Raw genomic sequence first — 57671 nt, 5'->3', positions numbered from 1 at the left:
CATCCGGTCAGGTCCGTCACGCGAGGTTTCGACCGACTCGAGCTCCGCGGCGGGTTTATGCAGCAAAGCGGCCGATTTCCCAAGCTGAATCGCTCGCCACGCGGCAACAGATTTTTTGGACGTCGAGTCACCGGCACTCGACCTTGGCGCGGCAGTCTGCACACGGTCCTCCAGACGCATCGCGTCGGCGAACCACGATCCCAAATCTGTGAACGCATTTCCTGAGCGGACCATGTGTGCCAACTCCTCCCAGCCCTGGTCATCGAGCGCGCGCAGATACGACTGCAGCCGCTCGGCTGCCTCGGCAAAGTGTTTTTCGATCAAACCCTCCGTCACTTGGACCATGGCTGCCAAGAGCGCCCTCGACAAGTTCAACCACTGTCGGAATTGCGCGACTGAATCGCTGTCCAGTCCATCCAGTTCGACGTCGAGCACCCGCGCCGCCGCGTCCCTGCTCGCCATCGCCGCTGCCAGCTTCGACTGCCGTTGATCCATCGGTTTTTCGGCAGATTCGGCGGCATCCTGGGTTGGCGGCGGCAAATCACGACCGATCTCCGCCTCCGCGGACCCGCCATTGTCCAGAGAATCTCCCGACGACGGACCGGGAGGGCCGGCCCCCTCGTCACCGGACGAACGAGAAAACTGTTCGGATCCATCGCCGCTCATTGAGACCGGTAGCACCGGAGGCGGTGTCGACGCGGGCACCTCGGGTACGGGCTCCACGGTGCGAGGTTCTTCGATTCCGGCGGGATTCGGTATTCGATCCGGTGTACTGATCTCACCGGGCTTGCCTCTCGGATCGAATTCCGACTTCCCAGGAGCTCCTGGCTGGTCCGGGCCCGGCGTCACGCTAAAGAACGGCTGGGGCGGCGCATGCCAATTGGGCCCAGCCGCAGGGGCATCCAGTCTGCCGTCGAGGGTCTCCGCACCGGTCGCCTCCGCGATCGGCTCGGTTACGTCACCTCGGCTCGGCTCATCCCTCGTCGGAACAGACAGCTCGTCGGGGTAGGGCGTGTATCCCTGATTCGGTCGCGGCTGCAGGTTCTCCTCGACCGTTGGAATACCTTCTTCTGTTGAATGCGAGGGGATTTCGGGCGCTTCCGGCTTGGTTGCCGGCTCGGCGACTTCCGCTCCCCCTTCTCGCTGCGCGGGTTCGCCTATCAATCCGGCCAGTTGGGCGTCTGCATCGGCGCGCGCGAGCTTTTCCAGCTGGTCCAACACATTTGTTCCGCGTTCGGTCTCTCCGAACACTGGATCGCGTTGCCTAACCGGGTTTTTCACCCCAGGGGAGTCGGTCGTTGGGATCGCGCTGTCCGACGGCATGTCCTCGCCGTACGCCATGTGCTCTGGTGTGAGCAGACCTACGTTGCTTGCCGAGGATTTGGCAATTGAGCCGTCCGCCGCGCCCGGCTCACCAAAAGATCGCCACAACGACATCAGACTCGGCACGCTCGACATCCCGGCTCCGGTGGATCTGGACCCGCCCGTTGATTGCAGCGACCTGGGATCGATCTCGACCAGGGAGGCCCTACTAGGGCCGGGGGGCATTCCGCCGCCGGAGGGCACACCTGAGACTCCATCCGGCGACCACGGCTGCGACAGACGTGCCGCGCCACCACCGGTGGGCGGACGCACCGGTGGTGGCCGATCACGAGTGCCACCGGTACCCCCGTCGTTCGGGCCATAGGTATCGACAATCCGCGGGCCGTCGTCACCACGAGGCCTGGCAGGCGGCCAACCATATGCACCGCCGAGATCAGCGCCGTCGCCCCCGCGAATGCCCGAAAGCTCGCCTGGAACAATGGATTCCACCACGCCTCGGAGCTGACGCAAACGAGCCGCCGACGAGGAGGCGGCCGACCGACCGACCTCGGACAAGAGCCCACCAGAGGCCGGTTTCGGCGGCGCGGCAACTGACTGGATCGTCGGACCCTTTGATGACGTCGTCGGAGCTACCGAAATATCTACTGCACCAACTACACGCCCCGCCGGGACATGCCGTGTCGCCACCACATGGCCCGCCAAACCCAGCACCAGTCCGTTAACCACCTGCGGTACCGACAAATCCACGCGTCCGGTCACCACGCCGGCGCCCAGCACTCCGCCCACCACGCCCGAAATGCCGGCCACACCACCCGCGATCCACCGACCGACACCACGCGCCGACAACATCCGCTGCGCGACTCGACCTCCCAGCCCGCCAGCCACACCTGACCCCACACCAGCGGCCAGCTGCGCACTTACCGAAGTCCAATCAACCCTACGTCGATGCGGCTGCAACAACTGCGCCCCCAGATCCACACCGCCCTGCACCAAACCAAAACTCAAAACCCGCACCAACAATCGCGACCGAGCAGCCAACCGCGCGACCCCGCCGACCTCGACAGCCGCCCGCAAACCCAGAGACGCCGCCACCACCTCCCCGCGCGCCCGCTCCACCATCCCAACTCCCGAAACCCCGCCTGCCATCGCCCACATTGCCATCGATACGGCCGCCAGCATCAAGACCTGCGCCTTCTCCATCTCATCCGCGCCACACTCCAATTCCTCGGCCAACTCCCCGAAAAACCGTGCAGCCTCATCGAGCGACGTCCACAACGCATGCGCCGACCTGAGCGCCTCTGCCCCCGCCGCCGACCCACCGACCGCGACCCCCAATCCCGATGCCACAGAGCCCACCTCATCGCGCAAGACCACACACTGCTCCCCCGCCTCCCGCCACCCCGCAGCGGTACACCGCATGTTGTGCGGTACACCGGCCGGAAACTCCCCTGCCAACACCACGTCCTGTACCCACACAGGCAAGCTCGATACGAACTCGAAGGCACCGCTCATCGCGGAGTCCGCGCCGACCGGGCATGACCAGCGCAGCGACAATGCCGATGCCCCACCGCGGTCACCGCTCGCGGTCAGCCGCGAACTGGGCGAGCGCCCGCAGGCCGTCGGCTTCGGATCGATCCGGCAGTGTCCGTACCGCGGCGGATACGCGCAGGCGGGCCTGCCGCAAGGCCTCGCGCTTGCCGCCCGCCGCTTCGAGAAGCGCACTCGCGCGTGCTATATCCTCGGGGCTCATCGGTTCGGTCGAGCGGTATAGCTTCATCAGGCTGGCCGCCGCATCGGTATTCGATGCCAAGGCTGTGACAACTGGCAGGGTTTGCTTGCGGCGCGCAAGGTCTGTACCGGCCGGCTTGCCAGTCACCTCCGGGTCACCCCAGATGCCGATCACGTCGTCCATGAATTGGAACGCGAGCCCGAGTTCACGGCCGAAGCAGTCCATCGCCGAAACGGTGACTCCGTCCGCCCCCGCGCTCAACGCTCCCAGCGCGCATGCGCAACCCAGCAGGGCGGCCGTTTTGCCTGTCGCCATCCGCACGTACTCGGCTTCGCTTATGTCCGAACGCGTTTCGAAGGCAGTGTCCTCGTATTGACCGATACATACTTCGACGGCAGTTGAACCGAGCCGAGCGACCGCCTCCGCCGCGACCGCGCTCGGAAACCCAGCCGCCAGCTTCCAGCCCGCCAGTGCGTGCAACGCGTCGCCGAGCAGCATCGCTTTATCAACGCCCCAAACGCGCCACACGGTCGCCCGCCCCCGCCGAGTGTGGTCGCGATCCATGATGTCGTCATGGATCACAGTGAAGTTATGAAACAATTCCACCGCTGCCGCGGCCTGCACCGTGCCGTGCTGCGCCCCACCGCAAGCCGCTGCTGCAGCGAACACCAATGCCGGCCTCAACCATTTTCCGGATCTTGCCGAGGATACGGCGCCGTCGCGATCCCACCAGCCGAAGTGATAACCCGCCATATGCCGCAACGGACCCGTTAGGTTGTCGACCACGTCCCGCAACACCGGCTCGCACTCGTCCCTGGCACGAATCACCAACTCGCGCACAAGATACTCAGGGACCGTCCCGGGCTTAACCTTCATCGAACACCTCAGCCGAGAGATATCCCCGCGAACTATAGATCGCTCCACATCCCAACGCGCCACGCAGTGTCTCCATGACTGGGAATCTCCGGCCAGGCAATCTCCCGGTGCATCAACACCCATTGATCTCGTCAGTACTTGGCGGTACGCTAACTGCCGCGCACTAGTTTGTTGATGCAACATATAGTGTCGCGCCGATTAGGGCATCATGACCTGGTTGATAGCCCGGTTAGGAGATGCCATGCGCCTTGTCGCGACAACATTCGTCATGCCAAGCGGCCCTGCGGCTCGAAGTCTCAGTAGCCCTGAAGCAGATCGGCCATTCGACCACGCATTCCAGCTCATCCCTTACGGCGACGACGACATCGGGAAGATCATCACGCAGAACCTGGTGCGTGCCGGAGCATTCCTGCTGGGTTGGCGGACGTTCGACGCAGTGTCCAGGCACCGGCAACAGATCCTCCAGCACAATCCGATAGCCGCCGCCTACTCCCACCTGCCCAAGTACGTTGTGTCCACATCACCGCGGGACTGTGCGGGAGCCACTAACATCCACGGCGATATCGCCGACGCCGTGGCAGAGTTGAAGGAGCGGCCCGGCCTCGAATTGCAGGTCTACGGCAGCACGCGACTGATCAGGGCACTTATGGATCTCAGGCTGGTCGATGAGTACCGACTGCTGATCTACCCGCTCGCGCTGTGCGGCGCCCAGCCTTCATCGGATCTGATGATGTCGCCGGCAGGCCTGCCTCTTTCAACCGTCACGACGACCAGCGGGGGGATTGTTTCCTTGACGTACAGCGAACCGAGGAAGACTTCCGGCTACAGCATGGCCGCGTTGCGTTACCCCAACCTCGCGGCCGTGGGATAACAACGATCACTGACCAGATACCGCTCGTAGCTGCTCCTCATGATCAGACCGTCGAGCGCGATCGGCCGCAGCGAAACTTTCGAGCATGGCGATCACTCCGTCGAACCCAAAGGCGGCCGCAACTATCTGCAAGTCGTGCCACGTGAGCTGTTGGTTACGAGTAGCTCCAAACTGTACGGGGCTCGGTGCCGGTTGGGACGTCACGATGCCACCAGCGAATGCGAGATCGATGTGGTCACCACAACGTCCAGTAGCTCCGCCACCACATGGGACAACCGCGGCAGCTCACGGCCTCGCTCAGGCCACCAATGCCATCGCAACCCGTTGCTTGCCGACCGGTTCACCGATGATGGCAGTATTAGCACAGATCGCTTCGGACACAACGAAATCCCCAGCCGCTCGAGCCAGCCCAGTTCCGTATGATCAACACGTTGGTCGACCTGTACGAAAAACAACCAGGATGACTCACGTCGATGCCCGGCGGCACACACCAATGTAGGGCCGCCCAAACCAACCAGACGTGAGGCCGTGAACAGCCCGTTCGCCAATGGCGCCCGCAACGCGAGCGCGGCCACATGTCCGTCGCATCTCAGTTCCACCGACCGCGAGTCGCCGTGTGGCTCCGTGGGTAGACCACATTCCCGATAGAATTTGCACCAATCGCCGACCGATGCCAAACGATCCCATTCTGCGTTCATACTCTGCTCCGCCCTTTCCAGCTGGACGGTTCGATCTCCGGCACCGCCGACCCAAGGCCCTTGTCTCCCCACCGAATTTCAGTTCATCACCGAGTGTTCGCTAGATAACATAACCGGGGAGAGTGACATGCCGAGCTCATCGACTTCTCACCCATGGCAAGCCTGGTCACTGCGGCTGTTGCCCCTGCCCGGGTGCGGCCTCCGACAACGGCGCGGCGATGTCCTCGAGCGATTTCCCTTCCGCGTCGACGCCGAAAATAACGGCGATGACGCCGCCGAGCACCATCGCGACGGCACCGAGCACGTAACCGAGGGTGAGCGGGTTCCGGTCTGGGTTCGGGTTGTCTGCACCACCGATGAGATGCCCGAACAGGTATGGAGCGACGACGCCGCCGGCTCCCTGGGAGATGGCGAAGAAGAAGGCGATCGCTTGCCCACGCAGTTCGACCGGAAAGATCTCACTGACGGTCAGATAAGCGGAAGACGCACCCGCCGAGGCGAAGAAGAAAATGACACACCACAGCAGGGTTTGCGTGCTCGCATTCAAGATCTGGGCGTGAAAAGCCCACGCGGACAACAGCAGCAGGACACCCGACAGGATATAGGTAGATCCGATCATGACGCGTCGGCCGATTGTGTCGAAGAGCGGTCCGAGTACAAGCGGCCCGAGCAGGTTTCCGATCGCGAAGGGGAAGAAGTAGTAGCCGGTGTGGTCGGTCGGCACGTGATAGAAGTGGATCAACACCAAGGTCTCGGTGAAGAAGATCGCGTTGTACAGGAACGCCTGGGTCGCCATCATGCTGAACCCGAGAAATGAACGCCGCGGATACTTCTCGAAGAATACGTAGGCCAGTTGCCACAGTGTGAGACGTGGATGCTCGGCGATCTCTATGACCTCGTCGGGACGAGTCGGCTGCAGCTCGACGCCTTCGGCGGCAACTCGCTGTTCGATCTGGTCGAGCGTGCGTTCGGCTTCATCCGAGTGCCCGTGTGTGAGCAACCATCGCGGACTCTCCGGGATGGTTCGCCGCACGAAAATAATGACGAACCCCAACAGAGGTCCGATGAAAAACCCTAGCCGCCAACCCCATTCGATCGGGACGATGTTCTCGTTGAATAGGACGAGGGTAGCTGCCGCACCGAGAGCCGCACCGCCCCAGTATGTTCCGTTGACCGCGATGTCGACGCGTCCGCGATAGCGCGCCGGAATGATCTCATCGATAGCGGAATTGATCGCCGTGTACTCGCCGCCGATGCCCATACCCGCGATGAACCGGCAGACGAGCAGCGCCGACCAACCCCAGGACAACCCGGCGAGTCCGCTGCCGAACAAGTAGATGAGCAAGGTCAGTATGAACAAACGCTTGCGACCGAGCTTGTCTGTAAGCCTGCCGAAGATCAAGGCGCCGAACACTTGCCCGGCCAGATACACCGAGGCCGTGGCTCCGACCTGGCTACTCGACAAGTGCAACGTGTGCGGGCTCTGTAGCGGACCGCCCATGCTGGATACGATCTGGATCTCGAGGCCGTCGAGGATCCACGAAACCCCGAGGCCGACAACGATTAGCCAGTGAAATCGCGTCCACGGCAATCGGTCCATCCTGGCCGGGATCGCGCTCCGCACGACCGCTGCGGGACCCGTCGCCTGTTGATTCACCACGCCACCTCCACATCGAGAGCCTTCGATCCGAAGCCAGGGGCGTGCGATTCACATCCACCAGCGTCAGCCGCCATTTAACGTACCGCTGATTAGTGGCTCACTCAATAGGTCACTAATGGTTGATGAGTCATGGGATCGGTCGCACAAATAGCCACAAATTGCCCGCGCAGGGCCGCAGACCAGCACGTGGGCAGCACGTATAAGGTCATCAGCGCCAACGCAGCCGGCTGCCGCGCCTGACCCGATCGGGGCGGACGGTCGTGGCGTATCAGGCGAGCGGGACGTGCTAACGATCAATCGGCGAGCCCCCGCTCATTCGCAGAGGCACGGTCCAGAGCCACCGTCCGCGGAACCGTCGAGCAGACCAAGGGTCGCCATCTCTTGCTCGATCGCGTTGGCGGCGAAATCCAGCCCCATCGCACGCAATTCCCTGATTCTCCTGCCTACCCGTTCGAAACCCTGCGCTTCAGCGACGATGTCCCGTAAGCTGATTCGATGTTCAATTGAAGTCTTGATGAATTCCACGGTCATTACCACTTGCCCTCCTGGCGCTACCTGAGCGATGCGGGGCCGACGACCACGCACCGCCGTACTGACAGCCACCAGCGTGGCCAGGTAGGTAGCGGAATTGCATCAGTACTACCGAACGATGGCCGCCGCAACTCGCCCGAACATACCTATTCGAAGAGGCTGGGCATCAGCCGATTACTACAATTCCGTAACTTCGCCAAACGTCAATCTCGGCGATCATGCCGTAACCGTACGAACCCGGATGTCTGCCGCATGGTCGGTCGCGTAGATTAGGCCCAAACGCAAAGCTGGACTAACCTCGACAACAGACCATCATCGGAATACAAAGGACGGAACATATGGCCAAGCAGGTCACCGTGACGCTTATAGACGACTTCGACGGCCGGTCGAAAGCGAACGAGACGGTTCATTTCGCTATCGATGGCGTCACCTACGAGATAGACCTGTCAACTGCCAATGCGGGCAAACTTCGCAAGTCACTCGAGCCATGGACCGCGAGCGCCCGCAAGGCGGGTCGTCTCAAGAAGGCCGGCGGACGGCGCGGTTCGATGGACCGTGAGCAATCCGCCGCCGTCAGAAAGTGGGCGCGTAAACACGGCCATACGGTTTCCGAGCGTGGCCGAATCTCCGCGGAAGTGCTCGAGGCATACAACAACGCGAATTGACAACATCCGTCCTGCCCGCCGGGCATCACCGCACCGGCCCGACTATCTCCAGTTCGCTGATGCCCGGATGAGAATTCGCTTCGGCCGCAACAATCTCGAGCCGCACAAAGCGTGCGACGACAGCACTCGGCAATGCGCCGGTCGCCGGGTCTACAGAGACAGTCGTCCACGTATCATTATCGGCAGAAGTTTTGATTGCCCACGCCGTTGGAATCGACCCTGACCAGGATGGATGTATCCGAGCAACCTCTGTTGGCCCGCCGAGGTCGACAGTGAGGCTGCCCTCGTTGCTCGTCGGCGCCCAAGCGGTGGCGCCGCTACCGTCGACGGCCGCGGCGGCGTACCGGCCCGACTCGTCTGAACTGGACGTCACCAGTTTGCAACGAGCAAGATTGTCCGTCGAGGACCGATCTGGACGACGCGTCTGCACGATCAGCGGGTAATCGCGGCTTACCATCTGCGCGCCACTCGCGGTCTGCACACGCATCGGCGCACCGGACTTCAAAACTATCCTGGTTTCTTCGGGTCCGAGTTCGGCGTCGAAGTCACGGCCCTGCCAATGCACGCCACGAATATCAACCCCGGTGGCGAGGTCGGGCGGCAAGATCGGATCGACAACAACGGAGTCGCCACGCAATCGCAGTCCGAGCAACCCGTTCGTGAACGTCTGTAGGAATCCACCTGCGGCAGTCACGAAAGTGAACGCGGGTGCGCCAGCCAGCGCGTCTCCGGCACCCGCCTTACTACCTCGCGCCTCGGCGAACTGGCCGAATGGCGCTCGTTCGAACGGCCGGGCCGCACGCTCGAAGTAGGTACCGACCGCGCACCCCGGCGCACCGATCGCCGCTGCGTCGATGGCGTGCGCCGAATCGGTCATGGCCGGCCCGTCAGGGTCGGTTCGTTCGGCGTAGTACTCCAGCACGCGTCTCGAAACATTCTGTGCCATGGGCCATTCCAGTGGATAGATCAGCAGTGTCGTATCGGCCTGCTTGATAGAGGTGCCAGGGTAGCCGTCGTACTGAAGGAAAATCTCGCGTACGGGATCGAACGGCATCCGTAGATGATCGGCGATCGTCGTCCATTCGACCGGTCGCTGCTCGCCGAGAATATCCGCCGCGGCTGCCGCGTTACGCAAGGCAAGTGCCGCAACGGCATTGGTGTAGGCGGCGTCGTTCACTCCGTTGCTGTACTCGTCGGGTCCCGCGACATTGTCGATGGAGAAGCTGCCGTCGGTGTTCGCCGTTACTCGTGCGGCCCAGAATTCCGCGAGCTGCTTCATGATCGGCCAACCTCGGGTGCCCAGATAGTCCTTGTCGCCGGTTGCGAGGTAGAACTGCCATGCCGCGAGCGAGATGTCACCCTGCAGATGGATCTGAGTCAGGCAGTGTGGCGGATTCCAGCTGTGGCACTCCTCGAGGTCACCGTGACTTGCACTGGTCCATGGATAGAAGGCACCGGGGTAACCGAGCCGCTGCGCATTGGCGTGTGCAGCGGGCAAAGTTCGGTAGCGATACTGCACAATGGAACTCGCGAGTTCCGGCGCGAACTGCAGCAACCCGGGGAACATCCAGATATCCGCGTCCCAGAAAACCGCACCGGCATAGTTGTCACTGCCGAGTCCGACCGGTGAGATGCTGTTGCTCTGTTGCGCATTCGTACCCGAGTACAGAGAGTAGAGTGCGCCGCGAGCCCAGGTCTGCACCTCCGAGTTGCCGGGCACCTCTATGTCGCCGTGCCACAGACGCCGCCAGGATGAGGCGGTCCCTGCCAGTAGGTTGTGCCAACCCTTGAATGCTGCGCGGTGCGCGGAGTCGGATGCGGACTTGGACGGATTCGGTGCGCTCAGCGCCGTATCGACACCGACGAACTTTGTTACCTCATAGGGTTTTCCGGTCTGCACCGAAAGCCGCGCGTCCTGGCCGGCGGTCAGCTGACCAACTGGCGCAGTGTGTTGAGTCACCGCGACGCCTGCCCTCAGTACAGAGACGATCTCGCCTGCGACTCCGGTGCCCTCGGTGCGGAACCCAAGCCGCAGGCCGTCGTTGGCAACCTCACTATCGGTCCCGGAAACGCGTCGGGCTCCGTCGCCGTCGAGCAGATCGATCACCGTGATATCGCCGGACCAGCGCGGGACCAGGCTCAGATGCACCGCGCCGACGTGCTGGTCCGAACGATCGGTGAGCACCTCATAGGTCAGATCTGTCGCTTTCCCACTCGGGGTGGTCCAGGTGAAGGTCGTACGGACCAGACCACAGCGCAAATACAACGTCTGCTTGAAGTTACTGATCTGGTTGGAAGGTGTTCCCGAAGTAAATGTTTCGCCGTCGACGTCCAGGTCGAGGGTCGACCAAACCGGAAGGGCTGCCGCCACCTCACGACCATCCGCGACGCCGCTCTTCTTCCCGTAGAGACCGGCTACGAACGCACCGTCGTAGCGCGGAGTATAGAGCGGCCACCCGCTCAGCTCATTGGTCGAGAAGTAGCCCATCCCGCGTGGCGGCACCCGAAGTCCGAGATAACCGTTGCCGACCATCGGATGCCGATCGTAGGTAGCATTCATGTCCGTGCTGGACGGAGTCCAATCGGGCGCCGACGACATCTCGTCACCAGGACACACAGAGATCGACATCGGTACGGTTCGGTAGCCGAAGATCAGCGCGACCGCGACCACCAGGGCGATCACCAGGGCGACCGCGAGGCCAACCCTTGCCGACATCCGATGGCGCAGCCAGACCGATGGCGTTCCGCGTGCTAACAACCCAGCTACCTCCGTGTGCTGTCGTCGACATTCACCCGATCGAAACAGACCGCAGACGATCCTCGGCGCGGCGACGCTTCTTACTGATGGGAAGACACCCTCCGCTCGATATTCCCGTGACGGGGAAGGCATTAGTGTCGCGATCGTGCGCATGCGGAAGCGAACGAGTCCAGTGGTACCGAGAGCGATTGCCGCACTTGGCATTACACCTCGCCGGAGCGATAGCACTTTGCGCTCACATTTTGGTAGCGGCCATCTGTGCCGACCCCGAATCGTCACGATGCGGCATGTCTGTTTCCCGGCATCTCAGGGCTCCCCTCTTTATCTACCCTGAGGCGCCGTACGCGTGCCGGCACACGCACCGAAACACATTTCGCCGCTCCGTGACAACCGCCCCTGGGTTCGATATTTCGAGCCCAGGGGTGGCCTTTGGGTGGGAAGTGAAAACCCGAAGTCTGGGGAATCTCGTGGTCCCGTTGGCGGGTCGGGCATGACCGCTGTGCAGCCACATTTTGCTTACCGATTCACCGCTCGGCGTGCTCGCGTTGATTCCGCTGCTCGAGACACCGATGCAGCTGGTCGCATCCCACCTCGGAGTCGGCGGCCTCGCTCGGGCGTAGCCCGGTTCGAGTCCGCCGGGTGGGTGTGCTCGCCTTTTCCGTAATGTACCGGAATTCTTCGGCGTACGGGCTTGCCGGAACGTCTTCGGTGGAAGGAGTTCCGGAACGAATACTGTTCCGGTTCGCCCAGATCGCCGAACGCCAGCGTCTCAGTTCCGGAGACAGCCTTACCGCTGATGGAGATACCCGATGTGGTGCCGCTGGAACGATCCTCGTTATGCGTATAGAGCTCATTGCTGGACTTGTTCGATCGGTACGGGCTGAGCATGCTGGTACCGGGCCGCTGGTGTGGCGGGCTCGATGCATCCCTGGTGGCCACATATCGGTGGAGACCCTCCGCGACGACGACGAGGAGGCATCGGCAGTGGCGCGCCGCCGCACTCTCACCGACCAGCTCTCCAGCGCGATCGGTGCATCCCTGGCCAGTAATCCTGTGTGCGGGGATGGACCCTCCACCGGATTGGCCGACCGGTTGGCGATCATGGACGAGTTCGTCGAGCAGATGGGGATCCGCGACAAGATAGCCGCGACCCGCCAGGCGGCGCACGATGACGGGTCGGGATGGTCGGCGTTGGCTGCCGGTGGCTCTCTTGACACGACGGCACTGGTTCGGGATGTGGATGCGTCGTTGCGCGTGTCTGGGGATGAGCGGGTGCTGGTCCTGGAGATAACGCTCGATGGCGACAGTGCCCAGTTCCGCCATGCCTTCGGACTGGCACCGGCGGCGCCACCCACGGTGGTGCTGGATCCGCGGTATCGATACCTGAGCTATTCGCCGGCGGGACAGCCGTGCCCCGAACTTGCTCTTCCAGACCCTCGACCGACCGATCCGCAAGTGCTGCAGCGCATCGGGGCTCTGCTCGGGGCGTTCACCGAGCAGTATCGGCGGTTGAAGGGCCGCGAGCCGCACTTCGATCACACGGTCACCGAAGCCGAACTCGTTGCGGCCGAGCAGGCGATGGGGCTGCGCCTGCCCGAGGATGTGCGGGCCCTCTATCTCCTGGCCGGGAGCGATCTCGCCGAGATCGGCTTGCTCGGGCGATACTCGCTCATGTCGCTGGATCGCATCGTCGAGGACCAGCAATACGCGCCGCGGTTCTGGGCCGATCTGTTCGCAGGCGACGAGCGAGTCGCGATCGAACCGTATCCGCCTGGTATTCTACGCCGACTGCGTACCAGTCAATGGTGGGTGATGATCGGTGCCGATGGCAGCGGGGGTGGGTGCGCGGTCGACCTCGACCCCGCGCCTGGCGGCCGGTACGGCCAGCTGTTCGAACGCTACGCGACCGACGTGCCGGTCCCCCTCGCCGAATCCGCTACCGCGCTGCTCACCGAAGTAGTCGAGGCATTGCGGCGCAACGACATCAGTGACTACCACGTCTCCGACCGCAGCTACCAGGACATGGACTATGTCAGCGCGAATCTGTCACCACGTCCTACGCTCTGTCGCGACGCACGCGAGCTGGGAAGGCGTGTCGATGACCGGGATCTGGTTCAGCTACTCGCCGATCACCGAGATCTCGAGCATGTGCAACAAATCCGGCTCTACGATGCCGAACTCCTGGACCTGCGCGCTTTATCGGTGACTCCGCAGGCGCGCACGGTGTATGTCGAGAATGCCCGACTAGTGCAACTATGGCTGCCGGAGTTGGTGGAATCGCTGACGCTGCAGGCTCAACACGCCGACCTGTCGGCCATTGACGGACATCCGGCACTGTGGGATCTGACCATCTCGGGACTCAGCGTGGAGGTCGCGCAGCTCGCTCAACTGCCAGCTTTGACCCGCCTGGACGCCAGCGGCGCGCGCCTCGACGACGTCGCTGCACTGGCGGACCTCGATCTGCGAGTGCTGGTGCTCAACGGTGATCAATGGGAGCAGATCCGCGCAGCGGGCCGCGTGCCAACAACTCTCGCAGGTGCCCGAATCGCTGGCGAGCAGTCGATGGCTCGAGCGGTCGAATGGGCCCAATGGCTCAACAGCCAGGACGCTGTGACAGCACCCGACTACGACTGATCGACGGCAAGGCCGACCTGAATTTGCCTGCCAGCTTCCGGCCCACTTGCTCCTTCTGAAAACGTTGTCCTGCAAGGAACCCATACCGGCGATCGTTAGCCCGCGTTCGGCCTATATCAGAGCGGCCCGCACCGGCTGCCAACGCCCCCACCGCCAACAGTTACCTGGCTAAGCGGGGTGAATGGAGTCTCCCCCATCCGGAGGCCCGGATCAACGATTCTTCCGCAAGCCGGCAACATCCGATCGTCGTTCTACCTGACGGCGAGCGTTGAACATAGGCCTCCGCACCACTAACCAACTACCCGCGGTGCAGGATCGCTACCGGGAATGGTTCGCTGCCTGAGACTCCGGAGGGAAATGGAGGCGTCGACCCGGACAGGCTTAGCTGCCCATTAATACTCTGATGGACGGCAAACCGGTAGCCGTCGGGCGTGCAGACCGACGCCGCGTATGGCCGATCGAGCTGAGCTGCCAGCAGAACCCAGCCGGACCACGTCCAGGTGTCGACGATGATTCGATAGCACTCAGCCGAGGATAGCCCCGGTTGTATTCGATTCAGAAGAATTTCACATTGCCCTTACGCGTGAACGTGCGGAAGTTCTTTGGGCAATAGATGCGCGACCATCGTTGCACGGTGTGTAGTTCGAGGAAGCGTCGGTGCCTAGTCAACGAGAAGATAGCCCTCGCCGGGGACACCAGCGTATAGTGCCCACCCACATACCACATCCTGAACCACCCCAGCTGACCCGATACAAATCGGAAACTCATCCATCACACGCCCCCGACGAATCGTCCGCCATTAACGACGCGACTACCCCGGGCGACGGCAAGCGACCAGTGACATGCGTTGCTGCACACCTCGTCCAGCATGTTTATATTCGGCTAAATCCGCGCGGCAAAGGTCTGACGAGCACCGGCCCGAAAAAAGCCGAGGCACTGGAGTGAAGGTCCCGGGCCACGACTCGCCTACACTCCCACCGATGGACGACTTAGGAAGTGCACGACACCTCAGCCAGCAGAAGGATCCGCACCCTCGCGGCAGATCAATCGTGCGGCTCGAAATCACGCCAGTACCCATTCGGCGGCAAATCCAGTACAACTGTGCCTCGCGGGCTGAGCGATACCGTAGAAACAACGATGAGTCCGCTTGCGTGATAGCGTCCGATCTCCTCGGTGGGAGCGCTGACCGGCACTCGTACCTCGTTCGCGAACTTCTGGGCAAACGAGTCAGCCCCATGCCCGGTACTACACGAAAAAAGCCTGATCGGACCCTATCCCAACTCGAATCCGCCCGCACGATATCCGCAAATTCGGCGGCCGACAATTTGTTCGGACCGAATCGCACGTAGTCCATGCCCCCGTGAATATACACAGTGTGAAAACCGTCGAGGCGTTCTATCGCCGCCGCCTGGCCGATCATTTCACTGTCGTTGGGGCTGAAATATGCCCGACCTCCCGGTACATCGACTCCAGCATCCGAGATGCGTTGAAGTTTCGGTGTAAGACCAAACCAGAGGAAATCACATTCAGGAGTGAATCGATCCAACGAATCAGCAGCAACCTCAGTGTCATGTGAACCGAGTCGTTCGGCGACCGAGCAGTCTAATTGTACTTTCCCCGAATATCACCTTCCAGCATCCGGTGACCGAGGCGCATCCATTCGGCATCCCCTCGGACAAGGTCACCCGCACCGCGTGTCAAACGCTGCGCAACATGATCGGCAACACGCGCCCATGTGTTTCCGGTGCCTGCGCTCATTCGGGGCCATTCCTACCGAGATGCAAGGTTGTACAGGGTCGGGTCCGTTCTCGTTACAGCATCAACTTCCCAATTCTCAGAATACTTTCTATAGCCATCATGCAGCAAACGGGGTATGAGCCACCTCGCCTGTTCCCCGTCATGGGAAGCACTGAACGGCACAGTCAAGACGTAGGGGTGCACATTGCCGAGTACCTTGGCGAAGTAATCGACGTCCCCCGCAGGTTGTAATCCCGTCTGCCATGGGACCGGACGGTTTGCAGTATCGGCGGCGCTGCTTCGATCGAAACCTCATGCTACGACCAGTCCGGGCCGGTCAACAACAGTGGTTCCATCGCAGGCCTGCGGTGTCGAGGTTTAGGAAGTTGCGGAGATCAAGTAGTGGATGGTGTGCATTCGAGCATCCACCCGAGCCGTGGCTGCGGCCTGCGTGCATTGTGGCACGCCGCGACCAGGGTGATAGCCGGCATGAACGCTGTCTGGCCGACGCACCGATGAGTAAGCAGCGATTGGTGGTCTGCCTACGGGCAACGCTGATTCTGCGACCTGCCATTCTGCGATGCAGGGACTTTCGCGGAGCAGGCCGAAGGAGCGACGGTTCGGCCCGTGGCGGCGCCGAACACCGTTGCTGTGGGCGATGCATAGGCACCGGATATGTCTGACGCATTCTCATCTGCGGATGCGCGGCACCTACCTATTAGACAAGCATCGGCGGTTGTTGAACACTGCCATATGGCTATGCGCAACGTCTGATACGCCATCAGACCAGGCGTGCCGGCCCCCGTAGGGTAAGGATGCAAATGCACACCGAATTGGTGCCGATGCAGGAGGAATGTCGATGTGATCCGCAAGAATCCGGGTCCGGTGTCTACGGCCAATCCCCACCACATGCTGAGATGTGCTGCATCCGGATCCGCTTCAGTGCACCACCGCTCGAATTGAGCTACCGAGACGAACTGGCAGTCGCAGAAAGATTTGCCAGCTCGGCCCGGCGCAACGGCGCGATCGTGGAGATAGATCGCACCGACTGCCCCGACTTGAACCCACTTCCGTGTCGTGTGCTGTGGACCGGGGACGCGTGAGGACCGACGCGACGGTTCCGCCGCGAATCGAAGCCACCCGCAGGTACTTAAGTACCGCCGGCAGCGAGTAACTCGTTGAGTATCCGCTCCGTATCGTCCAGTGGAGCGGCCCGCACCGACAACCGCGCCGCCACTGCGAGATAGATATCGGTATCCGATCGCTTCTCGAGCAACGAGGCATAGGTGAGCTGCGGTGCGAACACAACATCGGCCACTTCAGGCTCCGCGAACCGCAGGAGGGTGAAGGGGCCGTCGGCGATCGCGGGTCCACCGACATGATCAGGCAGGACCTGCAGCGCCGTCTTCATCGCACCCGCGGCGCGGATCAGATACTCGAGCTGCGCACGCCACACGGCAGCGCCACCGAACGGGCAACGCAACGCCGCCTGCTCCACAACGAACCACACCGCGGGCGGGTCGCGTCGGCTGAGGATCTCCTGGCGACGCAGCTGCAAAGCGACCCTGCGCTCGAGCAGCGATTCGGGCTCATCCGGGTGTACATGCTTCAACACCGCGTACGCGTAGTCGGGCGTCTGCAACAGCTCCGGTACGAAACGAGGTTCGTAGCTGCGTATCAGTTGAGCAGCCTGCTCCAAGCCGACGAAGGTGCCGAACCAGCGAGGCAGCCAGTCGTTGTCGCGCTGCCACCAGCCGGCCGCATTGGCCTGACGGGCCACGGTCAAGAAAGCGTCGCGCGCTTCGGGATCGGTGAAGCCGTAGAAGGTGAGCAGGTCGTTCAGATCGCGCTCCCGGAACGGCACCCTACCCAACTCGAGTCGGCTGATCTTCGAATCCGACGCTCTGATCGCCATTCCTGCGTCCTCGCGACTGACCCCACACGCCTCCCGCAAACGGCGCAGCCGTGCCCCGACCATCATCCGCAGCACCGTAGGCGCTCCCTCGACCGCCGTGATCACGGGGACGTCGGTCATTGCTCACCCCTTCTTCGCGCGCCCGCTCCCGATGACAGCCGAACCTAGGGCTGTTTCAACCCGACTCCCCCGAACAGTGAGCAGGTCGCCGGTGCGTCGGTGCCGTCGGGTCGCCATTGCCACGGGCGGACCAAACCGGGCTCAACTAGGTGATAGCCGTCGAATAGATCTCGGATCTCCTGCTCGCCGCGCAATACCAACGGCACTGTGGCACCCGCGAAACCGGCGTGCCAACCGTTCTGTTCGCTGGCCGACATGCCATCGGTGGTCAGGTGCGAAATGGCAACATATGACCCAGGCGCCTGGCGTTCGCGGAATGCCGAAACGATCTTCGCCGGATTTTCCTCGGCGGTCACGAAGTGAAAGACGGCGATGAACAGCACGGCGACCGGCTCGTCGAAATCAATCATCTCGGTGACCGTCGGGTGCAGCAGGATCGACTCGGGTTCCCGCATGTCCGCGGTGATCACCCGTGTCGTGCCCGCGCGGAGTAGTGCCTTGCCGTGTACGGCAACGATCGGGTCGATGTCGACATAGACAACGCGTGCGTCCGGGTTGGCCTCGAGAGCGATCTGATGTGTATTTCGGACCGTCGGCAACCCCGACCCCACGTCTAGAAATTGACGAATGCCACAGCTCTTCGCCAGATGCTCGACCACTCGACCAAGGAATCGTCTGTTCTCGGTCGCGGTCGACCGCACCCGGTGCTCGCCGATCAGGTCATAGAGCCGCCCGTTGGCGGCCCGGTCGACGTCGTAGTGGTCCTTGCCGCCCAGTGCTTCGTCGTACATGCGCGCGGCGGTCGGCACCCCTAGCGGGATCCGCACATCGGGCTTGGCGTCCGCTCCGTTCGGTGGGACTTCTTTCGACATCGTCGCAGCCTCTCGTTCCGGGCACAGAATTAATGTCGTCCCGAACACTACGGACGGCCCGATAATTTTATTCACCGGACATCGACCGCATGTTCCCATCATGGGGACTGCTTACCGTCGTGCTCAATCTGTCACCAGATGTCGATTCGGTCGCCGAGTACGATCATCTATCGGCAAGGACGACCACGAACGTAAGTCCGGCCAACGACAGAGCGGTCAGCACGCCGAATACGATCGACCAGTGCAGCCGGTGGTGCACTACATCTACCCGGAAGTCGATGTCATCGGACGACGCGAATACCCCGATGGCGGCGCCGGCCAAGGTTGCGGCCAAGAATCCCGAGCCCATCGCCACGGCGATGTCGACTCGCACAACGAGTCTCGTCATTCCGGTAAAACCGTCGAGCGTGATGAAACCAGGAAGCAATGCAAGGATGGCGAACGCGCCGAAGACAATAGTGACCAATGCGGCCCAGTTCGCCGCGAATCGATATGCCGCGTATAGAGCATCTCCATTGTCCTGCACGCAATCTCCGATCCGCCCCGAACCAAGACCCGCCTCCGGGCACCCGAGTGGGGGACCTAGTACCCGGAGGCGGGACATCACGAACGCGCCAACCCGCACTGCCGCGTGTGCCCTCCGCGCACTGCGAGAGCCAGGAAGACGATCTCGACTCCCGGCCGCTGTGGGCGTTCGTGACGATCTGGGCCGGAACTACGTTAGGAACCGTAACCGAGCGCGGACAACCCCTCTTCCCCTCGCTGGGAATGTTCGAGTCCCCGAATAGCCACCACTGAAGCGGGCCGCCTAGCGGCGATGCTAGAGACAAACCGGGCTAGACTTTCGTTCGTACCTGCCGGTATAAATGACCTTCGCAATCAACCCTAATGACCTGTCACAGTATTCGCACGCAGGAACAACATATACATATCTACGGAAATACGGGCTCTACGTCCCTCGCCCAGTAGCCCTCGCTGCGGTATCCAAAGGTGGAGCAGGACAAGACATTTCATCTAGAATCTCGATATTTCGTCCCCAAGTTTGGGAAGCGCTAGATTGTCGGAACACCCTAGCCTCGAAGTGGCAGGACACAGTTACGAAATTTCGACAGGAAGGCCAGCCGTGAGCACACGGATTTTACGATTGCGAAGTGAGCAGCAACCCGGCCCCTTCCTCGATACCCTTCGCGACATCGTTGGTTCTGCATATGTCTTGACTGATCCTTCCGCGATGCGCGCCTACACCACGGATTGGACTGGACGCTGGGAAGGGTCCGCACTCGCCGTTGTCCGGCCCAACAGCACCGTACAGGTATCGCGTGTCGTCTCCGCGTGTTTCCGGTCGCTTGTTCCCCTTACTCCACAAGGCGGCAACACCGGCCTGGTCGGTGGCGGCATACCAACGGCCGGGTCGATCGTGCTCAGTACTCAGCGTCTTAGTTACATCGAATCGATCGATCCCATCGACCACACGGTCGGCGCAGGCGCCGGAGCGACTGTTGCCCAAGTCGATCGAGCTGCGGCGGCACACGGCCTGCGGTTCGGCATAGACCTGGCATCGAAGGAATCCGCGACGCTCGGCGGGATCGTCGCTACCAATGCCGGCGGCGCACGGATGATCCGTTATGGAAACACCCGGTCTCAACTATTGGGCATCGAGGCTGTGATGGCGGACGGTTCGGTGCTTACCCGATGGACGCCACTCGCCAAGGACAATATCGGCTATGACCTTCCCGGTCTACTCGCAGGCAGCGAAGGAACGCTGGCGGTAATCACCAAGGTCCTGATGAAGCTGAGCGCACCGCCCGTGGATACGCAGGTGCTTCTCGCAGGCATATCGACGGTCGATGACGCACTGCGCCTTTACGACCGAATCCAGCGGTGCGGATTGAGCGTCGAAGCGGCCGAGTTGATGACCGAGGAGGGCATCGGCGTGGTGTGCACCCACGCCGAGGTCAAGCGCCCGTTCGATGACGGTTCCGCGTTTTACGCTCTCTTCGAAGTGTCGGCACACCGTGCCACCGAAGCGGCGCTTCTCGAAATGCTCTCCGCGTGTGAGGATCTAGTAGAGAACGCCACCCTCGAGCAGCAACCCGCACGCAGGCTGTGGCGGCTGCGCCACAGCCACACCGAGAGCATCGGCCGCGAATCCAGCACTCCTGTAGTCAAATTGGACATTGCGGTTCCGCTCGCTTCGATGAGCACGTTTGTCGCGCAGCTCAAATCTATGCTGACAGAACATTTCCCCGCGACCCGGCCGATCCTGTTCGGCCACTTCGTCGACGGCAACATCCACGTCAACCTCCTCGACGTCGAACCGTCCGCCGCGGATCGCGTAACCGACTCGGTCTTCAATCTGGTCATCGAACATAGCGGCAGCATCAGCGCCGAGCACGGGATCGGCCGGGCCAAAACCCAATGGGTCGGGCTCGGACGCAGCCCCATAGACGTGCACATGATGAACCGCATCAAGTTCGCCCTTGACCCGAGGTGCATCTTCAACCCTGGCGTACTCCTACCGCGATGAATTCACCTGGGCGCGCACGGTGCGCCGCTGGCTGTCAGTCATCGACCGCCATGTATAGATGGGCGGCATAAGGCTGCGAAACGAGCAGATAATCTGCCCACAGGTTCGGGCACTCCGGGTCTGCTCGATCGGTTGCTGTCTCGGCCTGCGCGGCGATCCGAATCGTTCCGAGCAAGGCTTCGATCGCGTCCACGAGCGCCGAGATCTCAAGATCCGGAGCGGTCTCGCTACCGGGTCGACGCGATGGCGGTTTCATACGCAGAACGTCGTCGCGCAGAAGCTGCGACCAACGATGTGGTGGCTTGATCACTCGAAGTGCGACGACAGGGACCGAGACAACGCGTCCAGCGAGCATGCCAAGGGGTTCGCGCAACGGGAATCGGTCAGCCAATGGTATCGGCATACTGAGACCGACGGTGAACGAGTGATTGACGTCTGACATCGCGCGTTCGATCACAGAGCAGGAGTGATCCACCGCTGCCCGCAACAACTCCGCGCCTGGGTTACCGACCACATTGCCGGTACGAGCCTTCTTCATGACCAGTCCTGGATGACGAAATTTCTTGTGCTGGTGCGGACTGCATACAAGTGCCCACTCGGATGATCGACTCTGCCCGTGTCACCGAGAGCGATCAACGCGCAGTCACGGCATCTGTGCTACTGAAGTAATGATGTCCACCTCTTCATTGTGCACATTCTAGTGGTGGTCTCGGTTTCACTAAACGAACGCTATCCCCAACACGAACTGGTCTTGGCCCCACACGCCCCGGGCGAACCTATCCAAACTAGACTGGTACACGACCATTGGATCCTGTCGACGTAACCAGCTGTTGTAGTCGGCGTGGTTCGCGTGTAAAACGTCACCGAACTGCCCAAACATATATGGCGCGTCATAGACAGAAGCCAAGCGGTCACCAGGAATTTGATACCATCCGTAATCAAAGTTCACAAAACCTCCCATCTTCGCATGCCCATCGTTGGTCATGTCGACCTGACCGAATGAATTAGCAGCGAAATTCCTGTAGTCGGGTGCCGTGGTACGCACGTACGGCGTGCCAGCTCGACGGTGTGTATCCGGGTGCATCAAGGGCTCGCCGTCGGCATTACGTAGCGCCTGTTGCCCGGAGTGGAAATGTTTTATATAACCAGTCGCTGTTATCGTCGTATGATCTTTGCCGGCAAGCGCTTTGCGAACTCCCGCGATGGAAGCCAGTTCCGAATCCTTCCCAACTCGGCTGAAGAATTGCGCCGGACTCGATGAGGTCTCTAGCATGAAATTGAATTTATCGATCAACCTCGCACCTTTCATCAATAGCCGGTGATGCCCGTTCATCCTGATCAGCCATCGCATAGTGCGTAAGTTACGCCACTGACTCGGAGTGGTGCGCGCCCACTCCCGCCTCGCCGCAGCAATCTCGCCTTCGAGCATTCGTGAATGGTGGTCGATCCGTATTTTCGCCTCCCGCACTCGTAATTCAACAGCCTTCCGGCCGACATCCTTAACAGGATTTCCGTGCAATGCGCCCAATTCATCACGCGCTCGATTCAATTTTCGCAGCCGCAGCACCACCGCACCGGTAGCCATTTCAGGCGCTGCAAACATCAAATTCAAGACAGCTATATGTTTTTGCGCCTCTACGTCGGTGAAGTACAAATCGTGCTCGAAATCTTTATAACTCGACCGACCGAGGATTCGCATCAGTACACCGATACAGCCTTTATCGGTCAGTGCCAGTTCCACGTCGGTGGCCTTTTGTTCCCTCAGATCATCCAGCCGGTCGTTGAATGCCTGCTTCGTATGATTGCGCCGCCGCGGATGGTACCGAAACCCATCAGCCTCTACAGAGGAATGGAGCGGTTCGAATATCGACCCCGGGCTCCCCGGGGAAAACCCACTGTCGACGCGTTTCGACGTCGCCGCGACACGACGGTTCGTGTAGCCGAATCCGGTGACCTCGTCAGCGAGCTCTCGCGCAACTGCAGTCAACCGCTTCCCGAGAAGGTCGGCCAACTCAGGACCAAGTTGTTGCCACTCGTTCATTCTTTACTCACGAGCGCTGACGAAGGCCGCAACTCTACAAAAACCTGAGCAGTCCCGAGCAAGAGAGCACACAGAAACGGCATCCATAATTCGAGCCCACCAACTACAGAGACACCTCGCACAGCGAGGGTCATGATACAACGCGCTACATCGGCCGCGGTCAGAACCAGGCGTCGCCGCCGCGGCCACCTCTGCGCCGACCGGAAGTCCAACAGCCAGATACAGATCGTGCTGACGGCCCGTGCCCTACATAGGGCTGACAGGCCCATTTCGACTCGTCCTCATGTTCTTGACTGTTGCTCGCACGGCGACTTCTTGATACGCGCCTTGCCATACCGTCAGTGCAATACACGTAGACAGCCCATCATATGACGATTCACTCAACAAGTGCGAAATTCTGCCCTCCAATCCATGACTACAGCGCACACAGAGACAAGGACCTACGGTCTACCCCGAGCCACACGGGCTAGGCGACGTATTCCGTAGAGGGACCACAGCCAAGCCTGTTGACGCCGTCGCGCGCCCATCAGCCGACCGTCGTATTGGGCACATGCCGCCACCGGCTCTAATTGGCGGGCTGAAACTCTCGGCCCGCCCGGCAATGGAACGCAGCCGAGCGCTGCTCGCCAATACCAAGCTGCGCAGGCAGAGTTGCGACTCGAGCGGACGATTGCGGACGGAGTGAGTGCAAGCCTCGACAGCTACCGGCACATACCCTTGCACGCGTATCTCCAAAAGGTTCCGCAGCCGGAACCCGAGTAGTTGCAGTCGTCGATACCGGGAGCGTTGTGGCATGTCCGTCTGGATCCGCACCACGGCGACTCGAATGCACATTCACAATCCGGTCGCCACGCCAGCAGGTCTGCACTGTCCTCGGCGGGGCCGAGCATACCCAATGCCCGATAGGCCTCGTGCTCACCGAGCTCTGCGACCGCCGCCTGGTGCATCTCGTCGACGTGCCGAAGGTCGTCGGCGCCTTGCTCAGCAAAAGTCGATTCTCGCCCGGCGAGTATGACAGCGCGGTCCAGGATGTCTTGCTGCCTGGGCGTGAGCGTTGATCGCACGCTGCGGTATTGCCGCAGATGTTCAACCCACAGTCGGCTGCGCACCTCGGGCTCAACGGATTGGAAAATCGCCCTGCGATACGACACCGGGTAGGCGGCGATGCCCGCGTAGGTTTGCGGCAACCGCGCACGATTCGCATGTACCCAGGCCTGGGCGGACCGCTGCTCCTTGGTAGCGAACGCGGGCGCGTTACCCGCGAACACGACACCGGCGGCTACACCCGCACCGGCTACGAGCCTGAAGAACTGCGCTCGATTCACGCCGTGCGGTGCCGAAGCACCAGGCAGTTCACTTGCCTTCCCGGATGCGCGCCGGTGTAATCGCCCCACTGCGGTCAGCACCCGGAGGGTCGCGATGGGACCGAGCCAGCCGGCGAGCTTGAAGCCCAGCCTCGGACCGCACCAGGCACGCACCTCGTCCCCTCGCACGCGCAGTAACGTCGGCGCCCACTCGGCATCTTGGCCGAGCGCCTGTTCGCGCCAGCGTCGCACGTCGGCGTCGGCCAGCGGCAAGACTTTCAGCCTGTCGTTACATGCTTGCGCAACGGAATTCGATATCTCGCGACAGGTACCGCAAGAAGAGTCGAACGCCAACACCCAATGCTCATATGTTCTATCCACAACGATTCTCCAGTTATCCTCGACTTGACCGGCCCATCGCGAGCCGGGATTTCTGTCAGCGAGCTACCACCTCGCTGCGCAGTCAGCCGAGAACCTCCGGTGCGCCGCAACTTTCGAAGCTCGTCCGGCGTAGCCCATACCGTAAGCGATAGTATTGACTTCCCGGCCATGAGAAGGCTTGCTGCAACCTTGCTCGCATGGTTTCGTCTAGCCGTGATCGCCGACGCTCACACCCAGATCGGCGGCGGTCGGCGCATTACTGACGTCGCAAGTAGTTTCGGCGGCGACGAGATTTCGCTGCGAGACACTGAAGGTGTACCGCCGACGCCTTAGAATGACCGGTGCTGGGCATTGTCCCAATTGTGGTGTGCCCGCCAGCTCCAGTTACCGTCGCCGGCGGAGGCTGGCTTCAGTACAGCGATGTCTCGAGCACGTTATGAAGCATCGGGTGACCGGATCTCGAGTTGAACTTCGCTGTCGCCCCAGCCATTGCCGGTACCGATCCGCAATACTCTGCGGCGCTCCCGAGTTCTCGACAAGGGGCATGAAGCCACCATCATCGGCCGTGTCGTCGCCCCACATCTGTCCTCGCGCCGGCCCGCTCACGACGAGCGCCTCGCGATACGCACAGCCGAGGTGACATAAATAAAGCAGTCCGACTGAATGCTTTCGTCCTCGGGACGCACGGGGCAGCTGGTGCGCCGGATTGAACGCTGCCATGTGCGGAAACGGTTGCCGAAGTGTGTCGAGCGCGGTGAGGCCAGCGCCGTCGCCTTCCCACTGCCATCGTCCATTTGTCCGGTGGACAGGGAACAAACCGTACGCAGGCCCCGCTCCGCCGCGACCAACCGTCAACAGAAACGATCGATACTCCTCCGGCAACGCCACTGCCAGCTGCTCTTCGAGCTCCCCCATCTCAGCAGTGCTCAACGGCGGCTCGAGGAGCCACCGGTGGCCAAACCCCATGGCGCCGAAGACTTTCTCCGCACCTCAAGCGGCGGCCAGACGCGCGACCCGCTCTCTCACATCCGACCAGTCATTGGTCATGGCCGGGCACCATATCCCAGAGCCCAGTTGTGTCCTTGCCAAGAATGGACATGAGCGGACAGCGCCAATCCGTGTGGCTGCAGGCAGGCCCCGAATTTCACTGTGCAGTAGACGATGAGCGGTTAGGGCCAATTTTCGCTACCGGGCTCAGATCGGATTGCGCGATATGGTGACGTATTGCACGGATGTATTTGGCGAACGCCAGGCCTGACACACCAGCGAGTACCAATGTGCCGAGAAGGTATGGCCAGAGACCCCTTGTCATGACGAACACCGCGTCCGCCGCCGCCATGGCCGATGTAGCCAGCGCAGCTACAAGTATCCGGTAACCTCCCGCGGCCAAGGCATCGGCCTCGAGCCAACGGTCCCAGGCACTGATCGGTTCTCGTGCACGCCCGGCGCGTACGCGCGCCTCGACGACCGAGCGTGCCTCGTCGGCCTCGACAACTGGTACCAGCCAGTCGTTTCCGTGTCCGACGATGCGGATCGCCGGACCACTGGTGAGGTCGAAGAATCCGTGCTTCATCGAAGCCGACGGATCGGGCACGTGGATCTCGTCGCCCGAGACCGACTCGCATTGTACATAGGAGAGCAACCGTGTTCCATCCGAATCGCTCAATTCCAACCGGTTGTGGAGTAGGCGCAGACGACGAGGTCCCCTGGTACGCACATGTACGGCCATCCGACTGCTCGAGACGTCCAAGGCCAGCGGATACGTCAGAACACGGGCCGCGAAGGCGACGACAGCCAGGGCGATGGCCAGGATAGTGAGCGCGGCGACGGTCGTCGCGACGTGTATCAGGGATACGAGCACCACCGGGCCACACGCGATCAGTACGAACCGCCACCACATCCTCGGTCTGTAGCGATAGAGCAGCACCGCAACCAAACCGACCACGGACGGAACCACACTCGCACCCAATAGCGCTGGTGTCCAAAGGATTCGGAATCCAGCGTGGTACGACCGCGGCGTCACCAGCAACTCTCGCGACCATATCCAGCGAACGGCCTGCGCGATCACCGGCGGTGCGACCACGAAGCCGAGCACCACAAGCGGCACCGCTATAGACCATCGAAGGGCCATTCCCGGACCAGGGCGTGTCATATCAAAAGCTTCAGCCGTCCCCAGCCTTGGGGATGATGCGCGGTCGGTGACGCACAGATCCTCGGGACCCGCCGACCGACGCAGGTATTCGCTCGCGAAACTTCGGGCCATTCATACCAGGATGCCTTCGCCGATATCCAGTGGCTCGGTCGGCGGGAATGTCACCGGCAAGGCTGTCAGAGCACGGTGAAACGGCCCAGGTCGCCAGGACGGTCCGCCGTTCCTCGTGTCGAGCCGGATGTCCGGCAACGCGTCGAGCAGTTGATCTATCGCATCTTGAGCAATCAGATAGGCCAACGATTGCGCAGGACACGCGTGCTGTCCGGCGCCCCACGCGAGGTGCGAGCGGTTTCCGGACAGATCGTCGGTACGCACTGTCGGATCGGTGTTGCAGGCGGCCATGCTGATGACAACTGGCTGGTGGGCCGGCAGCCAGACATCATCGATGAGGATCGGGTGCCGCGGAAAAGTGATCATGAGGTTTGCCAATGGCGGGTCGTTGAACAACAATTCGTCGAGCGCGTCGCGAGCGCTCAGCGAACCGCCGACAACGCTGCCGCCGAAACGCTCGTCGGTGAGGATCAGCAGCAATGTATTCACGATCAGGTTCAACAGGAATTCGATTCCGGTACCGAAGATTTGGGCAACGTGCTGAGCCGCCTCCTCTGCCGTCAACTCAGCCGGATGCCGCAACAGCAACGAGGTGATGTCCTCTTGTGGTTCAACCTGTTTGAGCGCCACCAGCTGCGCAAGCACCTTGCTCAACATCCGATTACCGTCTTCGGCGTCGGTGCCGACGCCCTCGACGATCGCGGCAACCGCCGCCGCGAGCGCCTGTCCGATCTCCGGCGGACAGCCGAGCAGAATGTTGACGACCTGAAAAACCAGCGGAAACCCGTACTGGCTCAGCAGATCTGCCGAACCATCCCGAGAGAACCTGTTGATGAGCGGTATGGCAATTGATTCGACCGTGTCATGCAGCGCGTACAGGTCGACGGCTCTGATGCTGTCGGTCGTGGCGGGCCGGTAGCGGAGGAAGTCCATTCCTGAGCTCCTGCTGGCGACGGGTCGCCACTCCAGCATCGGCCGGATCGGACAGCTCGGCGGGATGTCACGCTGCCATATACGCGGATCGGCGGGAAAGTGCTCGGGATCGTTGAGTATGCGCAAGGCGGTGCGATATCCGACCACCAATGTGGCGGGTACGTCCGGCGCAAGCTCGACCGGAGCCATCGAGCCGTACTGAGCACGCAACCGTCGATAGATCCGATGCGGATCAGCGGCGAACTCTGGTGTATACATGCGAACCCGGGGTTCTTCGAAATCCATCGGCGAACCGTGGATGATCTGATCGGCGGGCGACAACGGTGTGTTCAACAGAGGCTCCAGATTGTTTCGTGCAGCAGGGCATCGAAGATGCCCCGCGCACGAGTTGGTTCTCGGAATCGAAGGTAAAGGAGGTTCAGACGCCGAGTGCGTCCAGCGAGTCGAGGTCGTCCAGTGCCGTGGTGATCCGTCGCATCAACGTCAAACATGTCTCGACCGACTGCATTTCGGGTTGGTACACGGCCCTGCCGATGGTGAAAGCCCAAGCGGCGTAGGCGAACATCGACTGTTGCCGGTAAGCCAGCCACGCCTCGTCGAAGGACGGCACAGTTCCCCCGGCATGTCCCAGTTCGTCCAGGTAGAGCTCCAATAATGCGCGGTCCCAAGCCCGTCGGTCATCGGGCTCACAACCCGAATTCACCGAGTAGGCGAAATCGTGCGCCCAGCCGCCTCGCATGATCACCTGCCAGTCCGCGAGGCCCATTCTTCCGTCGCTTGTCATATAGGTCTGCCCGATATGCGGATCACCGTGCAGCAGTGTGGGAGGCAGGCCGTTCGTCGCGATGTCGAGTGCACGCTCGACGCCACGCCACAGTCGCTCGTCCGCGCCGTGCAACGCAGCGGGAACAACAGCCTCGGCCCGCTTCAGGCCAACGGCGCTGCGGGTCTTCATATCGATGGCGGAACGGACGGCCACCAACATGTCGTTGGGCGTATGCAGGACCGAGAGTGACGGATGCGCCCAGAAGGTGCCGTGTAGCCGAGCGAGATTCCGGACCAGATCCTCGGCCTGATCGCGCGTGACGGGCATGTTCGGTTCGACGAACTCGGCGCCCCTGGTCACCGCGATGTTCTCCATCAGCGCGACGGATCGCCAAGACGCGGGATCGGCCGCGCCCCAATAGCCTCGGGGTGCCTCCATTTCGACCATCGGGCGAAATGTCTTGAAGAAATGGGTCTCGCCGTCGATCACCCGCGCTCCGCCGAGCAGCATGCGCTGGCGCAACGACGTGCTCGTCTTGGCGAAGAGCTCAGTCGGCAAGCCAGCCTCCGCGCCGACGTCGTTGTACCGCACATGAATCGCAACGCGAGTCGAGGTACCTCTGCTTCCGTCAGAGATCTCGAACGAGCGCACCTCCGCGCCGGGGACATCGCGGCCCAGCACAGACGTCAACCATTGCTCGGTGATGGTCTCGCCAGAGACAGGAACATCGTCGACCGTTCTCGCCTTCGGTCGAACAACCTTCTCCCACAGCACATGCCCGCCGACCGTAATAAACCTTCCGAGCAACCACAGCTTCGAGTTCATGTCAACGTGCCTCGATTCCCGTATCGAGCCGCGGTCGAGCACCATGTCGTGGTCCTTCCACTCCGGACCGGTCAGGGCGACAACAGCTTCGGATTGGTCGCGGATCCACGAACGCGACCGCGGGGCGGTACAGCGGCCAGGGAGCCACCCTGAGATCATCGGGTATACCGAGCAGGCTTCTCAGCCACGGGAACTCGTGCGGCGCACACGGAACTCAGTGCGGCTCAGCGAAATTGACATCGACTCAAGCGGTGCACATCCAGGAGTCCGTGTCTCCGGAGCTTGGACGCATCCGATCGCTCCGCGTCGTTCAGCTGTGCAGTGGAGCAGGTGGAATTGCTCGCCCGGCGCGTACCGCCGCAACTACTGCCTCAGCATCGGCACCGTGGTATTCCTCGCCATAAACCGCACCGGCTCGACGTGGCGATTCCATGACAGCGCATTCCTTGATTCCCCCCAAATCCACAGGCAGGTAGCCGAGGCTGTCGATGAAGGCCGATACCACATCCTTCGCACCATGATCATCACCGCAAAGCCATTGCACGACACGATCATCACCGGCGCGGCCTGCTACCTGCGCTTGGAACGCGGCAGTGAGCGTGTTGAAAGATTTGGTGTAGCGAGCGCCGGGCATGCGGGCCGCGTTGAAGGAGGCCGCGGTCTGGTCGACTACCGGACCGGCACCGCCGAAGTGATTGGATGTGTCCACGACTATCGTGTCAAGCAGTGCTCCCGCCTGTCCGAGTGCCAGATCGATGGCGGGCCACGGCACCGCGAGGACGGTCAAGTCCGCGTCGGTGACCGCGTCCCGCGGAGCGCCCGCCGTCGCCCCAGCTCCCAGCTCGACGGCGAAGTCGATCAGCGACTGCGGATTTCTCGTAAAACTGACAATCACTTCGTGGCCTGCGCGTACCGCCTGCCGAGCAACGTTGCCGCCGATGCGGCCGGTCCCGATTATGCCGACGATCATGATGTGCCTTTCCGAGATGCTTCATTGCTGACAGGAATATTGTTACGGGTAACGTTTGCCAGGCCACGATCGCTCACCATTGCCTGTAGCGGCGGGTCATCCGGTCCATCGTGCAACGCTCTTACAGTTTCGATGGCAACCGCGTCCGATGTGGTGACGCGCTGACTCTGCCGTTTGTGTTCCTCCCACGAAGGGGCGACGAATGTTTCCACGTGACGCGCGGGGTCAGCGGGGTCCGTATAGATTTCCCAGCGCATCGCGCCGTTGCGGCGCCGCGCTCGACCCAAATCGGTCAACGCAGCACGAAATTCGGGCAGCCGATCCGCCGGGATCCGGTACTCGACCATGAGCAGCACCGGTCCGTCATCGGGCGCGAGCGACGTGGGTGTGTACGGCTCCGAACTATGTGCTTGCTGGACATCGAGTCCCTCAGATCCGTTGAGCCCGAACCAGATACTCAGCACAGTTTGGCCCGCCATCGCGACGCCGGCGACGGTCAACGTCAGGGGAATACTCGTGATTGTCGCCACCGAGCCCCAGACCGCCGCGCTGATCGCGAAGGCCACCTGGAAGATGAGTTGAAAGATCGCGAGACCGCGCCCTCGAATCCATCCTGGCAGCACAGATTGAGCCGCGATATTGAGTGTGGACAGCACACTCATCCCCGCCACTCCGGCGAAGACGAGGACGACCAATGCCATGGGAAACAACCGGGTCTGGGCGAGCACCACGAAGCAGACCGCGTACCCCACGCTACCCGCGAGAGCTATACGGTCAGGACCGAGGCGCGGGCGGAGCCGGGGCAGAACGAGCGCGCCGAACACCCCGCCGACACCGAGCGCACCGAGCAGCAACCCGTACGCCGAAGCTGAGCCGTGCAGCCGCACACGCGTGAATACAGCGAGCAACGAGGGCATCGCGCCGAAACTCAGGACGAAAGCCACGGCACGGATCAGCACGGCGCGGAACTCGGGCGCGTTGGCGACGTAGCGCAATCCGCTGCGCATTGCGGAAGCCAGGTGTTCCGGCGGCAAACTGGTCGCAGGTGCGGGTCGGTGCCAGAGGTAGACCACCGCGATCACACCGAGAAACGAACCTGCGTTGAGCAGGAAAACCCCGCCCGATCCGACCATGGCGACCAGCACGCCGCCGAGCGCGGGTCCGACCGCCTGCGATGCGGTCATGGCGACCGAGTTGAGGCTGATCGCGGCGGGCAGCTCTGCCTTGGGCACGAGATCGGGGGTGATCGCGGCGAATGCCGGCGCTCCGAGTGTCGTACCGATACCGAGCAACGCCGTCGCGGCGAGCAGCACACCGGGATTCACCGAACCTGACAGCGTCATCCAACCGAGGAGCACTGCGACAACCAATTGCCATGCCTGGGTCACCAGCACGAGCCGTCGCCGATCGAGGATGTCCGCCATCGCCCCCGCCGGAAGAGCCAATACGAACATGGGCAATGAACTCGCCGTCGAGAGCAGCGCGACCAATGCCGCAGAAGTGGTCAGTGAGGTCATCAGCCAGGATGCGCCGACGAGATGCATCCACGAGCCCATATTGGACACTACCGAGGCGAGCCAAATCGCCCTGAACACGCCGACACGTAATGGGCTCCACGGCGACGCATCCGCCTGAGTTGCTTTCACCTGCGGAGAATACTGCAGCGAAACGGTATTCCCACTGTTGGGAATACCGTGGCCGCAGGCCTGTCACATCGCGTCCAATGATCCTTACCGACGATGGGAACTGGTCGCTTGGCACGTTCCGGCGTCCGATCGAATAGAGTCCGACCATGACCATTGCGACCTATATCAATCCGCCAGACCTGGCGAGCAATCCGGCCTTCACGCAGGCGGTTCGGGTACCCGCAGGCGCGGATATTCTCTACATCGGCGGTCAGAACGGCGTCGATAGCTCCCGCGAGCTCGTCGGCGCAGACCTGAAAAGCCAGACGCGGCAAGCTCTCGCCAACGTGGAAAGCTGCTTGCGCGCGGTTGGAGCAAATATCGAGAATGTGGTGAAATGGACCATCCTCATCAAAGCGGGTGAACCGCTGCAGGACGGTTTCGCGGCCTTCCAGGAGGTCTGGGGCGCACGGCCGAATCCGCCCGCCATCACCACCGCTTTCGTCGCCGGCCTGGGGGTTCCCGGCGCGGTCGTCGAAATCGAGGCCGTGGCAGCTATCCCGGCGACGTAGTCGACAACGGTGCACCAAGAGGAGGTCATCTATGGTGCGCGCCTACGACACCGGCGTCGAGCGGGCCATCGAGTCGATGCATCGGCAATATCGAACACTTTTACGGAACGACACCTCTTTCTCACTGCGCGAGCTATTCAGTTCACCGGCGTACGACATCGCCGAAATGAGTGCGTCCTTTCGGCCCAACCGCTTCGGGCCAGAAGCATGCTGGGCAACAGAGCAATTCTGTCGCGCGCATCGCATATGGCTCGAAAATGGCGACGACTACAACAGCATGACCCCCTATCTGCACCCCGGCGCGATCGATGCAGAACGCATGACTATCATCGGCATCTTCAATGCAATCTTGTTCTGGCTGAACGACACGATAGGTCGCGAGAAATTCGGTCATCTCAGCCCATCGAAACAGAACAACGCACACGTCACCGTTGCTCGGCTGTCACAATTGTTCGGCGAACACCACCCGCCCGCCGATCCGACCGATCTGGAATCGGCAGTCATTCGATTCCTCGAAATGCTGACGCGGTCGGCGGACCCAGCGTGGGTCGACCGCTTTCTTCGCTTGACCGAGGAACACCTCCTACCCGCTCTGCGGGATCAGAACGCCCGGACCCGCGGATCGGTGCTCCCCATCGCGGATTACATCGACCTTCGGAACCAGATCTCGGGCATGTGCCTCGCGCTCGCCCTCTGCGAGTTCGGCCGCGACAGCTATCTGCCGTGGGGCCGGATCACGTCGAGCAGACTCGGCGGTGCGCTGCGCCGGCTGCGGCTGCTCACCGTCGAGATCGGGGGGCTGATGAACGACGTATTCTCCTTCGAGAAGGAATGCATCGCTGATCGTGCCGATTTCAACTTGATTCCGATTGTGCTGCTGAACAGTGCGGACAATGACCTCAGCGATGCCATCTTTCAAGCCTGCGAAATCGTACGCAGGCGGGTCATCGCATTCAGCCACACGAAAACGCGGCTGATCGATGCTGCGGACGCGGCACCGGATCGCGACCTCGGCGCGCGCATCGCGACTCATGTCGCGGATCTGACGAGCTGCGTGCAAGCAACCTGGGTATGGCAGAACGCGACACCGAGATATAAAGGCAAGTCGATCTTCGCGGAGAATCAAACCCTCGCCACCAGCGGGAATACCTAAGCATAATTACGCTTCGCGGGCTGATCTACGGTGGATGCTTCCAAGCCGCCGATGGCGAGCGAATCGGGCACGATGATCGAGAGGTCGCGGTGGACGAGATCGAAGGAGCGGCACTGGCACGGGTGTGGTTGAGCGCGTTGGCCAGACACCCGGACAGCAGCCGAATGCCGAGCGAAGAACACCTACTGCCCACTTTGACAGCAGTCGTGCGCTCATTGACCATCGCGCTCGCCGCCGATCCGTTCGACACCACCGCAGGACTGGAAGCAGGCACGGCCCTCGCCGCTGCAGGCCTCACCCAACCGGCGGTGCCAGGTATCTCCGCACAAGAACTCCAGCACTTGGCACACGTACAAGCTGACCGCGATGTCGACCAGCGGCTCGCAGCCCTCCTCGCGGCTCTCGGCCAAGGGCATCAAGCACATCTAGACCTCCATTCTCATGATTCGCCGTCCTCGACCGCACCCCCCGAGGACGCGCGGTTCCGAATTGTTTTCGACAACGCGGCAGTCGCGATCGCGATCGGCGACACCGACGGTGTGCTGCTCGACGCCAATCAGGGATTGGCCGACATGATCGGCGTCCCGGTGCACGCGCTGCGCGGAATCTCGGTGTACGACTTCGCCCATCCTGACGACCGGGCCGATATTCGTAAGCTGGTCTACCAGGAGTTGGTACCGGCCGGCACGGGCACGGTAAAGCTCGAGCGACGCCTCGCCAGGGCGGACGGCACCATCGGGTGGGCTGCTTTCGCCATCACATTCGTCAAAGGCGCCGACGGACAGGCCGACTACCTGCTCGCGATCGGCGAGGACGTCACCGAACAGCACCGACTGCGGGACGAGTTGCGCCGGCAAGCGCGGCACGATCCACTCACCGGCCTGCCCAATCGCCGTCACCTGCTCGAACAGATCGAGGCAACGCTCGAAGCCGCCGGCAGTACCGACCGGGTCGGATTATGCTTCGCCGACCTCGATCGCTTCAAGTCCATCAACGATCGTTACGGCCACAGCACGGGCGACAAGATGTTGACCGCGGTCGCGGCTCGCCTCCGCGCGGCGGTGGACCATCACCACTGTGTTCTCGGGCGGATCGGCGGCGACGAATTCGTCGCTTTGATACCGCCGCCGGTCGACGAACGCCGGATCGCCGCGATATCACGCAGCCTGGTGTCCGCTCTGGCCGCACCGATTTCCGTCGGCCCGCATCAACTGCAGGTATCGGCCAGTATCGGTGCGGTGCTCTCCCCGGTAGCCGGGCTCCGGGCGGAATCGCTGCTCGATGCGGCCGATACCAGCCTCTACCTCGCCAAGACCAACGGTCGCGATCAGTGGGTTCTGCACGTCGAAACACCGGTCGAAGAACCCTCCAGTCGATAGCCGACAACACTACCGCCGTCCGAGTAGCGGTTCTCACGGTCGATGGCGCCGTAGCAAGTTCGTCAACGTAATCACGTCCGTGGTCAGGGATCCACCGGCGAACTGGAGCGCGGCCAATGAACGTTCGGCCGCCGCCGGATGACCGGCGCCACAAGCATCGGCGACAACGACCGGCAGATAACCGAGATCGGTACCATGCCGCACTGTCGGCTCGATCCCGACCTCCATCGCGATACCGGCCACCGCGAAGCCTTGAATTCCGATATCGCGCAACGCGATATCGAGCGGTGTACCCGCGAACGCCGACATAGTGATCTTGTCGAATACCGCTTCGTCGGCGCTCGGTGTCAACTCGGGGACCAACTGGTATTGCGGAGAACCCGACGGAAACGCCGGGTGCATATCCGCGATGTCGTCGGCATGCTGCCAGGCGAGCGCGGTCCGCAGCTGCGTCACTCCAGCTACAGCGAACGGTAGCGACGTGTGCCGGGTATAAACAACCCGGAAACCACCTTCACGCGCAGCGTCTCGCAATTGAACGCAGGCACGAACGTAGTCGTCTCCGTTCGGCAGCTGCCGCACGATGCCGACCTGCATATCGTAAATGAGCAGGGCCATCCGCGTCGGCTCGCATATCTCCGCGACAGTTTCCGGTATCGACAAGCCGTAGCCGTATCGCACGCACGCCGCCTAAGTTGTCCGGTCATAGGGCTCGTTGACGTCAACCGGGGCGTCCGTCACCGGTTCTACCGGCAGCGGCACGGTCACCGGCGTACGCTGCCACACTTCTGCGACCTCGCGCCGCGGATACGGCTGGATCATCTCCAGTCTGGCCCCCGGCTTGACTCGATCGTAGATTATGACCTTCATCTAAGCGCGACTCCATCTCTAGCGAGGAACGGGATCTCACCCGACGTAAAAGTCTGCCCGCCCACCGCACCGCACGCGCCACGCCAGTTCCCAACCTTGGGAAGCTGAGCACTGACGAAATGTTCTCAGCCACAACGCACTATAGACAGAAATAACAGCGCGCCGCTATCAACAGCATGCCGGCATTCGGATACCAAGGAGGCAAGGTTCACTGTCACGACTTAATCGCCTTTACCGACGTAACAACCGCCATCCGACATCCGGACCGACAGTCCGAAGTTCCACCCAGAGTGATCGCTTCCCATCGGCGGGAAGCCGACGCGGACCCGACGGGATACCTTCATCCTGCTCATTCTTGGTTCCCGATGAGCATCATGGTTTCGGTTCATATTCTTGGAGACAACGGATGATCGAGCCCGGCCGAGCGGTCGAGCAGTACTGGAACACTGAACATCCGGTACTGGAAATCCTTCGGCACCGGCGTGCGGCAGGCAGTAGACCGGGTCAGAGATCCGACTCCGCCAAAGTGGGGCTCGCCATCGGCGGGGGCGGAATGCGCGGCGCGGTTTCCGCCGCCATGTGCACACAGCTCGACGATGCGAACTTCAAAGACGCATTCGATGTCGTATACGGGACCTCTTCCGGAGCCATCAATGCCGCGTTCTTTGCATCACAGCCGCCCCGCACCTGCTGGATTCCGCTGTCCATCTATTACGACGACTTCGTCCTGCAAAGATTCATCGGATATGCCCGCGCATTGCGCGGAAGACCAATTGTCGACCTCGACTTTATATTCGACGAAGTGCTGAAATCCAGGATCCCGCTCGATTACGAAGCCGCAGCGCGCGCCGCGCAGCCGGTGGTATTCGCGGTCACAGACGCCGAGACGAACCGATCAATAGTCGTTCGCGATCACCACACAGGGCACCACCTGGAAACGTCTCTCCGCAGTGGTGCCCGCTTGCCGCTGGCCACCAATGACCCAACGGTCGGCGACCACAAGCTGATCGACGGAGCGCTGTTGATGCCCTTGCCGTTCCGCATGGCTGTCGATGACGGTTGTACCCACATCCTGTCGCTCAGCACGCACCGAATGCAGTCACCCAGGCGGCGGGTCGCGGTGACGCACCGTGCGTACTCGGCTTACCTCGACCGCATCAGCCGCGGCCTCGGGACTGCGTACCTGAACGCACTACAACAACGCCAGACCGACCGCGAGTGGTTGTCGACCCGCCGATTCGATTCTGCACCCGGCGAACCGCACGTCCTCGATCTCGCGCCGTTGCCGTGGATGAGCGAGATCCGGTTCACCGACACCGACCCGAGGACCGTGCTCGAGGGCATCCGAGCCGCATACGCCGTATCCTCCTGGGCCACCGAGGGCATCGGCCGCGATCACTCACGGGACAGGCTCGGCGACGCTATTCCTCGGATGGCGATGGCCGTTGTACCGGAGTCCGCCGCATGAGCGAACCGAACGAACTTCACGCAGTGATTCGCGCCATCCGCAATGGCCCGCCTGGACCAGAGATCGGTGCCTTCTTCGATTTCGACGGCACGCTGTTCCGAGGGTTCCACCGGGTACGAATCTCGAACCTCCGACGACGCCCCGCATCGAACGATTTGATGGACTCACTGCTCTCCGGGCTATCGGGCCACAGAACCGGTGCGCGATTACGCGGCATCGAGCGTCTGATATCGGCCACCTGGCGTGGCCGGCCGACTGCGGATTTCGAGCAGGTCGAAGACCAACTCTTCACGCGCCACATTGCCGGACACCTCTATCCTGAAGCCTGGCATCTGGTCCGGGCACACCGGGCCGCTGGCCATACCGTGGTGCTCACGACGGCTGCCACGCGATTCCAGGTCTGCGGTTTGGCCAACGCGCTGGGCATCGAACACCGTGTGTGCACCGAACCGGTGATCGAGGATGGGAGGTTGACCGGCCGGGTGCACGGTCTCGTCGTATCCGGTTCGCACAAAGCCGATCTGGTCGACGAATTCGCCGCAGACAATGGTGTCCGCCTCGATATGAGCCACGCCTACTCCAACAGTGCTGCGGATATTCCGCTGTTGCGCCTGGTGGGCCATCCGATCGCGATCAATCCGGATCGTGCTCTGCGATCGACGGCGGAGCGCGACAGCTGGCAAGTACTCAGATTTCGTAACCATTGCCCACTGCCCCTACGGGTTGCCCGCACCGCGCTCGGATTGATCGGCGTTGTCGGTGCGGGTATGGCCGCAATGCTGTTCTCGCTCAGGCAGAGTCAGCGATCCGGCATAGACCGCATGTATACCTGGGTGTCCACGACCGGTCTCCGCGGCGCAGGAATGCGCGTGCGGATCACCGGTGCCGAGTACGCTCGCGCACCGAGGCCTGCGGTCTTCGTCTTCAACCATCAGAGCCAGCTCGACGTGCTGATCGTGCCCTATGTTCTTCGCGGCGGACTCACCGGTGTCGTCACCGAGAAGGTACGGCGCTACCCGATCCTCGGCCCATTGCTGCGATACGTCGGCGCGGTTTTCGTTGATACCAATGCCCCTGCGCAGGCTCGGCGATCGATCGAACCTCTTGTCGATGTCTTGAAGTCGGGAACCTCGGTCGCGATCGCACCCGAAGGCCGGGTATCCCCGACACCGGAACTGCTTCCGTTCAAAAAGGGCGCATTCCATCTGGCCGCGCAGGCAGGCGTGCCGATCATCCCGCTCGTTATCCATAACTCCGGACGCGCACTCTGGCGTAGCGCGATCACCGTGCGGCCGGGAAGAATCGATGTCACGGTGTTACCGCCGATCGACGTCGGCGAATGGAATCCGGACGAGCTCGACGCGAACATCAACGCCCTCCGAGACCTGTACATGGACACGATGACCGACCCGGACCGATCTGCCAGCGGCTAGTACCGCGTCGACGACGAGATAGCGTCGCAGCGGCTGCACCGCCGACGTCAGAGACCGAGCGCTTCGATCACCAATCGAGCCGCGGCAGTACCGGAGTACTGTTGCTGGCCGGTGATGAGGTTGCCATCACGGACGGCATGCGGTGTGAACCGGCTCTGCACAATGAAGTTGGTGTGCGGAAGCTTCTGTGCCTCGTCTTCGATACGGAATGGCTGGATGGTTTGGCCGACATATTCGTCAGCGTAGTCTTCCTCCGAGTTGGCGAACCCGGTCCAGCTGCGCCCATCGACGATCAGCCGACCGTCTGGCAGCGTGGCTTTTAGCAGAATGCAGGTCGCGTGACAGACCACCGCGACAACCTTGTTCGCAGCCACACGCGATGCCACGAGTTCGTGGATGGTCTCATTATCAACGAACGTATACATCGGCGCCTGACCGCCCACCAGGAAGACGGCGTCGTAGCTTGCAGTGTCGACGTCCGCCAACGCCAGCGAATTCTCAACAAGAGCAGCGTGTTTCGCGGACGAGATGAATCCGAGACTGAGCAGATCGTCACTGCTGTAGCCGGACTCGTCTCGCGGATCACTCCACGAGTCGGCCGCCAGCGCACCGCCGTCGGGACTCGCGATGTCGACCACGTAACCATGCTCGACGAATTCCCAATAGGGGTGGGCGAGCTCCGCCCACCAGAACCCGATCGGCCAGCCAGTCTGGCGGGAAACCGCTGGATTCGACGCCACAATGAGAACCCGCTTGGGCCGTTCCGGGGTCAACACATCAATACGCGCACTCATCACTACCTCCAGTAACTGTCAATCTATTCGCGGCCACCCGACCGCATGAAGCCGTCAGGTCGAAAGAACGTCGACCTTCGGCGTTACTCGCCATATCCGCTTCATCTTCATCACCGGCCACCGCTCCGTTGGCACACCTGGTGGCCCACATCACGCAGCGTAAGCGTGAATCCGATCCTTCCCAAGAGTGGGAATGTTGACGAACAAACACCGGAACCGGCCTACAACGGCGCAGTCGAGTTGCCGTCCGAGCCCGACGCCATAGAACACAATCCGGGTGTCGTACCGAGCCACGGATCGTCATGGGTCGGTAAGAGGACGAAAGCGCGCGGTAAAGTGGCGCAATATCGTGTTACGACTCACCATTTCCATACCGCGGAGTGACTCACGGTGTTTGGCGACGGAGACCAAGCTATGGACCACATAATCCAGATGGTTCCGCGAATAGACGCGACGGGGAAGCGCGAGTCGGCACAGCTCCCACTGGGCGGGCGACTCCGTGTCGGTCAGCGGGTCATAGCCGAATGCCGAGGTACCCAGCTCGACCGAACGGATACCCCCCTCTTCGAAGAGGGCACTACAAAGCGCCTGTGCCGGGTATTGCAGTGGTGCGATATGTGGCAAAAAGGCGGTCGCGTCGATGTAGACGGCGTGTCCTCCCGGCGGCCATACCACCGGGATCCCGTTGTCTCGCAGTGCACTGGCCATATATCGCGTCGACTCAACACGACTCCGCAGATATGATTCCTCGCACACCTCACGTAGCCCAACGGCGATCGCCGCCAGATCACGTCCAGACATTCCGCCATACGTGGAAAAGCCCTCGGTAATGATTCCGAGACGGCGAGCCGCATCGGCCAGTTCGGCCGAGTTGGTGCACAAGAACCCTCCAGTATTCGCCAGGCCATCCTTCTTCGCCGAGACAACACACCCGTCCACGCACTCGCACATTCTCGAGACGATCTCAGAAATCGACAAGGACGAGTAACCGTCCTCGAACTGTTGAATAAAGAAGGCGTTTTCGGCAAACCGGCACGCGTCGAGATAAAACGGAATACCGTATGCACGTGCAATATTCGACACCGCAGTCAAGTTGGCCATGGATACCGGCTGACCGCCGCCGGTGTTGTTGGTGACGGTCATAAGTATTAGGGGAATGTTGCGCGCGCCCTCCGCGCGCACCAGCTCGGCCATCGCGACGATATCAGCATTACCTTTGAACGGCGTATCGCTGTTGAGGTCCGCTGCCTCGCCGCACGGTAGATCTACCGCACGCACGCCGAGCAGTTCCAGATTCGCCCGTCCGGTGTCGAAGTGAGTGTTGCATGGCACAACCAACGAGCGACCGCCAGGCCTCGGAGCGCAAAGCGTTGTGTAGAGCAGCCTTTCGGCGGCGCGGCCTTGATGTGCCGGCAGAACGAACTCGAATCCGAACAGATCCCGGATCGTCTCTTCGAACTCATACCACGACCGCGCACCGGCATAAGCTTCATCGGCTCGTTGGACGGCGGCCCACTGGGCATCGGACATCGCGCCCGTACCCGAATCCGTCAGCAGGTCGATCGTTATGTCCTGTGCTCGCAGATTGAACATATTGAATCCGGCCGCTCGAAGCGCCTCTCGCCGGAAGCCCGGAGTGGTGACCGGGATGGCTTCGACGACTTTACATCGGTATGGTTCGAACATGGTCAAGGTCCTCTTCTTGCCGACACACAACTTTCGACAGGCGCGATTCAGCGTCGCGCTGCTTGATCTATCCGCTGTAACGGGGCAACCATTGTCGGCGACAAGGGCGATGACTCGCATCAGTAGCCGCGTGGCACCAGCACATATGGCTCTACAGCGTAGGGAAAACAGGACTACTTAGGCACATTCCGCAGGAGCGGACACATTGCCTCCGAGATTTCCCTCGCATGCGCATCGCTCGTCAACGCAGCAACTCCATGACGGGGGCGAACTTGCGCATATCTGCCTCGTACACGGTGACATAGTTGACGCCGAAGCTTTCCCGCCGCTCGCGAACCGTCGCGGCCATCTCTGCCGGTGTACCGATCAACAGAGTAGGAACCTCCTCCAACCGTTCAGTACCGTCGACCGACAATCGCCCATTCAACCGATTCAGCTCGGAATGCAGCGAGGCGCGCTCATTCGGCCCGACTACCCGATGAACCAGCATGTTCACCTCCACGGGCTTCGAACGTTGAGCGAGGAGAAGGCGGAGCTTGCCGGCCTTCGTCGCGGTCTCGGTAGAATTGGCCAGAAACATTCTGGGAGTCCCGTTCTCGTCGCTGTCGACCCAGCGGTGGATACCGGTCAACGAAACGATGTCCGCGTACTCAGCAGCGATACCTAGGCCACGCGGCCCCCAGCCCGGTATCATCAACGGCGGTCCCCCAGGCTGTGCCACACGCGGGCGATACTCGCGCTCACCTAACAGTTTTTTGACCGTCTCAACCGTGTCGACAAGATGGTCCATGCGCTCACCTGCGGGTGCAAATGGTATACCGGCTTCATCGAATTCCGATCGCACGTAACCGGCCCCGAGGCCGAGCTCTACGCGTCCTCCGGATAACTGATCGAGAAAAGCGACGTCGCGTGCGAGCAAAACCGCATTATAGAAGGATGTATTCAATACGAATGTGCCCAGCCGAACACGCTCGGTCACAGCCGCGGCCATCGTCAGTCCCGGGAGCGGCGCGGCTACCCCCATATGGTCCGGAACCGCGATCACATCGAACCCGAGCGCTTCCGCGGTACGACACCTTTCTGTCCACTCCGCATTGGATTTCGAAAGGAATAGTACAACGCCGAACCGGAACGGAAGATTCATTACACAACGCCTTTCGCAGATATGACCCAACTGCATCCGCGTGCCACAACTCTCATCGGTGGAACCGTACGCTTGCCTGCACGGCGAAGATGAGGCAGCCTATCTTACCGCTATCGCCCTACTCCAGAAACAGCTGTGGCCACTCACTGCTTCCTTTTATCCAGGAAGCCGAAATGCCGTTGTCGAGTCATGATCCGCTGCGACAAATTTTCGCTCTCATCGTCGACCGGCTTCGCCGGAAGTTGTGGATGAGCTCACCTCCATACAGCCACTTCCGGTTTGCCATGGGAGACGGCCTACCCCGGTTCGGCAGCGCCGACAGCTCGTTCGGGCACAGGCTTGACCCTGAGCACATGCCGCACGACAGCCAGGATGCTGGCCCGGAGTTCGACAAGAGCGCTGGCGAGAAGCACCACTCCACCCGCAGTCTTGAAGTAGGGCGGGTCAGAGAGTCGGATTTTCCTTTGCCTGGGCGCCTCATACCATACGCCATACCTCTCACCCGCGAGAATGCCATGAAGCTTGCCGACCGGTTGTCGTTCCGAAAGTGGCAAGCCGATACCGCCAACGCAATGTCCAATCGGCTAGGAGGTTTAGGAAGAACTCCCACGCAAGAAGATTGGCAGATAGAATACTGGCGACTGACACTTTATCGATCCGGACAGAAGGGCGCCTTCCCTAGCGCTCGTTTAAACGCACTAATATACGACGATCGCCCCCTATTTGACTTCTTCGGACCACGCATAACTGGCGAGGGCTCAGTTTGGGATCCTCGACGACGAAAGTATGTCGGAGGTCTCCCGACCCCAGTGAGCGAGCTTTATGTCGAAACCGCCCAACGTACGTTAGCCCGTCTCCGCACTGAAGGTGTGACCGGAAATGACTATCAAAATATTGTTCGTCTGTCCGATGGAACAACCGCTTACGGAAATCGGCTTGTAACGAATGGGATCGCCCGACAGATCGTCGGCGCGGAGAAGGAACGCGCGGCCGCAGCGGGTGCCGATATCAGTCGATGGGCGGTGCCCGGACCCGAATCGGTGGTAGCCGTTGCAGCGACCGAAGCTGACCGAGAACGAATACACTTGGACACGTTCAATCATATTTCGAAAGGCATACACAACACCGAAGAATGGGCAGATATTGCGTACAAATTGCTTCAATCGCCGCAAAGATGGAGCGGGCCCGACGCAGTGATACGGACGTATCTCGCGGGCACCGCCGACTACCACCTAGGACGCGTGCCCGTGTTCCCACATGATATCGACATCCGCGCACTGACGATGAGCCAAAGCGACTTCGTGAAGTACGTCGCGGACTACGACCGGCCGAACCGATCGGTTCCGTATCAGCCAGTGGAATAAAGTAGCCGGATCACGGTCCCTTCGACCATCGGGGCTGAGCCGAATATTCGCGAGGTTGCCTCCCAGATGGGCGCGAGTCGCAGACAGACGGTGGCGGTGCATCCGCAGCCCAGCGGCTGAGCGACCGTTCGACCGGATAAACCGCAGATCACCTCGCTGGACGATAGCGTCATCGCGCACTGACTGACCCGCGCGAGCGGCTGTCGACCGACTCCGAATCCAATGCGTCGCGGCTCCCGGAGGCCGAACGGGCGATCGATCGAAGGTACTTCCCCAATCCAGCCAGCTTCGCCCCCGACACCGTGGCTTCCGGGAGTAGCGATTCGCGCGAGGCGCACGGCGAGCGAGGGTGCCGGAGCAGAGCCCCAGCCCTTAGGGTACAGCTTCGGCGACTAAGTCCTAAGTACGGGATCGAACCGGACCCGGCAGCGCGGGATCACAAAACAACAACTGCGCCGAGGTTGATCAATCGCTGGGCTGTACCTAAGGGTTCTCTTTGTCGCGGTACCTAATCCATTTACCTAGGCAATAAGTGAACCGCGCATTTTTCACCACTGGTAATCGACTCAGTGGCACCAGCACAAGAGATCGGGCACAGTGGATGGTGTGCTTGACATCGATACTGATGTACTGGTCGTCGGCGGTGGGCCCACCGGACTCCTTCTCGCGGCCGAGCTGAGCCTTGCCGGGGTCCGAACCGTCGTCGTCGAGCGAGACCGGTCTCGAAGCAGACAAACGAAGGCGCTCAATCTGCAACCGCGAGCCGCGGAGATCCTCGAATGGCACGGCTGGTTGGCACCGATGAGCGAGTACGTTTACGGAAGCCTCCCGACCGGACACTTCGCAGGCATCCCCCTCGACTACAGCGCCCTGGACAGCAGGTTTCCCTATCAAATCGGCATCATGCAGGGCGATGTCGAACGCGTATTGGAGAGTATCCTCGCCGATTTCGGCGACTCGCTACGGCGGGGCCACGAATTGGTAGATATAGCTCAGGGCCTCGGTCCAGACGACCGAGAGGTCGTCGCGAGGGTGGTATCCGGCAATGTGGAACAACGGATCACGGCGCATTACTTGGTCGGCGCGGACGGCGGACACAGCAGCACGCGCAGGATTGCAGGTTTCGAGTTTCCTGGCCGCGACGGCACCGTTCCCGGAGTCGTCTGCGACATCACGCTCCGCCGAAAACCACGCGACCTCGCCAACGGCTGGTCACTGCCGACGTTCGACCCCGGGCGGAGCGACTTCTCCTACTTGCTGCCGCTCCGAAACAACCTGTACCGGTTAGCCTTCCATGGCCCCGAGCAGGTGGGGATCGCACCGGACACCCCGGTGGGCGCCGAGGAGGTACGGCACGCGCTTCTCCGCGGCTTCGGCCCGGATATCGAGATCGACGAACTGCGCTCAGGGTCTCGCTACACCAACGCGTCGAGACAGGTGAGCGCGTATCGGATGGGACGGGTATTCCTGGCAGGAGATGCCGCGCACATCCATGCCCCGCTTGGAGGCCAAGGCATGGGCCTCGGCCTCCAAGACGCGTTCAACCTCGGCTGGAAGCTTGCCGCCGACATCAACGGGTGGGCGTCGCCACATCTACTGGACACTTACCACACCGAGCGGCATCCAGCCGGAGCCGCCGTGCTCACCAATGTTCGCGCACAAGGGATGTTGACCGCTCATCATCCCGACACACCGGCTCTGCGTACCCTCTTCACCGAGATCTTGCGCGTACCGGCGGCGAATCTGAAAGTGGCGGAGGATATTTCGGGGCTTTCCGGCCGCTACGATCTCGGTCCCGGACTTGGCCATCGCATGCCCGATTTGGCGCTCGGAAATGGCAGTAGGCTTTCTTCGCATGCCAACGACGGTCTTGGGCTGTTACTCGACGCCACTGCCGACCGCCGGTTCGGTTCGGTCACGTCGGGTTGGAAACGTCGAATACGTTATCTCGCAGTCGGTCCCGACTCGCTCCGAGGATCCGCGGTCCTTGTGCGCCCCGACGGCTACGTCTGCGGGTCCGGCGATGATCCGCAGTCGATGGCTTCGACGATGGCCACTTGGTTCGGCAGAGACATGAATGATGATGCTGCGTCTTGCGACACCCGCCGTTGAGGGCGAACAATCCTCTTCCTCATCGCTTCGGGCCTCGGTGCGCCGATTGTCTGCGCGATCCAGCCCGAATCTGTTCGAGCTGATCAGGGGGAACAAATCGAATGATCGCTCGGCGCGAGGGGATCATCAACTTCTGTAGCACAGTCGACATCTGGGCGTTCGCCGTCTTCAATGACGTGCCGCGATACGCGGCAATCTCGGAGTCGGTGCAGCCGGCCGCAGCCAATGCCGCGACCTCTTGCTCCGCTTTGGTCATGTTGTTCCACAGCGGAGAGACACCGGTGGTTTCGTCTTTCGACGGGCTGTTCGTCGACAACGTACCCAGCACGAACCGTTCCAATTCGCTCGACTCAGGGCGCAGCTGTGCACCCCAGTTCTCGGCCGCCGCGTATGCGTCGCTACCGAGCACCCGGCGGGCCACTTCAGCGGCTTGGGCGGTCGCGGTGGCCAACGGGCCGAGTGCACCGAATCCACCACCGAGCGCCTTGTGCGAGGTGCGCAGGCCGCCGACCACACGCGCGGTCTCGGTCGCCAACGTCTGGACTCGAGCATCGTCGGACTGACTGTCGGTGAGTAACTGAGTGATGACTTTCGCCAGCGACCAGGTTCGAACATGCAATATCCACAGCGCGCCCCATTGATCGTGACAAGCCACCTGACGGGCCAGCGCTCGGCTTCCGACGGTCAATGCCTCTACCGCGTCCCCGTTTCGACTCAGTGCCATCGCCCAGGTCAATTCCGCCCATGCCATCGCCCATTCGGCGCCGGCCGCGCGGACCCGATCGGAATGAGTTCGCGCCCGCTCCATCGCCTCCTGTGGGGGCCCGAGCAAGCCCGCAGCCAACGCACTGAACATCTCGACATGCACCGCACTGCCGACATCGCCATTCGCGCGGAACTTCGCACTCGCGCGATCCAAGACATTGAGGGCGTTGACATCGCCGTCGACCAGCATCAGCACCTGACCGTGCAGGAAATCTACCGATGCGAGACGACTCAGGTCGGCCTCGCAATCCGCTCGCCAGTTCGGTTTTGCATCGGATCCAGGTGGTGAATCCCCGCAGCATTCAGCGAGAATCTGTTCAGCATCCTCGCGCTGCCCCTGGCACAGCATGAATCGAGCCAACATCGCGGTCGCCCGTATCCGCTGCAGTTCGCCGACCGCGTCGACTCCTTGTGCGGCCTCGAGCATCAGCTGAGTCCATCGGCGCATCTCACGAACGGAGCCGAGATAGAACGGTGCGCGCAGGTCGGTCAATGCGATCAGGATCTCCAGTCCCAAAGCCGCATCGTCCGGCCTCGCAATACATCCCTCGATCGCAACCCGCAGGTTGTCCCACGCCGCACGCACCCACTCCAACAGGTCTTTCTCCGCTGGACTGAACCAACTGCCCTTCGCCTCGACAACCTTGTCCCGATAGTAGCGGGCATGACTGTGCGCGAGCTGCGTCCATGCCTCTGCTGAACGCTGATTCAAACGCTCGCGGGCGAACACACGAATGCTCTCCAGCAGCGAATATCGCACCGTTGTCGCTGTGAAATGCACGGTAACGAGCGACTGATCCACGAGGCGCTCGAGCAGCTCCTCGATCTCTGCCTCGGAAAGCGCCGCCCCTTCCTGGCTCGGTTCAAGCGAGACGCGGCCCGCAGGACTGTAGTCAGCACCGATGCGCGCGATCGCCTCGAGTTCGGCGCCGATGGCGACATCAACGGAAGTCGTGTCGTCGGCTGTGTTCGCGTCGAAGCCCGGCGCGAACACCGACATGCGTTCGAGCAACAGCTGTTCTTTCACGCTACACAGGTCATACGACCAAGCGATGACATCGGCCACTCGCATATGGCGCGCATCGACGCCAACCCGCGGGCCATGCAACCATTGTGTGCGGCGATCGTCGTCCGAGCCGGTCAGCTGGCTGAGAATGTTCGCAAGTGGTTGATACCGCAGTTTCGCCGCTGCCAACTGGATGAACAGCGGATTGTTGTGTACGTGCCGACAGATCTCGGCCGCCGCCTGCACTTCGTCTGGATCGCTGATCGCCTTGCCGGCCAGGCCTGCTCGGTGCTGAAACAGGGTGAGGGCCTCAGCCCTGGTCAAAGACGGAACCGCGACCAGTTGCTCATCGACCCAACCCAACGCTTCACGACTCGTCGCAACAACGGTCAACGCGGGTACGGCATCCAAGAGTGCCGACACAACTCGACCAGCTCCATCGAGGATGTGCTCGCAGTTGTCCATGACAAGTACGGACTTCAGCCGCCCGCCGGTCTTGTCGGTGCGGGCGAGAGCGTCGACCGCCGCCGTCCATGCAGATCTGTTGGAGAAGTCGGCACCAACCACCGACCGCGCAATCTCGGCTTCGATCATGTCCAGACCGGCCTGCGCGTCCAACTGCGCTAACCGTACCCAGAACGTCGAAATGCCAGAAGCTTTGTGAAACCTGCGTAACCCCTCGCCTGCCAGCCGAGTCTTCCCGATTCCGCCCGATCCGATCAACGTCACCAACCGGGCAGTACCGAGGAGGAGGCCGATGATTCGATCCAGTTCACGCTCGCGTCCGACGAAAAGCCCCGTCGCAGCAAGAAAACCGCCAGCGTTTTCATCCCGCCTGACCGCCATTCATCAGAGCTTAGCAATCAAACTGAGCGGTTCCCAAAGCTGACAATTCGCGGACTAAATGCGCTCGCGACTAGCACACCGCACGCCCGGAGATCGGCCGGAACCAGCACTCCGGCGGACCCGTGAACTTGAAGGAGCCGAACGACGCATCGATGTCGTCAACCGAGCGCTGGTCGTATTCGGTCGGTGTCATGGGTTCCAGCGGTAGGCCGGCGGGAACCGCTGCCGACGCCGCGGCGGTACCGAAGAGCATGATCGCCGACGACACCAAAATGGTGCAGAGCAATTTTCTAGACGATGACTTCAACGCAGACCTTCCCTCTTCTTACGGGATCGCGCCAACAACTACGGGCACAGTGCCACAACCAAAGCCTCAAGGTACCGCCAGTGCTGGGAGCCTGCATGACCGTAGAAATGGGTGCATCCGCTCTCGCGGAGCGCCCTCCGCGGCTCCCGCTGGAGTGCATCCCAGACCAGAAGCTATCAGTTCTGGCATGCTCACGGACATGGATGGTCTGATCATCTTCGAACGGGAGCGGATTGTTCATCTGGACACCGGCACGTATCACTGGGTGAGTTCGAAATACTTCCGGATCGGCATGGACCGACCCGACGATGATTTGCTGACCGCTCTCATCCACCATCCGCAATACCGCGACCACTACGCAGGCGGCAGCCCCGACCAGCAAGGAGACCACAGCCTGCACGGTCCCTACCACCTCCATCGCATCTCAGCAGAGAACTTCCGACGAATCAGCGCAGACACCGCACAGACACAACTGCACCTGTGGGCAGACCGCGCAAGCGGAACAGTCTCGGCAGCGGTCCGAGACAATCTCGACCGGTGGGTGTACCCGATGCTGGCAGCAGACGACATCTTCGAACTCCGCGACCCAGGTCCGGACGCCGTGCACGACTGGGGCTGGGTCGTAGGCGCTGCCAATGGATTTCACGAGTTCGTCGCCATCGATCGAACCGACCGTCTCATGACTCTCATAGTCGCCGCCGACGATTGACAACCGAACCCGCGGGTCCTACAGCGGGAAGCTGCTGCCGCCGCCGGCAGGCTCTTTGAACTCGACAGAACTTCCGTAAACGGTGCCCGTCGCGTCGGGAGCAACGGTGCCCGCGACATCCCCCGTACAATCGTCGGCCCGGTAGATGTAAGCCGTTCGAGTGCTTGTGCCGTTCGAAACGAAAATATCCCTCGAGCCAAGTTTGATACAACCGTCCAGATCACCATGACTGTCCTGATAGACCAGTTCATTGATCTGCGCACTCTCGTTCCATGCCGCGCCGCTCGCAGGCGCTAGCACTGTGAGTACTGCCGCGACGAGCCCGGTTGCGATTGTGAAAGTCTTCACGTTCGATCTCCTCCAGTATTCAGTCGTGGTGATCGCGCAGCACCGGCTCTCCGACGGTCGCGACCAGGGTCGATTATCGAGCGCCGACCACAGTCGCACTTGCCACCCTCGAGAAACCCGATCCAGGTGTTTACGCTGCTGTCTCGCACGAACTGGGATGGCGGTGGTCATGAAGCGCTCGGTTGTCACTCGTTCCCTGCACGATGCCCAGTGAGCGGCGGATGGCTTCGCAGAATTCTCGGCCTGAGATCAATCGAAGCGGTCGACAATGTGACCCGTGCCGTTGAGCGGCTTCCAAGGGAGGCCCGCGACAAGCTGAAGCAAGCCGCACATCAGACATCCGCATCCGATCTCGAGACCACAGGACCTCTTCGTGAGGCTGTCGACATAGCTGGCAAGCCGCGTCCAGCCGCAGTCGACAGTCCTGTCCCCGCACGAACCGAACATTTCGTAGTGACACTCACTCGCAACGATAGATCAGCTTTTGCGTCCCTCGCCGACGAGTTCTCCCTACAAAACCTGATCGGCAACGTCAGGACCATGGCGGCCGTGCGCGAATACGAAGGAAAGCAATTTTCCGCTGCGGAGAATAGAATTCTCGCCCAGCTCGGCAAGATGGAGGCCGAATACGGTGGGCGCCTGAGCCAATCGAACCTGCAGTTCCGATGGGTCTCAGCGACCGAGGATCGCGGCGTTCCGCAACTCGTGGAGGACGCACACGTACATGGCGGAGCGGAGCCCGATGACCCCTGGACCCACATAGGAGACAACGTCGTTGAAGATTTCATGGCACAGCACCAAGGCCCGGGCGTTCTATTTGTCTATGACGGCGGTAAGCTGATATCGCCGAGCAAGAAAGAAATGGATGCCGACTGGGCAGACCCTCGTGGCAAGCATACATATATGCATGCCAAGAAGCCCGTGCCTGGTCTGGAATTCAGTGACGCACTCATCGGGATGATCCGCTTCGGCACCCCTGACGACTGAGCGCAACACCTCGACATCCCAACGATGGGAAGAGCCCTACTTCCATTCCTGCGACCGCGCGACACAGTAGGAGTAACCACCGAGCAGAGGGTCCACTAAGTGCGGTACATCCACGGACGGTCGCGGCTCGGAACTATCGGTACGAGCCGCCCGGAGACTCCTAGAAAGGCTACATAAACTTGCGAGCGGGATACTTACACAGTCCCGCAGGTTGATCCAGACACAATTTACCACCATTCTATTGCTGCTTGGCCACAAGGAGGGCAGTTAGATAAATGAATTATGGAGAGGCAATCCGGCGCACACTCCAACAAACTGCCAGCGAATTATCTCGGATTGTGCAAAATATTCCGGACATATCAGAGCTGGAGCGACACCAGATCAAGGATGCGGTCGGGGCAATTGAGACCGCAGAGCAAAAGCTTGGACCAGTTGCACATTTTCTCGATGAGGATCGGCGCGGCAAAAGCGACAGGAAACACGAGAGCAAAGACGCTGCGCCAGCCATCACTGCAGCATCTCAGAGCAGCACCGAGGCGGCAGCAAGAGGATTGAACCCTGAGGCGGTGGGTCTCTACGGCAGAGTACTCAATCGCTCGACACCTTCCAGCACAGTTTTTGTTGAGAGCCTACTCGAGGAACTGAGCAAACAGCAAGGCACAGGAATCGTCCGGGTCGACAAGTTACAAGAACTCATCGGCCAAACAGATCTTCGCCGCATGACAATTAGCCTCAACAGGGCGTTCAAGAATGAAATACCTCCCGACGAGATGGCGGAACACAAAATACGAACCTCTTCTTGGAGGCTGATCCGTAGCCATAAAATCGGAGACCGCCATGTCACCCATTACTCATTGGCCCCAGGGGCGTACGACCCACTCACTGCCGCACTCAAAATTCACAAAGCAGCGGAAACCCCTCTCGTTTGAGGCAGGCCAACAGCACGTTTCGACATGGCAGCCGCCCCGGCGCGGAGAGCTGCCGCGATATACGTCATGAGCATCGCCCGACATCGCGCGGCGAATCGGGGCCATCGCGAAATTGAACGGTGCTCGGTCGTGAGCCCAGCACGAGGAGCGATGGCCTCAGACTGTGACACCCCTCGACCAGATCTGCGTACCGGTCGCCAACGCCGCCGCCTGGTAGGGTGGCAGCCATTCACCTTCGAGCATCGCTTCGACGAGTGCCGAGCCAGAATTGCACTGCAAATGCGCTTGGTGCCGGGCCACATCCGCCCCCTCCCCCAAAACGGCCACGTACACGGTTGCTCTCGGACAGCTCGAGAACGCGGAGGCCCGATTGCGCTGGGCCTTGAGCACACGCAACAGGATTGGAACAGCGACTGCGGCGGTCAGTAGTTCGTCGTCCTCAGGACACCATTCCTCCATCGCCCTGAAGCCGTACTCGGGCAAAAAGCCTATGTCGAGCAGATCGCCGATAGCCCAGATACTCTGCACGGATCCGATATTGACGAGCAACTCGAACTCCGCCTTGGTGAGGCCGACTTGAAGGTCCACCAACCGACTCGGCAAAAATCGCACCAATCTGTCGATCTCGCGGAAACCCAGCAAGTGCCGCATCTTTCGGAGGTCTTCATCGGGCATCCGACCCGCGAGCCGACGTAGAAGTTCGATGAGATCTTCGATCACAAGGCGTGACTGTATTTCCCGCCCGTCCGCTTCCCATCGCTGGGACGCTCATCCCTCCGACGTGGGACGCTTCTTCATATACGCCCGCCCGCGCACACACTCCAGACGAGTCCCCGACCAGTGGACGCTCGAACGCCCGCCTCTGAGACGGTTGAGCCGTAGATTGTCCTGCGGAGGGCCAACAAGCGAGGGTCCGACCACGCACACCGCAAGACCACCGACGACGATCGGCGCGGTGTACCGTGTGCCCGCATCGGAACATCAGCAGTAGCCACCACGACCTAGTCGTGAGTTCCCGGGCCGGCAGCCGACCGGTAAGGGCGCGGACAATCATACGGGTTCCATCCCCACCAAGGCTGCGCGTTGCATGTCGGGGCGCCGGTCAACGACGAAGCAGCTACACAAACGTCCACCACGAAAGCGCAGCGCCATTCCCAATTTTGGTAAGCCGCAGTCTATTCATCGGCGACTATCCTGACGCCCCGGCCCCATACATAGAAGGGTGGTCGCATGGCTATAGAAATGTTGGTCGCTGTCGCAGGCGTTGGTGTCATCATCGCATCAGTCGCGGTGTTGGTCATCCGCCGCCAACATCTCCGTCGTCGCCCTGTCAGTTCGGATCGGCTGACCCGTGCGCGCCAGGCAGGTGCCGACTTGAGCGCGGACTACATACGGCAGCGTGATCGGCGCCGCAAGAAGGGCTCGAACCTCACAATGGGCGGCAGCGGTCTCAGTGACACAAGCGTGGCCGGGTACGACGGCTACTAGGATCGCAGGCACACACAGAGTCGTTCGCGAGCATGAGGAAGCCTCGACGATGCCCGCGGATTCGGTCGCTCGCCGACCAGATGTGCGAGGTTGCCGCCGCGCAGGGGGCGGGCGCTTTTCCTGTCCATGTAGCGCAGGATTTGTCTGGGTGGGAGGCGAAGGCAGGTAGGGCGTGGAGCGTCACATTAATCGTGTCCTCCGATTACCGGCCCCCGCCAGCGTTCGGTCCCGTGTCCCCGGACAGCTCGACAACTGTCGCCTCAGTATCGAGTGTCTTCGGGAGGTACTTGTACACCGGTGGTGTCGTCTCATGGTTTCCACGACGCCGGACCCTGGGATCAAGTAGCGCCGACGAGCGCATTCGCCATCACGGCAGTCGGGCGCACATACACCCGACTGATTCCCTACGGAATGCGCGCCGGTTTCCGCCTCTGGACACAGGCCAGCGGAGACCCTTACGGCTACAGTTGGAGACTGCCGTCAGCGGCGGGCCTGACACCAGCACCTACGGCAACCAGAAACGTGCCCTGATGTGCTTTCGAAGGGGCGACCGGCCCCGCGGCTATTCTCAGGCCGTCGCGTGTGGTAACGGTTTCAGTTGTGTCCCTGTGCGCTTGCGCGGTAGCGGCCGGCGTCAGGTGAGTGATTTCCGAGGATGAGGCCGTGGCGCGAATGAAGTTGGTCCAAGTAGCTACTCGGCTGGCGACCAAGCTCTTCGGTGGAGCGGATGCTGTTGCGGGGAGGACGAGCGAAATAGCTTCAACGCTGGAAACTACCGCGAAGATGCGCGTCGACTCTGATGTTGAAGGCGGGCAGGGAGTTGTGAAGGCAGGCGCACGCGTCCACGATGTGCACGCTCGGACGTCCGAGCCCAGTTCCCCGCACCGGGCCGACGTCACGCGACCACACCCATCACTGGCTGCGGACTTGGGAAAGAATTTGGGCGAGCCGATCGCAAAACATGCGATTGTCACCGGCCCGCGTGCCCTTGAGGAAACATTTGGTCCCGGCTTCTGGAATTCTGCCGACCTCGATGTTTCGGTGCCCGACACAGCGGCGCTAGATCACCTTGTGCGGCAACCAGGATGGACGCGAATGAAATCGCGAGACGGGCGCGACATGGTCACGGATGGACGTATCCGGGTCAGTGTCGGCGCGCAGGAAGTTTCCCATGCGGATCTTATGTCTCGCGGCTGGCGTATCGACGACGGACCTCTGGTTGCCAGTGTCCCGGACACATGCAGTCTGATGCAGCGTCATGGGTCGGTAGAGGATCTGAAAAATATCGACGAGGTCCGCCAACGACTGCACAATCCAGAGAACGGACCACTACCTGAACGCGTGACCCATCGGGAAAATCAGGACATCAGGATGCGTCTCCCGAGTGAGGCGCTCGACCATCCCTACGCACATAGCATGGTTAAAATCGCGAGCCATCATGTGTACGCCGTGCGTAGCCTTATGGGGCATCCCGATATCCTCGCGCATGACGGTCTACCGCTTCTTCGACACTATTGGGGGCCTACCGAAGCGATGGAGAACGGACTGCGGGCGACTTATCATAATGGCCACGGCCTCATGAGCGATCTCGAACGCGCGCGGCAGAATCTGAACGCGTTGAGAGCGCAGGGGCTAGCAGAAGTTCGAGCGCAAGACTACCTTTCTGTCGGAACGTCTGGATGCGCTGCAGATGGACGGTACGGCGGCAATCGCGCTGGGTTCAGCATCACCGCGGCCGACTATGACGAGCGGCGCTCAGGCGAGCTGGTACGAGCCCATGCGATCCGGGAAGGTCTCCCGAGGGATGTGGCCGATGGAATGCGCAAGCAGGTGCTGGGCACAAAGTTCACCGAATCTACCGCTACTCGGCCGGGGATGCAGGCGGGACGGTTCGATCCTGATTGGCGTGTGCAAACTCTCGCCGGCGTGGACCTCGACGGACTGGGGCGCGGTCACGGCCCGCTGGAGGGGACCCGGCTGTTCTTGGAAGATAGTAATTCCACCCGAGTGGTTTACAAGGACAGCAGCTTCCCTAATGGCGTGGTTCGCCCTGGCAGAGCCCTTGTCGAGCATGGTGTGCCGTGCGATTCTGTCGCTGATATGTGGCGAGGCCTGGACGAATATGGTCACATTCATCCGGTGGTTGATGGCGTACGGTGCGCCAAGTCCTTGCGAGAATTCGGCGGGGACCATTTTAGCCGCAATGCGGCGTTCATGCATCCGAATGGATATCAGGCTCCTCCCCTGTACTTAGCCGGCCATACCGATTTAGCTGTCCATGTGCGCACAGAGAATGCGACTGTCCTCAGAAAGTGGGCAGAAGAGGTATACCGAGGAAAGAGTTTCTTGGAAAACGATGCCGAAGCCGTCGCCTATGCTCAACAGGTAGGCGAGAAATATGGCCCTGACATGCTCTGACGTCTGTTAATGAGTGAGCAGGATTGCTGGAATTAGGTTCTTCACGCACTATAAACCCCGTGTAACAACCAACACTGAGCCAGGGAGCGAACCGAACCACGTTGTAAGGCAACCGGACAGACTCGACGGCCGGCGATGTGACAGCACGCATCTCGCACCGATCGTCGCAGGTGCGGCGGCTGTCCACAGTTCCCGCCGGTATCGCAGGCCACCAGACCAGGCGACGGTGCATCCTCGGCAATCGCGAGCGGCTCGACAATTGAGCGGACGCTCTGATCGAAGCACAGAGCAGGAACGCCGGCGTCGGAGGCCCTCAGAACGCGAATACGTAGATCCTCCAGCACACTCCGTCGGCACCACGGAGTGGTAGTCGCAGTTCAGAGAACTCGCCCTGGCGCCGAACCGAGGGTGCTCGATGTCGCGATCACGGTCACCACCTGCGCATCAGCCGAGGCACAAGCACTGAACAAGTCAGTCGACGGGCACCCGCGATGTCGCCCGGCGGAAAGCGGCAGGTTCGATCCCGCACGACACAGGCCCTGCCCGGCATCGACGACGGGCTCGTCGCGGGCTTCCGCGCGCTCAGTCCCATGTCACCGACCAACGCACCGAGTTCGAACTACGTTCAGCGACTGCGGAGCCTTGCCGACGCAATCTCGCCATAGGTAGACGGCGGCACCGTCCGCGTACCAAGGCCGCGGCAGGCATCTCCGCCGAGAGGATCGGTCCAGGTTGACCTTCTCCGACCCCACATCCCCAACTGTGGGGGCAGCATCAAAACGCCAGCGGCGCAACATATTAGAACACCGGGTGTGACGGTGCCCAACGAACCGGTCGGCATACTGGAGATGCACATATGGACAGCGGCATGCGAGATTACATAATCACTGTGGCGTCGCACGCCGAAAATCAAAAGCCCAACCATCGAATCAGCGCAGTCATCAGGCAGAACGAAGAGTTCGAACCACGCATTATCGAACTCGCCATTTGCGGCGGAGGCCCGAGTGATGATGTTGCCGAAACCCTGCGTACGATCGACATCGAACAGCTTCAAGAGGCCCTGCTGAGCACAGTTGCCGCGTTCGAGCTCATCGCCGGAACAGCCGATTCGCTGCCGGAGAAAAGAAAACCACGCAGGTCTCCTGTCAGCGACTCCGAGAAAAACCCATATCGCAAGATGCCGGACGCGGGCAAAGTCAAGTCGGAATTCCTCAAGACCGGCAGCGTCGGTCAACTGGCAAAACATTTCGGCGTCCCGCGATACACCGCGCAAGCATGGGTCGAACGACTACGACGTGCGGGTGTCTTGGCACCTGTTTCCCGTAGACAGTGACGCACAGGGTCGATCGGACCAAAATGGCACCCGCGCCAGACCGCCGCGAAAGCAATCGAGTCGGTGCCGTCATGGCGCCATTGCGGAGCCGATCTCCAGCATCCCAATGGTCGGCAACGGCACTACGGGCGTCTCGGCATCGGAGGCGAGCCCTTGCCGAGCTATAGCAGTTCGAAACGGCTATGGCACCGCAGGGGATCCACCGCGAACGACGGGAAGCCCGGCCGCTTTCCACGCCCGGAATCCCCCGATCATGTCGGTGGCGTTGCGCAAGCCCAACTCCTGCGCGTCGCGAGCGGCCAGGCTGGAGGCATACCCCTCGTTGCACAGAACCACCACCGTGCTGTCTTCGGCGAGTCCGGCGAGCCGGAACTCGTTGTGCGGGTCGAGCCGCCATTCCAGCACGATCCGCTCGACGATCACCGCGCCGGGGATCTCCCCCTCGGCAAGACGATTCGCGTACGGCCGGATGTCCACCAACAGCGCTCGATCCGCTAGTAGCCTCTCGGCTTGTTCCGGTTCGACACGCACCAAGT

Annotated in this window: 41 protein-coding genes (2 of these 41 cut by a window edge); 16 read left to right on the top strand and 25 right to left on the bottom strand. The window is 61.4% G+C overall.

Annotated features, from left to right (window positions below; genetic code table 11):
* Both ACFQ9K_RS02115 and idsB read right to left on the bottom strand, forming a co-directional pair.
* A protein-coding gene (locus tag ACFQ9K_RS02115; protein ID WP_378715719.1) for a hypothetical protein crosses the window boundary here: on the bottom strand, window positions 1-2670 show its 5' end (the start). It extends 4731 nt beyond the left edge of the window; the window shows 2670 of its 7401 coding nt (coding positions 1-2670); the start codon lies at window positions 2668-2670; the stop codon falls past the left edge of the window.
* Between the two features lie 226 nt (window positions 2671-2896).
* Window positions 2897-3928 carry a geranylgeranyl diphosphate synthase IdsB gene (idsB, locus tag ACFQ9K_RS02110; RefSeq protein WP_378715722.1) on the bottom strand — a complete coding sequence of 344 codons (1032 nt, stop codon included), beginning with the start codon at window positions 3926-3928 and terminating at the stop codon, window positions 2897-2899.
* A 241-nt stretch (window positions 3929-4169) separates the two neighbouring features.
* On the opposite strand from idsB, the gene ACFQ9K_RS02105 reads away from it, so the two are divergent.
* Window positions 4170-4799: a dihydrofolate reductase family protein gene (locus ACFQ9K_RS02105; protein WP_378715723.1), complete on the top strand. Its 630-nt coding sequence runs from the start codon at window positions 4170-4172 to the stop codon at window positions 4797-4799.
* Window positions 4800-5663: 864 nt separating this feature from the next.
* Here ACFQ9K_RS02105 and ACFQ9K_RS02100 read toward each other — a convergent pair.
* Together ACFQ9K_RS02100 and ACFQ9K_RS02095 are read right to left on the bottom strand one after the other, a co-directional pair.
* Window positions 5664-7097, bottom strand: coding sequence for an MFS transporter (locus ACFQ9K_RS02100; protein WP_378715725.1), 1434 nt, complete (start codon window positions 7095-7097; stop codon window positions 5664-5666).
* A 372-nt stretch (window positions 7098-7469) separates the two neighbouring features.
* Window positions 7470-7688, bottom strand: coding sequence for a hypothetical protein (locus tag ACFQ9K_RS02095; RefSeq protein WP_378715727.1), 219 nt, complete (start codon window positions 7686-7688; stop codon window positions 7470-7472).
* Window positions 7689-8026: 338 nt separating this feature from the next.
* On the opposite strand from ACFQ9K_RS02095, the gene ACFQ9K_RS02090 reads away from it, so the two are divergent.
* Window positions 8027-8353 carry an Lsr2 family protein gene (locus ACFQ9K_RS02090; protein WP_378715730.1) on the top strand — a complete coding sequence of 109 codons (327 nt, stop codon included), beginning with the start codon at window positions 8027-8029 and terminating at the stop codon, window positions 8351-8353.
* 25 nt (window positions 8354-8378) lie between these two features.
* On the opposite strand, the gene ACFQ9K_RS02085 is transcribed toward ACFQ9K_RS02090, so the two are convergent.
* Window positions 8379-11036, bottom strand: coding sequence for a discoidin domain-containing protein (locus tag ACFQ9K_RS02085; RefSeq protein WP_378715731.1), 2658 nt, complete (start codon window positions 11034-11036; stop codon window positions 8379-8381).
* 1020 nt (window positions 11037-12056) lie between these two features.
* On the opposite strand from ACFQ9K_RS02085, the gene ACFQ9K_RS02080 reads away from it, so the two are divergent.
* On the top strand, window positions 12057-13745 hold the full coding sequence (locus tag ACFQ9K_RS02080) for an SMI1/KNR4 family protein (RefSeq protein WP_378715733.1): 1689 nt from the start codon (window positions 12057-12059) through the stop codon (window positions 13743-13745).
* A 2887-nt stretch (window positions 13746-16632) separates the two neighbouring features.
* Here ACFQ9K_RS02080 and ACFQ9K_RS02075 read toward each other — a convergent pair.
* The 3 genes from ACFQ9K_RS02075 to ACFQ9K_RS02065 form a co-directional block, all read right to left on the bottom strand.
* The gene (locus ACFQ9K_RS02075) at window positions 16633-17517 is read right to left on the bottom strand and encodes a helix-turn-helix domain-containing protein (protein WP_378715734.1); all 885 of its coding nucleotides are present in this window, start codon (window positions 17515-17517) and stop codon (window positions 16633-16635) included.
* A 44-nt stretch (window positions 17518-17561) separates the two neighbouring features.
* Window positions 17562-18464 (bottom strand): SAM-dependent methyltransferase, encoded by a 903-nt coding sequence (locus ACFQ9K_RS02070; RefSeq protein WP_378715736.1) that lies wholly within the window; start codon window positions 18462-18464, stop codon window positions 17562-17564.
* Window positions 18465-18552: 88 nt separating this feature from the next.
* Complete coding sequence (locus ACFQ9K_RS02065) at window positions 18553-18915, bottom strand: hypothetical protein (protein WP_378715738.1); 363 nt, start codon at window positions 18913-18915, stop codon at window positions 18553-18555.
* 597 nt (window positions 18916-19512) lie between these two features.
* Between ACFQ9K_RS02065 and ACFQ9K_RS02060 the strand changes: the two genes are divergently transcribed.
* Window positions 19513-20916, top strand: coding sequence for an FAD-binding oxidoreductase (locus ACFQ9K_RS02060; RefSeq protein WP_378715741.1), 1404 nt, complete (start codon window positions 19513-19515; stop codon window positions 20914-20916).
* A gap of 34 nt (window positions 20917-20950) precedes the next feature.
* Here the strand turns inward: ACFQ9K_RS02060 and ACFQ9K_RS02055 are convergent, their stop codons facing one another.
* From ACFQ9K_RS02055 to ACFQ9K_RS02020, 8 genes are all read right to left on the bottom strand, one after another.
* Entirely contained in the window at window positions 20951-21454 is a 504-nt protein-coding gene (locus tag ACFQ9K_RS02055) for a hypothetical protein (RefSeq protein WP_378715744.1), read from the bottom strand.
* A gap of 180 nt (window positions 21455-21634) precedes the next feature.
* Entirely contained in the window at window positions 21635-22957 is a 1323-nt protein-coding gene (locus ACFQ9K_RS02050; protein WP_378715745.1) for a hypothetical protein, read from the bottom strand.
* A gap of 701 nt (window positions 22958-23658) precedes the next feature.
* Complete coding sequence (locus ACFQ9K_RS02045) at window positions 23659-24534, bottom strand: bacteriocin fulvocin C-related protein (RefSeq protein WP_378715747.1); 876 nt, start codon at window positions 24532-24534, stop codon at window positions 23659-23661.
* A 1252-nt stretch (window positions 24535-25786) separates the two neighbouring features.
* Window positions 25787-26749: a hypothetical protein gene (locus ACFQ9K_RS02040; protein WP_378715749.1), complete on the bottom strand. Its 963-nt coding sequence runs from the start codon at window positions 26747-26749 to the stop codon at window positions 25787-25789.
* A gap of 156 nt (window positions 26750-26905) precedes the next feature.
* On the bottom strand, window positions 26906-28171 hold the full coding sequence (locus ACFQ9K_RS02035; protein WP_378715751.1) for a cytochrome P450: 1266 nt from the start codon (window positions 28169-28171) through the stop codon (window positions 26906-26908).
* An 85-nt stretch (window positions 28172-28256) separates the two neighbouring features.
* Window positions 28257-29474 carry an aminoglycoside phosphotransferase family protein gene (locus ACFQ9K_RS02030; protein ID WP_378715753.1) on the bottom strand — a complete coding sequence of 406 codons (1218 nt, stop codon included), beginning with the start codon at window positions 29472-29474 and terminating at the stop codon, window positions 28257-28259.
* 265 nt (window positions 29475-29739) lie between these two features.
* The gene (locus ACFQ9K_RS02025; RefSeq protein ID WP_378715754.1) at window positions 29740-30399 is read right to left on the bottom strand and encodes an NADPH-dependent F420 reductase; all 660 of its coding nucleotides are present in this window, start codon (window positions 30397-30399) and stop codon (window positions 29740-29742) included.
* On the bottom strand, window positions 30396-32045 hold the full coding sequence (locus ACFQ9K_RS02020; RefSeq protein ID WP_378715757.1) for an MFS transporter: 1650 nt from the start codon (window positions 32043-32045) through the stop codon (window positions 30396-30398). Before ACFQ9K_RS02020 ends, ACFQ9K_RS02025 begins: the two co-directional genes overlap by 4 nt.
* Window positions 32046-32191: 146 nt before the next feature.
* Here ACFQ9K_RS02020 and ACFQ9K_RS02015 point away from each other — a divergent pair, with 146 nt between their 5' ends.
* The 3 genes from ACFQ9K_RS02015 to ACFQ9K_RS02005 all read left to right on the top strand — a co-directional run bounded on the left by ACFQ9K_RS02015 (window position 32192) and on the right by ACFQ9K_RS02005 (window position 35128).
* Window positions 32192-32596, top strand: a complete 405-nt coding sequence (locus ACFQ9K_RS02015) for a RidA family protein (RefSeq protein ID WP_378715759.1) — start codon at window positions 32192-32194, stop codon at window positions 32594-32596.
* 31 nt (window positions 32597-32627) lie between these two features.
* Window positions 32628-33749, top strand: coding sequence for a terpene synthase (locus tag ACFQ9K_RS02010; RefSeq protein ID WP_378715761.1), 1122 nt, complete (start codon window positions 32628-32630; stop codon window positions 33747-33749).
* Window positions 33750-33838: 89 nt separating this feature from the next.
* Entirely contained in the window at window positions 33839-35128 is a 1290-nt protein-coding gene (locus ACFQ9K_RS02005) for a diguanylate cyclase domain-containing protein (RefSeq protein WP_378715764.1), read from the top strand.
* Between the two features lie 33 nt (window positions 35129-35161).
* On the opposite strand, the gene ACFQ9K_RS02000 is transcribed toward ACFQ9K_RS02005, so the two are convergent.
* Together ACFQ9K_RS02000 and ACFQ9K_RS01995 are read right to left on the bottom strand one after the other, a co-directional pair.
* A complete protein-coding gene (locus ACFQ9K_RS02000) occupies window positions 35162-35809 on the bottom strand; it encodes a cysteine hydrolase (protein WP_378715765.1) in 648 nt (215 codons plus the stop codon).
* Window positions 35810-35818: 9 nt separating this feature from the next.
* The gene (locus ACFQ9K_RS01995; protein ID WP_378715767.1) at window positions 35819-35998 is read right to left on the bottom strand and encodes a hypothetical protein; all 180 of its coding nucleotides are present in this window, start codon (window positions 35996-35998) and stop codon (window positions 35819-35821) included.
* Between the two features lie 406 nt (window positions 35999-36404).
* Between ACFQ9K_RS01995 and ACFQ9K_RS01990 the strand changes: the two genes are divergently transcribed.
* On the top strand, window positions 36405-37466 hold the full coding sequence (locus ACFQ9K_RS01990; RefSeq protein ID WP_378715768.1) for a patatin-like phospholipase family protein: 1062 nt from the start codon (window positions 36405-36407) through the stop codon (window positions 37464-37466).
* Window positions 37463-38899, top strand: a complete 1437-nt coding sequence (locus tag ACFQ9K_RS01985) for an HAD-IB family hydrolase (protein ID WP_378715770.1) — start codon at window positions 37463-37465, stop codon at window positions 38897-38899. Before ACFQ9K_RS01990 ends, ACFQ9K_RS01985 begins: the two co-directional genes overlap by 4 nt.
* 47 nt (window positions 38900-38946) lie before the next feature.
* Here ACFQ9K_RS01985 and ACFQ9K_RS01980 read toward each other — a convergent pair whose 3' ends face one another.
* The 3 genes from ACFQ9K_RS01980 to ACFQ9K_RS01970 form a co-directional block, all read right to left on the bottom strand.
* Window positions 38947-39693: a type 1 glutamine amidotransferase domain-containing protein gene (locus ACFQ9K_RS01980; protein WP_378715772.1), complete on the bottom strand. Its 747-nt coding sequence runs from the start codon at window positions 39691-39693 to the stop codon at window positions 38947-38949.
* A gap of 300 nt (window positions 39694-39993) precedes the next feature.
* Complete coding sequence (locus ACFQ9K_RS01975) at window positions 39994-41379, bottom strand: tryptophanase (RefSeq protein ID WP_378715854.1); 1386 nt, start codon at window positions 41377-41379, stop codon at window positions 39994-39996.
* Window positions 41380-41620: 241 nt separating this feature from the next.
* Complete coding sequence (locus tag ACFQ9K_RS01970; protein WP_378715774.1) at window positions 41621-42523, bottom strand: TIGR03621 family F420-dependent LLM class oxidoreductase; 903 nt, start codon at window positions 42521-42523, stop codon at window positions 41621-41623.
* A gap of 809 nt (window positions 42524-43332) precedes the next feature.
* Between ACFQ9K_RS01970 and ACFQ9K_RS01965 the strand changes: the two genes are divergently transcribed.
* Window positions 43333-43887: a hypothetical protein gene (locus ACFQ9K_RS01965; protein ID WP_378715776.1), complete on the top strand. Its 555-nt coding sequence runs from the start codon at window positions 43333-43335 to the stop codon at window positions 43885-43887.
* 606 nt (window positions 43888-44493) lie between these two features.
* Entirely contained in the window at window positions 44494-45999 is a 1506-nt protein-coding gene (locus tag ACFQ9K_RS01960; RefSeq protein ID WP_378715778.1) for an FAD-dependent monooxygenase, read from the top strand.
* Window positions 46000-46018: 19 nt separating this feature from the next.
* Here ACFQ9K_RS01960 and ACFQ9K_RS01955 read toward each other — a convergent pair whose 3' ends face one another.
* Window positions 46019-48616 carry an NB-ARC domain-containing protein gene (locus tag ACFQ9K_RS01955; RefSeq protein ID WP_378715780.1) on the bottom strand — a complete coding sequence of 866 codons (2598 nt, stop codon included), beginning with the start codon at window positions 48614-48616 and terminating at the stop codon, window positions 46019-46021.
* A gap of 506 nt (window positions 48617-49122) precedes the next feature.
* Between ACFQ9K_RS01955 and ACFQ9K_RS01950 the strand changes: the two genes are divergently transcribed.
* Complete coding sequence (locus ACFQ9K_RS01950) at window positions 49123-49632, top strand: hypothetical protein (RefSeq protein WP_378715784.1); 510 nt, start codon at window positions 49123-49125, stop codon at window positions 49630-49632.
* Window positions 49633-49650: 18 nt separating this feature from the next.
* Here the strand turns inward: ACFQ9K_RS01950 and ACFQ9K_RS01945 are convergent, their stop codons facing one another.
* Complete coding sequence (locus ACFQ9K_RS01945; protein ID WP_378715786.1) at window positions 49651-49980, bottom strand: hypothetical protein; 330 nt, start codon at window positions 49978-49980, stop codon at window positions 49651-49653.
* A 453-nt stretch (window positions 49981-50433) separates the two neighbouring features.
* On the opposite strand from ACFQ9K_RS01945, the gene ACFQ9K_RS01940 reads away from it, so the two are divergent.
* Entirely contained in the window at window positions 50434-50967 is a 534-nt protein-coding gene (locus tag ACFQ9K_RS01940) for a hypothetical protein (protein ID WP_378715788.1), read from the top strand.
* Window positions 50968-51242: 275 nt separating this feature from the next.
* Window positions 51243-51896, top strand: a complete 654-nt coding sequence (locus ACFQ9K_RS01935) for a hypothetical protein (RefSeq protein ID WP_378715790.1) — start codon at window positions 51243-51245, stop codon at window positions 51894-51896.
* A gap of 156 nt (window positions 51897-52052) precedes the next feature.
* Here the strand turns inward: ACFQ9K_RS01935 and ACFQ9K_RS01930 are convergent, their stop codons facing one another.
* Complete coding sequence (locus ACFQ9K_RS01930) at window positions 52053-52616, bottom strand: hypothetical protein (RefSeq protein WP_378715793.1); 564 nt, start codon at window positions 52614-52616, stop codon at window positions 52053-52055.
* 1431 nt (window positions 52617-54047) lie between these two features.
* Here ACFQ9K_RS01930 and ACFQ9K_RS01925 point away from each other — a divergent pair.
* Together ACFQ9K_RS01925 and ACFQ9K_RS01920 are read left to right on the top strand one after the other, a co-directional pair.
* Window positions 54048-55802 (top strand): hypothetical protein, encoded by a 1755-nt coding sequence (locus ACFQ9K_RS01925; RefSeq protein WP_378715794.1) that lies wholly within the window; start codon window positions 54048-54050, stop codon window positions 55800-55802.
* Window positions 55803-56658: 856 nt separating this feature from the next.
* The gene (locus tag ACFQ9K_RS01920) at window positions 56659-57135 is read left to right on the top strand and encodes a hypothetical protein (protein WP_378715799.1); all 477 of its coding nucleotides are present in this window, start codon (window positions 56659-56661) and stop codon (window positions 57133-57135) included.
* A gap of 180 nt (window positions 57136-57315) precedes the next feature.
* Here ACFQ9K_RS01920 and ACFQ9K_RS01915 read toward each other — a convergent pair whose 3' ends face one another.
* Window positions 57316-57671, bottom strand: the 3' portion of a protein-coding gene (locus ACFQ9K_RS01915) for a rhodanese-like domain-containing protein (RefSeq protein WP_378982786.1). 22 nt of this gene lie beyond the right edge of the window; 356 of the gene's 378 nt are visible here — the last part of the coding sequence; the start codon falls outside the window, past its right edge; its stop codon occupies window positions 57316-57318.

Origin of the sequence: Nocardia sp. NPDC056564, assembly GCF_042793755.1 — a bacterium.
In the GTDB taxonomy this organism is placed as follows: domain Bacteria; phylum Actinomycetota; class Actinomycetes; order Mycobacteriales; family Mycobacteriaceae; genus Nocardia.
Note: the sequence above shows the minus strand (reverse complement) of the source record. Positions and strands in the feature narration are given on the sequence as shown.

Bases quoted from the DNA above. Each gene is read 5' to 3' on its own strand.
- idsB (WP_378715722.1), bottom strand. From the start codon at position 3,928: ATGAAGGTTAAGCCCGGGACGGTCCCTGAGTATCTTGTGCGCGAGTTG.
- ACFQ9K_RS02105 (WP_378715723.1), top strand. From the start codon at position 4,170: ATGCGCCTTGTCGCGACAACATTCGTCATGCCAAGCGGCCCTGCGGCT.
- ACFQ9K_RS02100 (WP_378715725.1), bottom strand. From the start codon at position 7,097: ATGGACCGATTGCCGTGGACGCGATTTCACTGGCTAATCGTTGTCGGC.
- ACFQ9K_RS02095 (WP_378715727.1), bottom strand. From the start codon at position 7,688: ATGACCGTGGAATTCATCAAGACTTCAATTGAACATCGAATCAGCTTA.
- ACFQ9K_RS02090 (WP_378715730.1), top strand. From the start codon at position 8,027: ATGGCCAAGCAGGTCACCGTGACGCTTATAGACGACTTCGACGGCCGG.
- ACFQ9K_RS02075 (WP_378715734.1), bottom strand. From the start codon at position 17,517: ATGACCGACGTCCCCGTGATCACGGCGGTCGAGGGAGCGCCTACGGTG.
- ACFQ9K_RS02055 (WP_378715744.1), bottom strand. From the start codon at position 21,454: ATGAAGAAGGCTCGTACCGGCAATGTGGTCGGTAACCCAGGCGCGGAG.
- ACFQ9K_RS02050 (WP_378715745.1), bottom strand. From the start codon at position 22,957: ATGAACGAGTGGCAACAACTTGGTCCTGAGTTGGCCGACCTTCTCGGG.
- ACFQ9K_RS02030 (WP_378715753.1), bottom strand. From the start codon at position 29,474: ATGGTGCTCGACCGCGGCTCGATACGGGAATCGAGGCACGTTGACATG.
- ACFQ9K_RS02025 (WP_378715754.1), bottom strand. From the start codon at position 30,399: ATGATCGTCGGCATAATCGGGACCGGCCGCATCGGCGGCAACGTTGCT.
- ACFQ9K_RS02015 (WP_378715759.1), top strand. From the start codon at position 32,192: ATGACCATTGCGACCTATATCAATCCGCCAGACCTGGCGAGCAATCCG.
- ACFQ9K_RS02010 (WP_378715761.1), top strand. From the start codon at position 32,628: ATGGTGCGCGCCTACGACACCGGCGTCGAGCGGGCCATCGAGTCGATG.
- ACFQ9K_RS01995 (WP_378715767.1), bottom strand. From the start codon at position 35,998: ATGAAGGTCATAATCTACGATCGAGTCAAGCCGGGGGCCAGACTGGAG.
- ACFQ9K_RS01990 (WP_378715768.1), top strand. From the start codon at position 36,405: ATGATCGAGCCCGGCCGAGCGGTCGAGCAGTACTGGAACACTGAACAT.
- ACFQ9K_RS01985 (WP_378715770.1), top strand. From the start codon at position 37,463: ATGAGCGAACCGAACGAACTTCACGCAGTGATTCGCGCCATCCGCAAT.
- ACFQ9K_RS01980 (WP_378715772.1), bottom strand. From the start codon at position 39,693: ATGAGTGCGCGTATTGATGTGTTGACCCCGGAACGGCCCAAGCGGGTT.
- ACFQ9K_RS01975 (WP_378715854.1), bottom strand. From the start codon at position 41,379: ATGTTCGAACCATACCGATGTAAAGTCGTCGAAGCCATCCCGGTCACC.
- ACFQ9K_RS01970 (WP_378715774.1), bottom strand. From the start codon at position 42,523: ATGAATCTTCCGTTCCGGTTCGGCGTTGTACTATTCCTTTCGAAATCC.
- ACFQ9K_RS01955 (WP_378715780.1), bottom strand. From the start codon at position 48,616: ATGGCGGTCAGGCGGGATGAAAACGCTGGCGGTTTTCTTGCTGCGACG.
- ACFQ9K_RS01950 (WP_378715784.1), top strand. From the start codon at position 49,123: ATGGATGGTCTGATCATCTTCGAACGGGAGCGGATTGTTCATCTGGAC.
- ACFQ9K_RS01935 (WP_378715790.1), top strand. From the start codon at position 51,243: ATGAATTATGGAGAGGCAATCCGGCGCACACTCCAACAAACTGCCAGC.
- ACFQ9K_RS01920 (WP_378715799.1), top strand. From the start codon at position 56,659: ATGGACAGCGGCATGCGAGATTACATAATCACTGTGGCGTCGCACGCC.